The sequence below is a fragment of the Devosia sp. YR412 genome, assembly GCF_900110945.1.
GTDB lineage: Bacteria > Pseudomonadota > Alphaproteobacteria > Rhizobiales > Devosiaceae > Devosia.
This window is the reverse complement of record NZ_FOFL01000004.1, coordinates 228622-282994: the sequence shown is the minus strand read 5'-3', so window position 1 is coordinate 282994 and position 54373 is coordinate 228622. Positions and strand designations below refer to the sequence as shown.

Genomic DNA, 54373 nt, shown 5'->3' with positions numbered 1-54373 from the left:
TCCTCACCAACCGCCACGTCATCGAAGGCGCCACCGATGTGCGCATCGCCCTCAGCGACGGCCGTGAATTCGCCGTCGACGTGGTCATCGAGGATGCTCAAACAGACCTCGCCGTGCTGCGCGTGCGCGATCCGGCCGGTACCACATTCCCGGCCATCACCTTTGCCGACAGCGACGCCCTTCTGGTCGGCGATCTGGTACTGGCCATTGGCAATCCCTTTGGCGTCGGCCAGACTGTCACCAGCGGGATCGTTTCGGCGCTGGCGCGCACCGGCGTCGAAAGCTCGGACTATGAATTCTTCATCCAGACCGATGCGGCGATCAATCCCGGCAATTCGGGTGGCGCGCTGGTCGATCTCGACGGGCATCTGGTTGGCATCAATACCGCGATCTTTTCGCAGAGTGGCGGCTCGGTCGGCATCGGCTTTGCCATTCCCGCTAATATGGCGCGCCTCGTCGCCGAAGCCGGCGTAACGGGCACGGCCATCGTCCGCCCGTGGTTTGGTGCCAAGCTGCAGCCGGTCACCTCCGATATTGCCGCCAGCCTCGGCATGGCGGCGCCGCATGGTGCGCTGATCGCCGAAGTGGCGCCCGGCGGCCCGGCTGAAAAGGCCGGCTTTGCTGCCGGCGATGTTATCCTCTCGGTCGATGGGCTCGCCATCGATGACCCCAGCGCTTTCAACTTCCGCCTCGCCACCAAGCCGATCGGCCAGGCGACGGCGCTGGAGCGGCTGCGCGGCAATGCGACGGACACAGTCCGGTTCACCATTGAACCGGCGCCCACGGCCGGCGCAGACATGCTGGCGACCATTGCCGGCAGCTCCCGATTCGCCGGCACCAGCGTGCGCCAGCTCGATCCGGCGCTGGCCGAGGCCAAGGGGCTGCCCTATGACGCCAAGGGTGTCATCGTCACCGCGCTCGAGCCCGGCTCGGCGGCGGCGCAGATGGGGCTGCACATCGACGATGTGATCCTCTCGCTCAATGACGTGGCCATGGATACGGCGCGGGTCTTCTCCGATACCGCCAGCCAGCGGGCCCGCACCTGGCAGATCATCCTGCAGCGCGACGGGCGGGTGACGCGGAGCATCGTCAGCGGATAGGGCGCTTGACTTAACCCCGTTGGACCGGCAAGTCAGCGCATTATTGGGAGAGCGTTCTGATGTTTAGCCTTACTGCCAAGTCCCTGCTTGCTGCTGCTTTGGTCACCGGTCTGGCCCTGGCCAATCCCGTTGCGGCGCAGGATTTTCCGCCTGCCAAGCTTTCGCTGGTCGCCGCCAATGGCGATGCGCTCGACTATACGGTCAGCGACGCCTCGATCTACCTGTCGACCACGGCCGCCTATGAAGGCACGCCGGCCGCGACCGAGCTGACGCTGTCGCTCTCGACCATTGCGCCGATGAATGCCGAGCTCCTCGGCTGGGCCTCGCAGGCCGACGGCAAGAGCAAGACGGACTATGGTCTGGTGCTCGTCACCACCACGACCGATGCCGACGGCACCGATCGCGAAGTGCGCTACGAAATCTCCGGCGCCACGGTCAATTCGATCTCAACCTCGGTCTCCACCTATGCCACGCAGACCGTCTCGCTGTCGCTGACTGGCGGCAAGTTGGTCCTTGATGGCGTCGCGATGAACTGAAGCTCTGGCGGGAGAGCATGCCTCTCCCGCCTTTCAGCTTTTGGCCCGCGGCGTAATCCGCTAAAACCCCTTCATGTCAGATCTCTTCGCTGCCGATCCCGCCGAAACCGACCGCGCCCGGCCGCTTGCCGATCAATTGCGCCCGCGCAGCCTCGACGAGGTAATCGGCCAGACGCATCTGCTCGGCCCCGATGGCACGCTGCGCCGCATGATCGCCTCGGGCCGGCTCGGTTCGCTGATCCTCTGGGGACCGCCCGGCACCGGCAAGACCACCGTCGCGCGGCTGCTGGCTGATCAGATCGACTATACATTCGTGCAGATTTCGGCGGTGTTTTCCGGCGTGGCCGATCTCAAGAAGGTCTTCGAACAGGCCCGTTTCCAGCGCCTCTCCGGCCACAAGACTCTGCTGTTTGTCGATGAAATCCACCGCTTCAACCGCGCCCAGCAGGATGGCTTTCTGCCGGTGATGGAAGACGGCACAGTTGTGCTGGTCGGTGCTACCACCGAAAATCCGAGCTTCGAGCTTAACGCGGCTCTCTTATCGCGCAGCCAGGTGCTGCGTTTCGAGTCGCTCGGTCTCGACGATCTGGAAAAGCTGGTGCAGCGCGCCGAGGAACTGACCGGCGCCGCCCTGCCGCTCGAGCCGGAGGCCCGTAGCACGCTGTTGACGCTTGCCGATGGCGATGGGCGGGCGCTGCTGGGGCTGGTGGAAGAAGTGCTGGCCTCGGCCAAGCCGGGCGAGACGCTCGACGCCGCCACCATGCTCACCGTCATCCAGCGCCGCGCGCCGATCTATGACAAGGCGCAGGACGGCCACTACAATCTGATTTCGGCCCTGCACAAGACCATCCGCGGTTCCGATCCCGATGCGGCTCTCTACTATTTCGCCCGCATGCTGGTGGCCGGGGAAGATCCGCTGTTTCTCGCCCGCCGGCTGATCCGCATGGCTTCGGAAGATATCGGTGAGGCTGATCCGCAGGCGTTGCCTTTGGCCGTCGCTGCCCGAGATGCCTATCAGATGCTCGGCTCGCCGGAGGGCGAGCTGGCGCTGGCCCAGGTCGTGGTTCACCTCGCGTTGGCGCCCAAGAGCAACGCCGTCTACACCGCCTTCAAGTCCGCCATGGTACTGGCCAAGGAGACCGGCTCGCCCGCGCCGCCCATGGTCATTCTCAACGCGCCGACCAAGCTGATGAAAAACTCGGGCTATGGGGACGGATACATCTACGACCACGACACGCCCGAGGCCTTTTCGGGCCAGGAATATTTCCCGGAAAAGCTCGGCCGGCAGAAATTCTACGAGCCCGTCGAGCGCGGCTTCGAGCGCGATCTGCGCAAGCGCATCGAATATTTCGAGCGGCTAAGGGCCAGCAAGAAGGGCGAGGCCGACTAGTTCCGTACCCATTCCACCGATTTGCACAGAATAAACACGCAGCCTTCGGTCACCAGCCGATTACCGTTCAGCCGCATCTTGCCGGAATAGGTCTTGCCGTCTTCCGGGTTGAAGGCCTTGCCGGTCCATTCATTCTCGCCAGACGGTTTCATGTCGAAATACACCTGCTGGCCGACCCGCGCCGGGCCATTGGCGTCGCGGAGCCAGGTGATAGTGCCGCACAGCGCATTGCCGCAGGGCGCAAAGGCGATGCGCGAGGCGCCGGAGTCGCGGCCCCATTCTCCACCGATATCCTGCGCCATGGCGGGCAGGGCAAAGCTTGCAAGGGTCAGCGTGGCGGCAAGAACAAGGCGTTTCATAAGTCCCCTCCCGGACGGTGTTGGGGAGATTTGAAGCCTGTTCGTGGGGCCTGTCAAATCCGGCAATTGAGGCTGGAAGTGGTGTTGCAACGGGCCTAGAAGGAGGCATGCATCCTTTCCTTCTCGTCGGCCTCGGTGGCGCCCTTGGTTCCATGGCCCGCTATGGCACCAGTCTGATGGTCGCCCGGTTCTGGCCCACGAGCTTTCCGCTCGGCACGCTGCTGATCAATATCATTGGCTCCGCCGCCATGGGCCTGTTCATCGGCTTGATGGCCCGCTTCCTGCCGACCTGGCAGGAGGACGCACGCCTCTTTGTGGCCGTTGGGATTCTCGGCGGTTTCACTACCTTTTCCGCCTTTTCGCTCGACACGATCGTGCTGATCGAGCGCGGCGAATGGCTCTTGGCTGGCACTTATGTGCTGTTGTCGGTTGTGCTCTGCCTCATTGGGCTTTATCTCGGGCTTTTGGTGACCCGAGGCGTGGCATGAGTGGCGTTCAACAGCGGCTGGTAAACGACGACGAAGACGGCATGCGTCTCGATCGCTGGTTCGCCACGCATTTCCCCCAATTGGGCTTTGGCCGGCTGCAGAAGCTGATCCGCAATGGCGAGGTCAAGGTCGACAAGGCCAAGGTCACGACCAATACGCGACTGGTGCCCGGCCAGACCGTGCGCATCCCGCCGATCGATGATCCGGATACCGTCAAGCCGGTCAAGCTCAACGATGCCGATGCCAATTTCCTCAAGGACCTGATCCTTTATGAGGACGATGACATTTATGTCTTCAACAAGCCGCATGGCCTCGCCGTGCAGGGCGGCAGCGGCCAGAGCCGCCATCTCGACGGCATGCTGAAAAGCCTGCCCAACAAGAAGGGCGAGCCGCCGCGCCTCGTGCATCGTCTCGACCGCGATACCTCGGGTTGCCTTGTCGTCGCCAAGACCAAGCAGGCGGCCAGCCATTTCGGTAATGTGTTCCGCTCGCGCTCGGCACGGAAGATCTATTGGGCCATCGTCGCCGGCAATCCGCATCCGCAGCAGGGCGAAATCTCCTGCTTCCTCGCCCGCCAGAGCACAGACGATGGCGAGCAGATGGTTGTGGTGCGCAATGGCGCCCCCAATGCCCAGCATTCGCTGAGCTATTATTCCACCACCGATACCGCCAGCCGGCGCTTTGCCTGGGTGACGCTGAAGCCGGTCACCGGCCGCACCCATCAGCTGCGCGTGCATATGGCTCAGCTCGGCACGCCGATTATCGGTGACCCCCGCTATTTCAACATCGAGAATTGGCAGGGCGCGCCGGGCCTTTCCGAAGGCCTGCATCTGCATGCCCGCCGCATTGCCATTCCGCTGCGCAATGGCAAGCGCCTCGACATTTCGGCACCGCTGCCGCCGCATATGCGGGCGAGCTTTGAGACGCTGGGCTTTGATCCCGACCGCTATGATGTCAGCGGCGATCCGGAGGATGGCGTTTGAAACTCGTCATTTTCGATATGGACGGCACGCTGATCGACACTCAGGCGTTGATCTCCGAGCATATGGCGACGACCCTGGCCGGGGCAGGGCTCACCCCGCCGACGCCGGCCCAGTCGCGCCGCGTTATCGGCCTGTCGCTGCCCAATGCCATGGCGCGGCTGGCTCACACCGATGATCCGGTGCTGATCGACACGCTGGTCAATGACTACAAGGCGCATTACCGCGCCTCCGTTGTCACCAATGGTGACCGCGAGGGCCTGTATCCCGGCGCGCTGGAGGCATTGAACGCCTTACGGGCACTGGACGACGTCGTGCTCGGTATCGCCACCGGCAAGGGTCTCAACGGCGTGCATCGCATCCTGGCAATTCATGACCTGACCGACCACTTCGTCACCCTGCAGACGCCCGACCACAATCCCTCCAAGCCCCATCCCGGCATGCTCGAAACCGCCATGCGCGAGACCGGCGCGACCCCGGAGCAGACGGTGATGATCGGCGACACCACCTTCGATATCGAAATGGGCGTTGCCGCCAAGACCCGCACCATTGGCGTCACCTGGGGCTATCACGAGCCGCGCGAGCTGATCGCCGTCGGCGCTGACACCATGATCGACCGCTATGACCAATTGGTCCCGGCGATCGCCAAACTCCTGGACTAAGCCCATGCGCGACCAGCTCGACGAAATCCAGAAACACCTCAACGACGGTTATGGCCGGGCGCAGGAGCTCGACAAGGTCGAACTGCCCAAGCGGTTCTACAAAGACGTAGCCGCCGGTCCGGTCGATGGCGGTTTTGTCGTGACGCTCGATGGCCGCCAGACCAAGACGCCGGGCCACAAGCATCCGATCGTTGTCCCGGTCGCGGCCATTGCCACGGCCATTGCCGAGGAATGGTCGGCGCAGGGCGAGTTCATCGACGCCACCACCATGCCCATGGTGCGGCTGGTCAATTCGGCGATCGAGAGCGGCGAAGCCATGGTACCGGCCTTCCGTGAGGAAGTGCTGAAATTTGCTGCCGGCGACCTGCTGCTCTATCGCGCCGATAGCCCGCAGGAACTGGTCGCCCGGCAGGACAAGGCCTGGGATCACGCGCTGACCACGCTGGCCCGCCACTTCGGCATCAGCTTCCAGCCGACCATGGGCATCATCCACCAGCCCCAGCCCAAGGCGACGCTCGATCGTCTGGCCGAGTCGCTGGGCAATGAGAACCTGCTCACCCTCACGGCGCTGGTCTCGATCACCGGCCTGACCGGGTCGGGCCTTCTGGCCATTGGCCTGCTGCATGAGCTGTTCTCAGCCGATGAGGTCTGGACCGCGGCGCATGTCGATGAGGATTACCAGATCACCCATTGGGGCCAGGACGAGGAAGCCGAGATTCGCCGGGCCCGGCGCCGCGTGGAATTTGATACCGCCGTTGCGGTTGTGGACGCGCTGCGTCCCTAATTCGCGGAATGCACCCGTCTGGTGAGCCATTGGTTCACCGATGGTGAAATTTCTGCGAGGGGATTCAAGACGAATTCACGCTCATGGGCATAAGGGTGCGGCAGGGTCAGGCGCGGGGATATCATCTCGATCTGGTCATAGGCCAAGATGTCGATATCGATCAGCCTTGGCCCCCAGACCTCCTTGCGCACGCGGCCCATGGCGAGCTCGATGGCCTGCAGAACATCGAGCAATTCCAGCGGCTTGAGACTGGTCTCCACCTCGATCGCCATATTGGCGAAGTCCGGCTGATCCGTTTTGCCCCAAGCCTTGGTGATAATCACCGAGGAGCGTTTTGTGATGTGGACATGCTCTTCCGCATCGATCCGGCGCAAGGCCTCGGCCAGTTGCGCCGGCGGATCGCCGATATTGGCGCCCAAGCTAAGCCAAGCCTTTGAGGTCACGAGATTTTCCGCTGCCGATGCAGCTCGATCGCCGCCTCGCCGCGCACCATGGCAATCGGCGCCTCGGGCTTGCGGACGCGGATGATGATCCAGTTCACGTCCTGGAAGGCATTGAAAATCGCATCGACGATATTTTGTGCAACGGCCTCAATGAGATGCATGCGCTTGCCCTCGAAGGCCTGCTTCACCACGTCATAGATATCAGCATAGGAAACCGTCTTGCCGATGCTGTCGGTGAGGGCCGGGGCGGAGAGGTCGACGCCGCATTCGAGGTCGATAAAGAATCGCTGGCCGAGCGCCTTCTCTTCTTTCATCAGCCCATGATAGCCATAAAAGCCCAGGTCTTTCAGGATGATACGGTCGCCCGTGAACGCCTGCGTCATGTGCTACCCCAGTTCCGTCGGCGGACCATACAGCGTCGCCTGTGCCACGCGAAGGGCATCGCGATTGGCGCGGACGTCATGCACCCGAAAGATATGCCCGCCATTGAGATAGCCGATGACATTGGCGGCAATCGTGCCCGCCAGGCGCTCCTCGGGCTCGTTGCCGAGCAGTTTTCCGATCATGGATTTGCGCGAGCAACCAACAAGCAAAGGCAGTTTTTGCTGCCATCTTTCGTGTTGAATGCCGCCGATTTGCTGCAGGATTGCATAGTTTTCGCTGAGTGTTTTGCCGAAACCAAAGCCCGGATCGAGAATGAGCCGGTCGCGACTTATCCCCGCCTGCTCGGCGCGTGCGATACTGCGCTCGAAATAGCGGCGCATGTCATCGAGGAGCGGAAAAAATTTATCGCGGTCTTTTTGCCAATGCATGACGATGACCGGCACCTGGTGCAGGGCGGCGACGTCGGCCATTTCGTCCGCGCCCTGCAGGCCGTGCACGTCGTTGATGATCGCGGCGCCGGCCTGGATGGCCTGATCGGCGACGAGCGGCTTGTAGGTGTCGATGGAGAGGGGCGTGGTGATGCCGGCGGCGACCAGCGCCTGGATAACCGGCATGACGCGGTCGAGTTCTTCCTGCACGCCCACCGGCTGCGAGCCGGGGCGGGTGCTTTCGCCACCGATATCGATGATGTCGGCCCCTTCGGCGATCATCTGGTGGGCATGCGCCATGGCGGCATCGACACGATCGTGCTGGCCGCCGTCGGAGAAGCTGTCGGGGGTGACGTTGAGAATACCCATGACGCAAGGCACTGGCCCCAGGATCAGGGGCGGGCGGCTGGGCAGGGGGATGGCGTGGGTCGAGTGCATGGCTGAGGTCTACTGCGAAAAGGCCGCCCTGTATTCCCTTGGCGTGGTGCTTTTGAGGGATTTGAACTGGCGGTTGAAATTGGCGAGGGAGTCATAGCCGACTTCGCCGGCGATCTGGCCGATCGGCATGTTGCCCGAGGAGAGCAGGGCGCAGGCGCGGCCGATGCGCAGGCGGATCAGGTATTGGCTGACGCTCTGGCGGGTGTGGCGCAGGAAAGTGCGGTGCAGGCCCGAGGTCGAGAGGGCGGCGATATCGGCGAGTTGAGTCATGCTAATGGGTTGGGCGAAATTGCTGTGAATATGGTTGAGGACGCGATCAATGCGACCGCGATCGGTGGCGGCGGGCGCCAATTCGGGCGCGGTGGCCGAAAGCGGGGTGGCATCGCGGTCTTTTGCGAGGGTATGCAGCACGGAGACCAGTCCAAGAAAGCGCTCCACCGGGGGTTGGGTGAAGAGCTGTTCGACGGCCGGACGGATGGCGCTGGCGGCAGCGTCGGAGAATTTGAGGCCATTGGCGGCGCGAGCCAGCATGGCGCCCACCGGCCGCAGCTCGGCATTGGCGGTGAGCCGTTCGGCCCATTCGGGCAGGAACCACATGACCAGCGCCCGATGCGGCTGGCCGGCGTCGGGCCGGTCGAGCGAATGCCAGGTATGGGGCAGGTAGGGGCCGATCAGCACGAGGTCGCCCGGCTCGTAGCGGCCGATGTGGTCGCCGATGAAGCGCTGGCCGGAGGAATTGAGCGTCAGGGTCAGCTCGAACTCGGGATGGTGGTGCCACTGGAAGGGAATACTGTCATCGAGCCGCCGGTTGAGGGTCGCCCAGGAGGCGTCCTCATCGGTGGTGAGATGTTCGAGATAGGACTTCATGTGGCGTCGCTCACTCGTTCTGCGCCAGAATAGTATCAATACTTGCCAGCCTTGGGCAAGAAGCCACGCGCAAGGCACCCTAGGCTCAATCCCATCAGCAAGCCCCAGCGGGGACCACAATGGGAGAGAGACATGCAGCCAGCCACGAAACGCGACAGCCATCCAACCACGCAGGTGGTGACCACGCAGCTCAAGGATATCGTCAAGAAGCTGCCCCTGCGGGTGCTGAGCCCGGCAGACTGGGAGCACTGGGTGACCAAGGGCTATGTGATTGTGCGCGGTGCGGTGCCGCAGGAAAATGTCGAGCGGCTCAAGGCTTTGCTCTGGGAATTTGATGAAAAGAATCCGGCAGATCCAAGCACCTGGTATGCGCCGCAGCGCCGCGACCACAAGATGAAGGAGCTCAACGGCACCGGCATGGTGGAAATCTACAACCACCAGCTGTTGTGGGACAACCGCATGGAACAGCGGGTCTACGACGCCTTCGTCGATATCTGGGACATCGAGGAACTCTGGACCAGCATCGACCGGGCCAATCTCAATGTGCCCAAGAAGGTGCAGGGCAATCCCAATGGCTTCATCCACTGGGACAGCGATACCTCGCTCGATCCGCTGCCGATCGGCGTGCAGGGCGTCTTGAGCCTCGTCAAGCAGGATGGCGATGTAGGCGGCTTTCAGTGCATTCCCGAGCTGTTCTATGATTTCGACAACTGGGTGAAGACCCAGCCAGCCGACCGCGACCCGATGCATCCCGATACGACGGGCCTCAAGATCACCAATATCGAGATGGAGCCGGGCGATCTGATGATCTTCAACACCCTGCTGGCCCATGGCGTGCGGCCCAACCACTCCAAGGACCGGGTGCGCATGGCGCAATATATTTCGATGTATCCGGCCGACGAGGGCAATGTGGCGGAACGCACAGAACGGGTGCGGCTATGGCGCGAGCTCGACCACCCGCAGCGCGATGCCTTTCCGGGCGATCCGCGTGAATGGGAGAAGAAAAATTCCGAGACGGCCAAGCTGACCGAGCTGGGCGAGAAGCTGCTGGGGCTGAAGAGCTGGCATTAATCAACGGCGGTTGGCGCAATCAGCGCCAGCCGCCCTTGGCTTCCAGTGTGGATTTGAGAATCAGGGTCAGCACCGCCATCAGCGCCAGAGTCGATGCCGCGGCAAACGAGCCGGTGACGTTGAAATCATTGAACAATTGGCTGATCTGCAGCGGCAGGGTGTTGGTCTGGCCGCGGATCGAGCCGGAGACCACTGAAACTGCGCCGAATTCGCCCATGACGCGGGCATTGGTGAGGATGGCGCCGTAGAGAATCGCCCAGCGGATATTGGGCAGGGTGACGAACCAGAACATCTGCCAGCCATTGGCGCCGAGCGAAAGCGCCGCTTCCTCATCCTCGGTGCCCTGCTGCTGCATCAGCGGAATCAGCTCGCGCGCCACGAAGGGGGCAGTGACGAAAAGGCTGACGAGGATGATGGCGGTGACGGTGAACATCAGCTGGATGCCGGCGCCTTGCAGGGCCGGGCCCAGCAGTCCCTGGCCGCCATAGAGGAAGAGATAGACCGTGCCGGCGACGATGGGGCTGACGGCGGCGGGCAGTTCGATCAGGGTGATGAGCACCTGCCGGCCGGGGAAGCGGAAGCGGGTGACCAGCCAGGCGATGCAGACGCCGATGACGATGTTGATCGGGACCACGATGATGGCGGTGAAGATGGTGAGGCCGATTGCGTGCAGCGTCGCGGGTTCGGCGATATTGGCGAGATAGACGCCCAGGCCTTCACGCAGGGCAAAGGCGAAGATCACCGCCAGCGGGACCACCAGCAGAGCACCGGCAAAGACGAAGGCCAGGGTGATGAAAATCATTTCGGCGGTGCTGCGGGTCGCTCTGGTCATCACCGGCTCCGATCCGCGTAGCGCACCTGCCAGGATTGCAGGGCATTGGTGAGGAGGAGGGTGACGAAGGCGGCAAGCAACAGGACGAAGGCCAAAGCGGCGGCGCCTTCGTAATTGTATTCGTCGATACGGATGAAGATCAGCAGCGAGACGATTTCGGTGAGGCCCGGCAGGTTGCCGGCAATGAAGACCACGGCGCCAAATTCCCCGAGCGAGCGGGCAAAGGAGAGCACGCAGCCGGCCATGAAGGCGGGCAGGATGGTAGGCCAGATGACGCGGGCAAAAATCTGCCAGCGCGTGGCGCCCAAGGTTTGCGCGGCCTCCTCAAGATCGACCTGGATTTCTTCCAGCACCGGCTGCACGGCACGGACCACGAAGGGGATCGAGGTGAAGGTCATGGCGATGATGATGCCGAGCTGGGTGTAGTTGACCTTGAAGCCATTGGGCTCGAGAAACTGGCCATACCAGCCGGTTGGCGCGAACAAGGTCACCAGCACCAGGCCGGCGACGGCGGTGGGCAGGGCGAAGGGCAGGTCGACCAGGGCATCAAGAATGCGCTTGCCGGGGAAGCTGTAGCGGGTGAGCACCCAGGCCAGCAACAGGCCGAGGGCGCCGTTGAAGATCGTGGCGATGAAAGCCGAGCTGAAGGTGATGCGATAGGCGGCTAGCGAACGGTTGGAGGCGACAATGCGCCAGAATTCCTCGAAGCCCATGCCGCCGACTTTCAGCAGCATGGCCAGCAACGGCAGCACGATAATGATGGTCAGATAGAGCATGGAGACGCCCAGCGTCAGCCCGAAGCCGGGCAGCAGATGCTTGGAACGTTTCGATGCCATGGTTTCTCACGCAAATGGGCGGGCTTGGGGCCCGCCGGTATTGGTTCAGATGTCGCTACTCACACGATGTCATCCCGGCCTTGAGCCGGGATCCATGTCGAGATTGTGCCACTGCCGCAAGGTGGTTCGATCTGGCGGCGTGCGGTGAGATCTCAGGATGGGCCCCGGCTCAAGGCCGGGGTGACATCGCGTTTGTGGAGCCTTTTTGGGACGCGTTGTAGCGCCTTATTGGTTCACGAACACCTTGTCGAGCAGGCCGCCGTCGGCGAAGTGCTCGGCGGAGACCTTGTCCCAGCCGCCGTAGGCTTCGTCGACGGTGACGAGGCGGATTTCCGGGAAATCTGCGGCGTGGGCGGCGAGGACCGCATCATCGCTGGGGCGGTGGAAGTTGGCGGCGGCGACTTCCTGGCCTTCAGGGGTGAAGAGGAAATCGAGATAGGCCTTGGCGATGTCGCGGCTGCCGCGGGCGTCGACGACCTTGTCGACAAGGGCGACCGGGAATTCGGACAGGAAGCTGACCGAGGGGACGACCGAGTCATACTTGTCGGCGCCAAGCTGCTTGCGCACGCCCAGCACTTCAGCCTCGAAAGTCACCAGCACGTCGCCGAGCTGGCGCTCGGTGAAGGCGGTGGTAGCGGCGCGGCCGCCGGTCTCGAACACCGGGACATTGGCGAACAGCTTGGTGAGGAATTCTTCCACCTTGGCTTCGTCGCCGGCATATTCCTCGGTCGCCCAGGCGCGGGCGGCCAGATAGGTGTAGCGGCCGTTGCCGGAGGTCTTGGGGTTCGGGAAGATCACCTGCACGCCTTCGGCGGCGAGATCACCCCAATCGGCAATGCCCTTGGGATTGCCGGCGCGGACGAGGAAAGAGGGGAAGGAATAGAAGGGCGCGGCATTGTTGGGGAATTCTGAGGCCCAGTCGTCGGAGACGAAGCCGCCTTCCACCAGTTTGTCGATATCGGTGACCTGATTGAAGGTCACGACGTCGGCAGCGAGGCCTTCCAGCACGGCGCGGGCCTGAGCCGAGGAGCCGGCATGCGACTGGTTGATCGTGGTGGTGGCGCCGGAAGCGGCAAAGGCGGCGTTCTCGGCCTCGAACAGCTCGCGGGCGATGTCATAGGAGGCGTTGAGGATGTCGGTCGGCTGGGCAAAGACCGGGCTGGTACCGAGGGCGATGGCCGCAACGGCGGTGGCGAGAAGCTTGTTCATGTGACGCTGGTGTCCGGGACAGGATGACGTTGGCGTCGAGATGGGGGGAGGATTGGCGCGAGGTCCAGCGGTAAAGCGCTGTTTGGGAAGGGTAATTTACCAGCGGGCAGGGTGGGGCAATCAGGTTGCGCGGGAAGGGTGCGGGGCGGGATTTTGTTTCCCCATACTCGGTGTCATCCCGGCCTTGAGCCGGGATCCATCTCGAGATAGTGCCGCGGCCGCAAGGTGGTTCGAACGATCGACCTGGCGGCGGGTCCGCCATCTCAGGATGGGCCCCGGCTCAAGGCCGGGGTGACACCGTGGGCGTGGATCGGGCCGTGCAAACGCCGAGCATCCCGCGAAAAGCAAAAGGCACCGCTGGTGCGGCGCCTTTGCAGATTGAGTCCGGCAATGGCCATAAGCCATTGAAATGGAATCTAGTTCAGCGCCTTCACCGGCGTGGCGAACAGGTCGTATTCGTCGCTGTCGGTGACCAGCACGTCGATCATGTCGCCGGGCTTGATGCCGGTGGCGTTGGAGACCACGACCTGGCCGTCGATCTCGGGGGCGTCCCACTTGGAGCGGGCGATGGCCTTGTTCTGGTCGGGCTGGACGTCATCGACCAGCACCTGGATGGTGCGGCCGACCTTCTTGGCCAGCTGGCCGGCGGAGACGTTCTGCGCCACTTCCATCAGCCGTTCCCAGCGATCCTGGGCGACGTCGTCGGGGACGATGCCTTCCAGCTCATTGGCCGGGGCGCCGGTGACGGGCTCATATTTGAAGCAGCCGGCGCGGTCGATCTCGGCTTCCTCGATGAAGTCGAGCATCATCTCGAAATCTTCCTCAGTCTCGCCGGGGAAGCCGACGATGAAGTTGGAGCGCACGGTCAGGTCGGGGACCTGGGCTTTCCAGTTGAGGATGCGGTTGAGGGTCTTTTCCTGGTGCGCCGGGCGGCGCATGGCCTTCAGCACTTTCGGGGAAGCGTGCTGGAAGGGAATGTCGAGATAGGGCAGCACCAGGCCTTCGCCCATCAGTTCCATGATCTGGTCGACATGGGGATAGGGGTAGACATAGTGCAGGCGCACCCAGGCGCCGAACTGGCCGAGTTCCTTGGCCAGGTCATAGAATTTCGCCTTGACCGGGCGGCCACGGTAGTTGGATTCCGCGTATTTGATATCGACGCCATAGGCGCTGGTGTCCTGGGAGATCACCAGCAGTTCCTTGACGCCGGAACGAACCAGGCCTTCGGCCTCGCCGAGAATGCCGGCGGCCGGACGGGAAGCCAGGTCGCCGCGAATCTGGGGGATGATGCAGAAGGAGCAGCGATTGTTGCAGCCTTCGGAAATCTTCAGATAGGCGTAATGGCGCGGGGTCAGCTTGAGGCCCTGTTCGGGCACCAGGTCGACAAATTTATTGGGAACGGGCGGCAGGTGCTTGTGCACGGCCGAGACGACGTTCTCATACTGATGCGGGCCCGAGATGGCGAGCACGGACGGATGCGTGGCGCGGATCAGCTCTTCCTCGACGCCGAGGCAGCCGGTGACGATGACGCGACCGTTTTCGTTGAGGGCTTCGCCGATGGCTTCCAATGATTCCTGCTTGGCGGAATCAAGGAAGCCGCAGGTGTTGACGAGGACGATATCGGCGCCGGCATAGTCGCGGCTGAACGAATAGCCTTGGGCCCGCAAGGTCGACATGATGCGTTCGCTATCGACGAGGGCTTTGGGGCAGCCGAGGCTGACGAGGCCAATTTTTGGCGCTTGGCTCATGTGAGCGAGATTTCCAATGTTGGATTTGTTGGGCGCGTCATACAGAAAGAATGACGGTTACGCAATGATACCGCCTCCCGCGCCATGCGGGGCTGACCTGCCGATTCCGGCGAACACATGGACTTGAATGTTCGGATTGGTGAACAGTGCGTCCGCATTGTGTCCGGTACCGCTAGGCAAGCGTTTGGTTTAGTGCAATTTTCCCCGATGCGCCGATCGAAGCGGCGCAGCACTTTATGTCAAGGATCATCCTATGTTCGATCGTCTCTCCGCCTATGCGCCGCAGGCCCTCGCCGTGCTGCGCATCGTTACGGCTCTGCTGTTTCTGCTGCATGGCACCCAGAAGGTGCTGGGCTTCCCGGCAACCGAAATGTCGCCGCCGCTGATGAGCCTGTTCGGCCTCGCCGGCCTGATCGAGATCGTCACCGGCATCCTGATCATCATCGGCTTCTTCACCCGTCCGGCCGCTTTCGTGGCTTCGGGCACCATGGCCGTGGCCTATTTCATGGTTCACGCGCCGATGAACACCTTCCCGACCAACAATGGCGGCGACGCAGCCATCCTGTTCTGCTTCGTGTTCCTCTACCTGGTGTTCGCCGGTCCGGGCGCCTGGAGCGTCAACAAGAAGTAAGCCTCTTAGCGCAATGAAAAAGGCCGCCGGGATGGATGTCCCGGCGGCCTTTTTGTTTTTGGTCACCGCAATCAGGTGACGTTTTTGGGCGGTGGCGTGCGCTTGGCGGTGCGGCGCGGCTTGGCGAAGACTTCGCCGGAGCTGGTGGCCGGGGCGCGGGGGGCGTCTGTGGTTGGCGCGACATAGGGCGCAGGCTCGGTGGCCGAGGTGATATATTCGTCGGCCTCGGCATAATCGAGATCATCGCCCTCCTCGGCGAGATCGCGGATGGCGTCGCGGACTTCATCGAGCAGGCTGGCCGAATAGCGCGACCGGGTCACCGTCTCGCCGCTCGACTCATGGGTGCGGAACCAGACCAGCAGCGCCTCGCACAGAATGCGCAGGGACACGAAGGAGATGAGGCCGAAGACCACAATCTCCAGCAGGCCCCAGAGAACATTGCCGAACCCGAAGCCGAAGCTCCAGAACAGGTGGCTGACGGCCCAGAGCAGGATGGCGGCGAGGCCGAGGGCATAAAGGATCGGCACCAACTTCGGCGACAGGATGGCGTCGAGTTTGAAAAGCGTCTGCCGCGTGAAGAGGCGCTTGAGGTCGTCCAAGGTCATCTTGCCCTCCGAGGGTCGATTCTTTCGTTATGCAACTTGGCCATGCGGGGCGGCGCTGACAAGGCCTTCCTCGCTGGCATAAATAGTGGGGCCGAAGCGGGCTTCGAAGGCGCTGCGCAGCACCGAATCGACTTCCTCCATGGACACCAGCTGGCCGAGGTCCTCGAAGCTGGTGACGCCCTGGTCGGTGATGCCGCAGGGGACGATGCCGTCGTAGTGAGAGAGGTCTGGAGCCACGTTCAGGGAGATTCCGTGGAAGCTCACCCATTTGGAGACGCGCACGCCAATGGCGGCGATCTTATCTTCGCGCAGCACGCCCTTGTCGGGGCGCTTGACCCAGACGCCGATGCGGCCGTCGCGGCGTTCGCCGACGACGTTATGGGCGGCCAGCGTGTCGATGACCCAGCCTTCCAGCCCCTGCACCAGGCAGCGGATGTCGCGGCCGCGCCTGGTGAGGTCCAGCATGACATAGGCCACGCGCTGGCCGGGCCCGTGATAGGTATATTGCCCGCCACGACCGGCGTCATAGACCGGGAAGCGGTCTGACAGCAGGTCGCCGGCGACGGCCGAGGTGCCGGCGGTGTAGAGCGGGGGATGTTCGAGCAGCCAGATGGCTTCTTCGGCCTCGCCGGCAGCAATGGCGGCGGCGCGGGCCTTCATGGCTTCCAACGCGACGGTGTAGGGCACCGGCTCGGACGAAATGATCCATTGCACCGGGCGTGAGTCATCGCGTGCCAGTTTGGAACTGGTTTCGCAGCCGTCGTCACGCATTGTTAACATTTCCATAACCATAGTCGCCTGTAACAGATTCCGCGGTGGCCACGTGTCAGCCGCGCCGGGGTTCGCCATCTATCTATGAGCACATTAGACAATATTGAAGTGGACATCACGGTCGAGCTTGGCGCCACGACCATGCCGATCCACCATTTGCTGCGCATGGGGCGCGGCGCGGTGATCGAACTCGATGCCACCGAGCATGATCCGCTCAACATCTATGCCAATAACACGCTGATCGCCCATGGCGAGGTCAGCGTCGAAGATGGGCACCTGCGGGTATCGATAACGGAGAAGATTTTCCGTCGGGGATAGGTTCTGTCCACAGGCCGCGCCGAAATCTCGATTTAAGCGCTTGAGGTTATGAAAGACCTTTGCTACATCCCCACTCGCTTCGACCCCTCGGGTCGGGGCTCTACCAGAAGTGCGGTCGTGGCGGAATTGGTAGACGCGCAGCGTTGAGGTCGCTGTGCCCGAAAGGGCGTGGAAGTTCGAGTCTTCTCGACCGCACCAATCATCCTTTGGATGACCAGAAAAAGGCCGCCCTTCGGGGCGGCCTTTTGGTTTAGGGCGTGGTGGTTGCCGGAGCCGCCGGGGCCATGGTGTCGGCCGGGGCTGCAGGCGCTGCCGCTGGAGCCGGGGTGGCTGGTGCCGTTGTTGCCGGGGGCGCATCGGCGGCTGGGGCCGTGCTGTTGTCCGGGGCGTCGCCGCCACAGGCGGCCAGAGCGAGCGCTGCGGCAATGGCAAGCGGGGCGAGCAGAATCTTGGACATGGGATCTCCTTGGGATGAACCTCTGATTGATCTTGGTCTTCACGACGGCGCGAGCTAAGCCACGCTTTGAGGCGAAGATGGGGCTGCCCGAGAATGGCCCTAATTGGCCGGTGATCGCGTCGAATGCTGCTCTGACAGGGTTTTGGGCGCCCGATGCCGCCAGGCATCTTCCAGCCGCAGGGCCAGCTCTTCGTCGGAAATAGCGCCCAGCCGGATCAGTACCGCGGCATAGCCGACATAGTGCTGGGTCTCGAAATAGATGTCGGGCGAGATTTCCATCAAGAGGATTTTCTGTTCGGCCGGGCATTGCAGGACCAGCACATCGGGCTCGCGCAGGCGGACGAAACTCTTGTCGCGCACCTTGAGGGCAGGGGTGCCGTAGCTGGTGCTGCGGGTGACGCCGGGCAGGCGGCGCTGCTCGACGAGTTTTTCGATGCGGATGAAGGCCTGGTCGAGCTCTGTGGTCATTTTCGTCTAACCCCTTCAATTCGACGCGCCCACTCTGGCGCATCGCCAGGTGATTGGCTACAGCTTGGCCTGCCCCGAAATTCTTGTCCTGCAAGGGCCTCCAATGAGCACAGATCCCGAGACGGCACCCGGCCTGGACGCCGGGACAGACAGCAATGCGTTCCGCGACAGCGAAGACCGCATCAGTCCGCTCTGGCTGGAACGCCTGCGCGCCTATTTGGCTGCCGGGCGCGATGATGATGTGGCGACGGTCGTCGAACCCTTGCATGCCGCCGACCTGGGCGACGTGCTGGAATCGCTTGATCCGGACGAGCGGCTGCATCTGGTGCGGTTGTTGGGCGATCGCTTCGACTATTCGGCGCTGACCGAGGTCGATGAATCGGTCCGCATGGAAATCATGGACGAGATTCCCAACGCGGATATCGCGCGCGGCGTCTCGGGCCTCGACAATGACGATGCGGTGGCGATTCTCGAGGATCTCGAGCAGGAAGACCGCGACGAAGTGCTGGCCAAGCTGCCGACTTTCGAGCGGCTGAGCCTCAAGCGAAGCCTGGATTTCCCCGAAGAATCCGCCGGCCGGCGGATGCAGACCGATTTCATCGCCATTCCGCCGTTCTGGTCGGTCGGGCAGACCATCGACTATCTGCGCACCGAGCCCGACCTGCCGGACGAATTTTACCAGATTTATGTGGTGGACGCGTCCTATCAGGTGCTGGGCATCATTCCGCTCGACAAGTTCTTGCGGGCGCAGCGCGCAACGGCGATCGAAGCACTGATGAACACCAATCTGGTGCTGGTCGATGCCAATGAGGACCAGGAAGAGGCCGCGCGCGACTTCGAACGCTACGATCTGGTGGAAGTCGGCGTCATCGACGAAAGCAAGCGGCTGGTCGGCGTGCTCACCATCGACGACATCGTCGACGTCATTCACGAAGAGGCCGACGAAGACATCAAGCTGCTGGCCGGTGTGGGCGACGAGGACATTTCCGATTCGACCTTCGACACCGTGCGCAGCCGCACGCCCTGGCTGGTGATCAACCTGTTTACCGCGGTGGCGGTGTCCTTCGTCATCGGTCTGTTCGGTGCGACCATCGACCAGATGGTGGCCTTGGCGGTGCTGATGCCGATCGTTGCCTCGATGGGCGGCAATGCCGGTACGCAGACCATGACGGTGACGGTGCGCGCATTGGCGATGCGCGAGCTGGATGGACGGCGCCTGCGCCGGCTGGTCGGCCGCGAAATGGTGGTGGGCATCGCCAATGGCGTGATCTTTGCCATTCTGATCGGTCTGGTGACCTGGGTGCGCTTCAACGACCTGCAGCTGGGCTTTGTCATTGCGCTGGCGATGATCATCAACCTGATCGTGGCGGGTACGGCGGGCATTCTGATCCCGGTGATGCTGGACAAGTTCAAGGCCGACCCGGCGATTGCTTCGGCGGTGTTCGTGACCACGATTACCGACATGGTCGGCTTCTTCGCCTTCCTCGGCATTGCCGGGCTGTGGTTCGGCCTGTTCTAGCCATGAGCGTTGCCTTCACCAAGGAAGACAGTGCCGAGACGGCGGCCGAAACCATGCTGCCGGACCGTCCGATTTCCGACGCGCCCAATCTGGTGACGGCGAAGGGTTTGGCGGCACTGGAGCGGCAGCTTGCGGCGGCGCGGGCCGAGTATGATGCGGCCATGGCGGTGGACGATATCAATGAGCGGCGGCGGCAGGCGGCCAATCCGTTTCGCGACCTGCGCTATTTCACCGAGCGCCTGCGCACGGCACAGCTGATGCCGAAGCCGGAGGGCAATGACGTGGTCGCCTTCGGCAGCACGGTAACCTTCAACCGGGATGATGGACGGGTGCAGACCTATCGGCTGGTGGGCGAGGACGAGGCCGATCCCAAGGCGGGGTCGATCTCCTATGTTTCGCCGATTGCACGAGCGCTGATTGGCAAGAGCGTGGGTGATGTGGTCAGCCTTGGTGAGCACGAGCTGGAGATTGTCGCGATCGCCTAGGCTGCCCATGATGGCGCCTGTCAGCTAGTCTTCGGTCGAGGCTCTGGCAGGAGGATCGAGATGGAGCAGGTCACCGGCGGCTGCCAATGCGGCAAGGTGCGGATCGTGGCGCGGGGCACGCCCTATCGGGTGGCGATCTGCCATTGCCTCGACTGCCGCAAGCATCATGGCGCGCTGTTTTATGCGGCGGCGATCTTTCCGCAGGACGCCGTGACGATCAGCGGTGAAACGTCCAACTATAGAGGTCGGCACTTCTGTCCGAGCTGCGGCTCGTCGGTGTTTGCGCGCTGGGAGGATGAGGTGGAAGTGCATCTGGGGACGCTGGATGCGCCTGACCAATTTGTGCCGACTTACGAGAGCTGGGTGGTGCGGCGCGAGGCCTGGTTGCCGGAATTTTCGGGCCTGACGCGATTCGAGCATGGACGGACCGGGGCAGGGCGGACGCAGGACTGATCGCCCCAAGCCGCACCGCTTTTACCCGCCCAAAATGCGCAATTGGGCCGTTTCGTGACATGCGCCTCGCGCATCACAGCGTCAATCCAGGCAACGTTGACCGCGTCATTGCTGCGTTTTCAACTCGTCCCTCATTCCCGCCGCTTTGCTCGCGGGGTTAGCGCGGTGCCTCTGGGTGTCGGCGAAAAAGCTTGGAAAATCAGGCTTGCTTGGGACAGGAGATGCCTCGTTGCCCAGGATTTTGTATCTCGTGCACAATCTGGCGGATCCGGCGGTAGCGCGGCGCATCGCCATGCTGCAGGCGGGTGGTGCCACGGTGGACCTCGTGGGTTTCCGGCGCGGCGATGCGCCAAAGCCGGAGCTGCCGGTGGAAACCATGGTCGAGCTCGACATCACCCATGACGGGCGGATGCTGCAGCGGCTGGTGGCCACTTTGGGGGCGGCCTGGCGGGCGCCGGACTGGTCGCGGGCGCTCAAGCGCCCTGACGTGATCATGGCGCGCAATCTCGAAATGCTGGGCGTGGCCAACCGGCTGGTCGGGCTGTGGGGCGGTACGCCGGCGCTGGTTTACGAGAGTCTAGATATTCATCGGCTGCTGTTGCGGTCGGATGGCGTGGGGCAGGCGATGCGCGGGCTGGAGCAGCGCTTGATGCGGCGCGTCGATGCGCTGATAACCAGCTCGCCGGCCTTTTTGCGCAATCACTTTCATGTCCACGGTGCGCCGCCGACGCTGCTGGTGGAGAACAAGGTGTTTGCGCCGGGGTTTAGCGCTGTGGGATGCAATCCGGCGCTGTTGGGCGATTTTGCGCCGATGCGGCTGGGCTGGTTCGGCGCCTTGCGCTGCAGCAAGTCGCTGGCGGCGCTGGATGCGCTGTCGCGGCATTTCGGCGGTGGGCTGGAAGTGACCCTGCGTGGGCGGCCGGCGCTGACCGAGTTTGCGGATTTTCATGCGACTACCACGGCGGCGCCGCATCTGAATTATGCCGGGACTTTCCGCTATCCGGACGATCTGGCGGAAATCTATTCGGATGTGCATTTCGTGTGGGCGATCGACTTTTTTGAAGAAGGGCAGAATTCCAATTGGCTGCTGCCCAACCGGATTTACGAGGGGTGCCTGAACGGCGCCGTTCCGATCGCGCTGGCCGGGACGGAGACGGCAGCATTCATCGAGCGGCTGGGCATTGGCGTGGTCGTGCCGGATATCCGGCCGGAGACGCTGATCGGCCTGTTTGAAGGCATGACAGCGGAGCGGATGCAGCAACTGGCGGCGGCCGTGGCCAGCCTGCCGCGCGACTTGTTCCGCTGCAGCGAAGAAGATTGCGCCCAGCTCGTGGCGCATCTGTCCTCGCTCAAATCCACCATTCCCGACCTGGAGGAAGCCGCATGACGGCCAGCACCATTATTGTCGTGCCGACGCTGAACGAGGCGCGCCATATCGGGCCGCTGCTTGATGCGCTGCTGGTGGAGGCCGCGGCGCTGGATGCACGGATCATCGTGGCCGATGGCGGCAGTGGGGACGGCACGGTGGATATCGTGACGCGGCGGGCGGCCAGCGAACCGAGGGTTGTGCTGATCCACAATCCGCAGCGGATCCAGAGCGCGGCGATCAATCTGGCGGTGGCGCAGTTTGGCGATGGGGTGGATTACCTGATCCGCATCGATGCGCATGGCGCCTATCCGCCGGATTATTGCCGCATGCTGGTGGCCGAGGCCGAGGAGCGGCAGGTGGGTGGCGTCGTGGTGCCGATGACCACGGTCGGCACGGCGCCATTCCAGCGGGCGGTCGCGACGGCGCAGAATTCAGCCATCGGCACCGGCGGTTCGGCGCATCGCACCGGCAAGGGCAGCGGGCCGGTCGATCACGGCCATCACGCGCTGATGCGGGTGGATGCTTTCCGCCAGGTCGGCGGCTATGACCAGAGTTTTCGCTTCAACGAGGATGCCGAGCTGGACTATCGGCTGCGGCAGGCCGGGCATATGATCTGGCTGACTGATCGCACCGGGATGACCTATTATCCGCGCGCCACGGCTGCGGGCCTGTTCCGGCAGTATTTCGGCTATGGCGGGGGCAGGGCGCGCAATATTCTGAAGCACCGCATGCGGCCGCGGCTGCGCCAGATGGCGCCGCTTGCCATCCTGCCGGTGGTGCTGCTGGCTGCGTTGTCGATCTGGCATTGGGGCTTTCTGGTGCCGCTGGCGCTGTGGGGCGTCGGCTGTATCGCTTTGGGCATGCATGCGGCGCGCCAGCACGCGCCGGATTATGGCATGCCCATGCTGCTGTCGCCGCTGGTGGGGCTGGCCGCCATGATCATGCATTTCGCGTGGTCGTCGGGCTTTTGGGTCCATGTGGCGCAGCATCCGTTTGCACGGAAGGCGGTGTAGTCATGGCCAGCGTTGATATCTGCATCTGCACCTTCCGCCGGCCCTTTCTCGCCGAGACGCTCGCTTCCATCGCGCGGATGGAGAGCGGTGAGCATGATGTGCGGGTGATCATTGCCGACAATGACCACCAACCGACGGCCTGGGCGCTGGTCGACGAGATACAGCAGCAGTTTCCGTTTCCGATCACCTATACCCATGCGCCGGCGGCCAATATCTGTATCGCGCGCAATGCCTGCCTCGAGCATGCGGCGGCCGACTTCGTGGCCTTTGTCGATGACGATGAGGTGGTGACGCCGGGCTGGCTGACGGCGCTGGTTGCAAAGGCCGAGGCTACCAATGCGGCCGCCGTTCTCGGTCCGGTGCGCGCGCTTTACGCCCCCGAGGCGCCGCGCTGGATGGTGGATGGCGACTTTCACGCCACGCTGCCGGTGTTCGTCAACGGCGCGATCCGCACCGGCTATACCTGCAATGTACTGATCCGCTGGAGCGCGCCCTACAATGCACTGCGGTTCGATCTGGCGCTGGGCAAGAGTGGCGGCGAAGACACCAGCTTTTTCTATGCGCTGAGTGATCTCGGCGGCACGATAGAATACGCGCCTGATGCGCTGGTTGAAGAGCCGGTGCCGGCCGAGCGGGCCAGCATGGCCTGGCTGGTGCGGCGAAAACTGCGCTTCGGCCAGACGCATGGCATGCTGCAGGCGGGGTCGCGCGCAAAAGCGCTGGCGGTGGTTTCGGCCAAGATCACCTACTGCGGCGCCATGGCCGCGCTGACGACGTTTTCCCCGGTGCAGCGCCGCCGCAACTGGCTGCGCGCCGTGCTGCATGTCGGCGTGGCTGGCGGCTTGCTGGGCGTGCGCCAGGCGACCCATTACGGACAGATTGCGCCGCGCTAAGCGGCTTTCCCGATTTCCCGACCACCATGGCGGAGCGACTGCATGCTTGAGAAAAACAGCTATCCCGAAACGTTTACCCCCCAATCGTCTGATCTCAAGACCATTGACCTCGAACGCGTGATGTTCCTGGTGCGGCGGCAGGCGCTGGTGCTGGGGCTGAGCGTCTTGGTGGCGCTGTTGCTGGCGGTGTTCTACCTGACGCTGGCGCCACGCAGCTATATGTCGGCGGGGCAGGTGCTGCTCGATCAAAAGCTCGAACAGGCAGCCGGCGAGGGCGGTACCGCCAGCAGCAGCGCCGATCTCGAAGCGCAGGTGCTCAACCAGATCGAAGTGCTGCGCTCCAGCCGCGTGGCGACGGCGGTGGCGCAGGCTGAAAACCTCACCACCGACCAGGAATTCCTCAATCCGCCACCGAGCTTTAGCCAGCGGGTTCGTGGGTTGATCCCGTTCATGAGCAGCGAGCGGCCGACCAATCTCGAGGCCACCCTCGACGAGGTGGTCGGCATGCTGCGCGCCAATGTGCAGGTCGATCGTATGGGGCGCAGTTCCATTATCCGCGTCGGCTATGAGGCAGCGACGCCCGAGCTGGCGCAGCGTATCGCCCGCGCCTATGCCAATGCCCTGCTGCAGGACCAGCTCAATGCGGAACTGGAAGCCACCAGCGCGGCTTCGGACTGGCTGCAGCAGCGTCTCGCTGAAATCGGCGAAAGCCAGCGCAATGCCAGCCTGGCCATCGAACAATATCGCCAGCAGACTGGTCTCTCCGTCGGGCAGGACCAGAACCTGACAACGCAACGTATCGAGGCTCTCTCCGGTCAGCTGGCCACGGCACAGGCTGAGACGGCGCGGCTGCGGGCTTTGTCGGAGCAATTGGCCACCGTGGTTGCGGCTGGTCCGGAAGCGGCATCGGGCTATGTTTCTCTGCTCAGTGGCACGCAGGCTGATCCGGCTGAGATCGCCATTCTGCGCACCCAATCGGCGGCTTTGACCAGTCGGGCGGCGGAAGTTGAAGCGGCGTTTGGCGAGGATCATCCGCAATTGCAGACCCTTGCCGCCGAAAAAGCGGCGCTCGATAGCCGTATCTATGCGCTGCTGCAAAATCTCGATGGCCAGTATCGCACCCAGCTTTCCATTGCCACGCAGCAGGAGGCTGGACTGCGCAGCGATATCAATGCCGAGGGCCAGAACGCCGGGCTGATCAGCCAGGATCAGGTGCGCCTCAACGAATTGCAGCAGCGCTCCGATGCTTTGCGATCGCTCTATAACAGTTACCTGCTGCGCTACGAGGAATCGGTGCAGCGCCAGAGTTTCCCGATCCCCTCGGTGCGCGTGGTCACCGAGGCGCTCTTGCCCGACCAGCCGTCCAGCCCGCGCACCATGGTGATCCTCGCCGCGGCCTTTATCTTCGGCACTTTTATCGGCGCCGTGCTGGGCGCCTTCAACGAATTGCGCGAACGCGGTTTCCGCGTCGGCTCGCAGGTGCGCCGCCATCTGGGGCTGCGCTTTCTCGGCTATGTGCCGCGGCTGCAGCTCGACGGCCGCGCTGCGCCGGGCGAACAGCGCAAGACGATCCGCACCCTGGTGCGCGGCGCTTTCGGCCAGCGCATCGGCCGGCGCTGGGGCGGTCCCTATATGGAGGCGCTGAAGGCAACGCGGCTGGTGCTGCAGCCGATCAGCGAGCGCGGGACGGCGGTGGTCGGCGTGCTGTCGGCGCTGCCGGGTGAGGGCAAATCGACCTTTGCCGTGTCGCTGGCCGAAATGCTGGCCGCCTCGGGCTCGCGGGTGTTGCTGATCAATGCTGACGAAAGCGCGCCGGAAAAACGTAACGCGGTATCGCGGCCCATCCTGCCGTCACAGCGCGGCGACTGGCGCGATGTGACCACCACGGACGGTGACACTGGGATCATGACCCTGGCCGCATCGGCGCTGGAAGCGGGCGGTGGCGATCTGTCGGGGCCGGATATGCAGAAGGTGCTGGCCGAAGCGCGTGGGCAGTTCGACCATGTGATCATGGATCTGCCGGCACTGGGCCTGGTCATCGATGCCATCTCGGTATTGCCGCTGACCGATGGCTGCGTGCTGGTCACCGAATGGGGCAAGACGCCGCGCCGGCTGCTGACGGGCCTCTTGGAACGCGAGCCTGAGCTGGCCGACTATATCGTCGGCGTGGTGCTCAATAATGTGGATCTGAATGCCCTGCCGAAGTTCACCGATGCCGGCGGGCTCGAGCGCTTTGCGTATAATGCGGAACAGCGGATGGAGGCGGCGCCAAATTAGGAGCGGACGCTGCGCGGCGTCTTTGGCCTGGCGCCTGACGACCCACACCCACGGTGTCACCCCGGCCTTGAGCCGGGGCCCATCCTGAGATTTCACCTCACGCCGCCAGATCGAACCACCTTGCGGCCGTGGCGCCATCTCGAGATGGATCCCGGCTCAAGGCCGGGATGACACCGTGGTTGTGGAGGCTTCTTCGATATATGCAGCTTGATGCGGGTGGTGCGGTTTACTCCGCCGCCACCCTGAACCCATCCATCAACCGGTTCTGCAAACCGATACGGGATAGCGCTGCCAGGAAGTCGTCGCCGATGTCGTCGCGGTCGAGGGCGTAGGCGACATTGGCGGTGAGGAAGCCGATCTTTGAGCCGCAGTCGAAGGACTGGCCTTCGTATTTGACGCCGTAGAAGGGCTGCTGGCGCTCCAGGGTCTGCATGGCGTCGGTCAGCTGGATTTCGCCGCCGGCGCCGCGCGGCTGGTCTGCCAGCAGGTTGAAGACTTCGGGTTGCAGGATATAGCGGCCGGAGATGATCAGGTTTGACGGCGCTTCGGCAACGGCCGGCTTTTCCACCATGCCATTGATGCGGAAGCTCTGGTCACTGCCATCGCCACGCCCGACCACGCCATAGGATGAGACCTCGGCCATCGGCACTTCCTCGACGGCGATGATATTGCCGCCGGTTTCCTCATAGGCTTCCATCATCTGCTTGAGCACGCCGCGGCGGCTCTTGAACAGCATGTCGGGCAGCAGCAAAGCAAAGGGCTCGTCGCCCACGATGTCGCGGGCGCACCAGACGGCATGACCCAGGCCCAGCGGTTCCTGCTGGCGGGTGAAGCTGGTGCGGCCGGCCGAGGGCAGATCCTGCTGCAGCTCTTTGAGTACGCGGGTCTTGCCGCGGGCCTCGAGCGTGGCTTCCAGCTCGAACTGGCGATCGAAGTGATCTTCGATGACGCCCTTGTTGCGGCCGGTGACGAAAACGAAATGGCTGATTCCCGCTTCGCGCGCTTCGTCCACGGCATATTGGATCAGTGGCCGATCGACGACCGTCAGCATTTCCTTAGGCATGGCTTTGGTGGCAGGCAAGAATCGGGTTCCCAATCCTGCGACTGGAAAGACAGCAGTTTTGACGCGTTTGGACAATTCACTCTCCTTAAATGCGTAGGGCAAGAGAATTGGACCATGCGAAGAGCAGTCGAACCACCGCAAATTCTGTTCCGGACTGCATGGCTCGATTGCACATATGCTGTTTGTGCGTTTTGCCTAATTTGGCAGCAAGGCAACGGAATTTGGCCCTATTTCGCCGAAATTCCCAGGGTTGCTTTAGTATGGATCGAAAGATGTAGTTAGTATAATTGCGGATGCTGTCTGGCTCGCCAAATAAAAGTGTTTTGTGATATCTGGAGGGCAAGCGCTTCCCGGGATGCGGCGCGCGCGGCGCAGTCGTGATCGGACAGCCCCTTTCAGTCTAGCTATGAGAGTTGTATTTACCGCGTGGTGCTAGACCAACTATAGCTGAGGCGCCGACGCCGCCTGCATGGTGGATCAAGCATTGGCGGGACAATTGCCGCCGTCGCTGAAGGCCGCGGCCAGAGGAGGATTTCGTGGAGCCAAAGGGACCCGATGATGGTCAGGTGCACAAAGTGCCGATGACGTCGGCCCAGCCGGCGCGCGATCGGACTGCGCTGGCCTGGCCCTGGGGGCTGGTGGCCATCGGCGTGATGGCGCTGGCCTGGGTTGGCATCTACCTGATCTGGAACGGCGTGGTCTTTCTGTTCAATTGATGGGCAGGCCGCAGGCTTTTGCCCGGACAAAACATTACTTGCACAGCCTGTTCGGCATAGAAGAGCGGAAACGATAATCTTTTCAATGTGAGTTCACGCGCCGGTGATCGACTTCACCGGCTGATTTGCCCTTTGGCGCCGACGCCGCTTTTCGGTGAATTTGTGACAGGGTCGTGCATTGCAGCCATGCGCACCCGGCGTTGCCACACCTTTCCGATCATGTTTGCCTTCACCCCATGGCGACCACTTCCTGCCACGGAAGGGAAGCCGGCAAAGTGCGGCGCACCCGGCGCGATCCGGGTCCAGTTTGATGTGCGACGGGCCTGGATCCCGCGTGAGCGCCTGCGCTTGCGTGAACCCTGGCTCACGTCCAGCAGATGGCGCCGCGAGTGTTCAGAGGCTTCAAACTTCGCGGGAGAACGCCATGTCGATCATCAATGCCGACGTCAGTTCCGACATCCAATCCAGCAGCCGGCGCGGCATCGGTGCCAAGCGCGCCTTCGACATCATGACGGCCTCCGCCATGCTGCTGTTTGCCTTGCCGGCGATGTTTTTCATCGCCGTCATCATGTTTTCATCGGACCGCGGCCCGATCCTCTTCTCGCATGAGCGCATTGGCCAGAACGGCAAGCGTTTCAAATGCCTCAAATTCCGCTCGATGGTGGTCAATTCGCAGGACGCTTTGCGGCGGCATCTCGAACTGTTCCCCCAGGCTCGGGCCGAATGGGACGCCACCCAGAAGCTGCGCGACGATCCGCGCATCACCCCGCTGGGCCGGTTCCTCCGCGTCACCAGCCTCGATGAGCTGCCACAGTTGATAAATGTCATTCGTGGCGAGATGAGCCTCGTTGGCCCGCGTCCAATCGTGCAGGACGAAGTCATCCGTTATGCCGAGCAGATCGAGCATTATTCGGCCGTGCGGCCCGGCATTACCGGCCTCTGGCAGGTCAGCGGCCGCAGCGATGTGGACTATGACAAGCGCGTGCAGCTCGATACGCTCTATGTTCGCGAATGGTCGTTCCTCGGTGACCTCGTCATCCTGGTCAAGACGATCAAGGTCGTCGTGCTGCGCAGCGGCAGCCGATAGGAGAGACACCATGGCCCTGCTTTCGCTCCGCCCCCGCGCCTTCCGCACCCGCAATCCCGGTCGCGATGCCGAGACCGACGAAGCCCGCTTCGGCACGATCAGCAATGCCGTCTCCATGGCCCTGGCCGATGCCCGTCGCGAGCGGGAAGGCCTCGGCCAGCGGCTCAATTTCTATTATGCGCAGGCCGTCAACCTGATGGACAATTCCGGCGATTATGGCCGGCGCGAGCGCGAGGACGAAAAGGCGATCGGCTCTGCCGAGAGCAATGCCTCGCGGGCCCGCCAGCGCATTGCCCATCTCGATATCCAGATCCAGCGGCTCGAGGAGCTGCTTGGCCAGGTCGACCGGACGCTGGCGCCCAAAACGATGCCCGACGAGGGCGTGGCCTGAGCCCCGGCTCACGGCCGGGTGACATGATGAATATGCATCAGGGACGGAACGGCGGGCGACCGCTGGTCTCCGTCATCATGGCCAATTTTCAGGCCGGCGATAAGATCGTCATGGCCTTGCGCTCGGTGCTCGACCAGAGCATGGGCGACCTGGAAGTGATCGTCAGCGACGATGCGTCGGGGGATGACAGCGTGGCGCGCGTGCAGGCGCTGATGGCGGGTGATCCGCGCATTCGGCTGAGCCTCTCCGAGACGAACCAGGGGCCGGCGCATTGCCGCAACCGGGCGCTGGAGATGGCGCGGGGCCTCTGGATCGCCGTGGTGGATTCCGACGATATCCTGCATCCCGAACGCTTCGAGCGGCTGCTGGCGGCTGCCGTTAGCCACGATGCCGATATCATTGCCGATGACCTGCTATTGTTCCACGAGGATGGCAACGCGCCGAAATTGATGCTGGGCGAGGATGCACCCACCAGTTTTGCCGTATCGCCCGAGAAATGGGTGCTTGCCGGTATGGATGGCACGCCGGCGCTGGGTTATCTCAAACCGATGATCCGGGCCGAACAGCTGGGGCAGACGCGCTATGACGAGAGCCTGCGCATCGGCGAGGATTATGATTTCGTGCTGCGGCTGCTGCTCGACGGCGCGCGCATGACAGTTGTGCCCGAACCTTTCTATCTCTACCGCCGCCACTCGGCCTCGATCTCGCATCGGCTGTCGGTGCACGACATGCAGGCCATGGTGGAGCGGCAGCGGGCGCTTGTTTCGCAGTATCCCGCAATGCCGGGCGCACTTGCTGCGGCTTTTGCCAAGCGGCTGGCTGTGCTGGAGACCGGGCTGGGCTATGAGGCGCTGGTGGCGAGTATCAAGGGCCGCCGGGCAGGGCAGGCGTTGAAGCTGCTGGCCGGTGATCCGAGCCATCTCGGGCGGCTGTGGGCTTCCTTTAGCGAAGGTCGTCAGCGTCGTGACACACAAGCCCAGTCTTTAACGCAGCCGAGCCGATCGCTGACGCTGGGAGGGCAGGGCGTGCCGGCCTATGTTCCGGCCGGGCAGATAAACTGGTCGGCTCCGCGGCCACGACATGTCTGGCGCGAACTGGCCGCACATGCTGGAGCCGAATGCACGGTGCTTGATGCTGCGGGTCGCTATGCCGCCGGGTTTATTCCCGAGGTGCGGCTGATTGAGCGCCACGCGCTGGCGGAGGCGTCATGATGGCCGCGCCGCGCCAGCTCACGCTCAATATCGCCTGGCTGCTGACTTTCGGCGCCTTTGCCGCGCTGGTGCTCAATGCCATGTTCGGGTCGCTGGCGGCGCTGACCTTCATGGGCTGCGGCGGACTTCTTATTGTCAGCAACATTCCGGCGACGGTGGATAGCCTGCGGCGCTGGTGGTTCGTGCTGCTGCTGCCGGCCTATTGCATGCTGACGGCGCTGTGGTCGCAATATCCGGCCAATTCGCTGCGCTACGGGCTGCAGCTGGCGTTTACTGCCATGGTCGCGATCATCATCACCGGGCGGCTGTCCACGGCCGCGCTGATGCGGCTGATGTTCATCGTCTATGGCATTGGCGTCGTGGCCAGCATCCTGTTCGGCCGCACCGGTCTCGGCGGCAGCTGGCTCGGGGTGTTCGGCAGCAAGAATGCCTTTGCCGCGCATATTGCTGTGTTTGCGCTGATTGCCGTTGCGGTGGCGGCTGATGGCAAGTCGTCGTGGCCGTTGCGGGCGCTGGGTGCCGCGGGTGCGCTGGCCTCGGGGCCGCTACTGATCCTGGCGCAATCGACGGGGGCGACGCTCATGGTGGCGCCTTGCGTTGCCATCATTCTGCTGAGCCTGATGTCGGCGCGGCTAAGCGGTATGCAGAAGATTCTCGTCTTTGCGCTGCTGCTGATCATCGCCGCTGCACTGGCGCTTCTGGTGGCGACGACCGGCGATGCGCTGCTCGCGGAAATCCTCGAGGGCTCGGGCAAGGATGCGACGCTGACCGGGCGCACCGATCTCTGGGCCACCGGCCTCAGCTATATCGCCGAACGGCCTTTGCAGGGGCTCGGCTACCGCGCTTTCTGGGTGTCCGGCTTTGCGCCGGCCGAGGAGCTTTGGGCGATGTTCGACGTGCCCTCGGGCGCGGGCTTCAACTTTCACAACACCTATATTTCCAATGCCGTCGAGATCGGGCTGATCGGGCTCGGGCTGCAGATTGCCATCATGTATGGCGGGGCGATCCTGATGGGCGCCTATACGTTCATGCGGCCCAGCGCACCCAATGCGCTGCTCTTGGCGCTACAGACCCTGATGATCCTGCGCAGCTTCATCGAGGTGGAAGTGTTCTTCGAATTTTCCATCCGCTCGATCATGGGCATTGCCACGCTGATCTATGCCGCCGCGGGTCTGCTCGCCTTGCGCCGGCAGTCGCTTCCCGCGCCGCGCCGTCCCTCCAGAGGAGTTTTGAGCCATGTCGCAGCAGACCGGCCTCGTCCACTTTCGCACCCCAACCTATAAGCGGCCCGAACAGCTGCGCCGCGCGCTGGACTCGATGATTGCCCAGACGTCGCCGGCTTGGGTCTGCGATGTCTATGACGATGATCCGTCCGAGGCGGGCGGCTTCGTGGTCGCCGAGCTGAACGATCCCCGCATCCGCTATACGCCCAACAAGCCGCAGCTGTTTGCCTCGCGCAATATCGACCACTGCTTTTCAGCCGATAACCCGCATGGCGCGGAGTATTTCTGCGTGGTGGAGGATGACAATTTCATCCTGCCGACTTTCGTCGCCGACAATATCGCGCTGATGCGGCGCGAAGGCGTCGAGATCGTCTTGCGCAACCAGCTAGTCGAATATGCCAGCGGCACGGCAGCGGCGAGCGTCGGCACCGTGGGCGTACTGGATGACCTCTTCACCGATGGGCTGTATCAGGCCGAAGAATTCCGGCTGGCGCTGCTGGCCGGCATCGGGGTGTCCAATGGCGGGCTGTTCTGGTCGGTGCGGGCGCGATCGCCGCTGGAAATCCAGTATGGCTGCACGGCGACGCTGCAGGAATATCTGCGCACCTATTCCATTGCCGAGCCGGTGTATGTGGCGATGGAGCCGCTGGCGGTCTGGGCGGAAAATGCCGAGCAGACCACGCGCAATGCCGAACTCGATGCCAGCTATCTGCGGCGCGAGCTTGACCTCAAGCGCGCCGTGCAGGCGCTGCGGCAGAAGGTGTGGAGCGAGACCAGTATTGGCCAGCGCGCTGCCTTCATGACCAATCCGCGCTTTGCCGCGCCGGTCAGCGTGCGGGCGACCAATGTGGCCAAGGCGCTGATCGGCGAAAAGCTGGCCGGGCACGTCTCGCCGCTTGAAGCGCTACGCCTGCGCAGCCGCGGCATGCTGATCCGGGCGCTGGGGCGGTTGACGCCGGAGTTCGATCTCTTTGTCGCCTCGCGCGACGTGTAGCCTCATATGACCATAGCCGTCGACAAACAGCCCAAGCGCGATCACCTGACCACGGGCCGGGCCTCTGCGGCGATCCGCGGCACGCTGTGGTCGCTGGTCAGTAGCCTGGTGCCCAGCGCCCTGGGCTTTCTGGTGTTTCTGGCCAGCTCGCGCGTTTTGACGCCGGCCGAATTCGGCATTGTGGCCTTTGCCGTGAGCATTGCCAGCGTCGGCGTGGCGATTGCCCCGGCGGGGTTTCGCGAGGCGTTGATCCAGCGCCAGACCATTACGCCCGCGCATCTCGATACGGTATTCTGGCTCTGTGTTGGTGCGGCGCTGATGATCTATGCGGCGCTCTGCGGGGCAGGGCCGTTCATCGCCCAGGCCTCCAACCAACCGCAACTGGCGCTGCTGATTCCGCTGGTCGCGGCGCGGGTGATCTTCGAAATGGCGGCGGCGGTGCCCAATGCGCTGATCGTGCGGACCATGTCGTTCAAACTGCTGGCGCTGCGGACCACGGTCGCGTCCGTAGTGACGGCGCTGGTGTGCCTCGGCCTGCTGTGGGCCGGCCTTGGCCTCTGGGCCCTGGCCTTTTCGCAATTGGCCGGCGCCATCGCCGCCTGTGTGGCGGCGCTGATGGGCGCGCGCTGGCTGCCCGGGCTGCGCTTCGATCGGGCGGCGCTGCGCGACCTGCGCGCCTTTGGCCTGTTCTCCAACGGCAATCACTTCATCACCACGATCAATCTCGACCAGTTGCTGATCGGCGCGCTGATGGGACCGGCGTGGCTGGGCATCTACAGTTTTGCCCGCCGCATCTTCCAGATCCTCACGGACCTGATTTCCGGTGCGCTGAACCTCGTCTCCTATTCGCTGCTGTCCTCCATGCAGCGCGAACCGGCGAAACTGCGCCACGCCTATCTGCTGGGGACATTTGCCTCCTCAGTCGTAGCCTTTCCGGTGTTTGCCGGCCTCGCGCTGGTGGCGCCCGATTTGATCCCCTTTGCCTTTGGCGAAGCCTGGGTCTCGGCCGTGCCGGTGGTGCAGGCCTTTTGTGTGCTGGGTCTGCTCACCTCGGTGGGCATATTGCAGTCGTCGCTGATCCGGAGCCAGGGGCAGGCGGATCTGTGGTTCTACTATATCCTCGGCAAGCAGCTCGCGACGGTACTCTATATCTTCCTGTTTTCCGGCTGGGGCGTGGTGGCGCTGACCACCTCGCTGGTGATCCTCAACCTGCTGCTGTGGTTGCCGACGCTTCACATGGTGGTGCGACTGCTGGGCGTGTCGCTGTGGACCTATCTCGCCTCCTTCGCCTTGCCGGTCGCCGCGACCCTTGTCATGTGGGGTGCTGGCTGGCTGGTGCAGGCCGAATTGGCCCATACCGACCAGATGCTGCGGCTGGGCGCAACAATAGGCGCCGCAGCCTTGAGCTACGGCGCCGTGATTGTGGTGTTGGGACGAAGGCGGATCGAAACGCTGGTGGGCTTCCTGCGCAGCCGCCGTTAGGCGACTGCCACCCGGCTGCGCACGAAACCATCCACCGCCGCCTGGGCGCGCTCGGTCACCTGTGCAATCATCGCATCGCTGCTCAACTGCGGTTCGAGCTTGGCCATGTTTTGTATATGCCGGGCGGCCGACGACGTGAAGAAGCTGTTGGGAATGGCGGCGAGCGGCGACGCGCTGAACCGGCCAACCTTGCCCAATTCTCCACCGCGCCCGGTGCGGGCGATATAGGCTTCCAGCACACTACTGGGTTTCAGATCATTGAGCCGCACGTCGAGATTGAGCGCGCCGGCCCAGTCGAGCCATTTCTTGTGGTGGCCGCCATAGATCGGCTTGGCACCGATCCAGGGCGTGCGCAGGGCATCGGCGACGATGGCGCCATGCATGGCTTCGGTGATCAGAAGGCGGGCGCCGCGGATCTGGCTCAAGACCTTCTCCACCGGCTCGGTGGCGTCGATCAGCGTTATGCCAGCCATGCGGCAGGCTTCCGCCCAATTGCCGCGCTCGAGGCTTTCGTAATGCGGCATGAAGGCAATGCCCACGCGATCGTCGGGCGCCGGCAGCTCCATGGTGCGCAGCAGGATGGCGCTGTCGCAGATGGAGAGGCTGGGATCGATCTTGAGCGTCCTGGCCGTATTGGGGCCACGCACGAAGCGAATGTCCCAGCTGCCGTCATGCACATCGGGCAGGCCCATATAGCCGGCATAGCCGGAGCCCATGACGAATTTGCGGGCGGTCGGCGACAGATGATCGCCGATAATGGAACCGATACCGACGAAGAGTTCGCTCTCGTCCTCGTCCAGGAAACCCTTGGGCAGGATGGCTGGCCAGACGCTGAGGTTCAGCTCGTCGCCAAAATTCGGCACCGTGCCGCGGAAAAATACCAGCTTCATCAATTGCCCTCGTTGGTTTGGCAGAGAATGGATTGGTCGAAGGCGCAGCCCTCGCCCAGCGGGGTGAAGGCGACCCAGTCGACCTCCATGGCTATGGGCTGACTGACCGGCGAGAAGGGGCCCATCCAGTCGGTCAGCGTGTCCGAACCCCAGAGGCTGAAGAAGATGCGCTGCGGATTGGTCGGGACCATTTTCGGATCGTCGATAGTGCGGACCAGCTCGCCGTCGATGTAGTAGCGCACCCGGTCCGGCTCCCAGGTGAAGGCTAAGGTGGTGAAGTCGCTGTCGGAGGCATGGGGCAGGGCATGGGATTGGCCGGCGCCGATCTCGCCATCGCCGCTCACGCCTTTGACGAAAGTGGTGGTATCGACATGGCCGGTATCCCTCAGCAGGATTTCGAAGTCGATCTCGTCGTGCGGCTTGCCCTGCTGCTGGCCAATATAGGTGAAAAAGGCCGCGTTGAGGCCTGAGCCGGCCGGGGTCTTAAGCCGGGCCTCAAAGGTGCCAAAGCCATAGGCGGTCTTGGTCTGGATTTCGCCACAGCGGTTCTGCCGCTCGCCCTTGAGCACTGGGGCAAAACCGACCCGCAGATTGCCGCCGGTGACCTTGGCCTGATCGGTCGACCAGGTGCAGTTCTGGTGAGCGCCATTGCTCCAGCCATCCGAAACATACCAACGCGCGGAATCGAGGCTGTCGAAGGTATCGTGGAAAGCGGTGCCTTGCGCAAAGGCCGGAGCGGCCTGGGCCAATGTGGCCAGCGCAACCGTAGCAAGGAGGTTACGGATCATCATGGGGTTAGCTCCAGTTTTGCAACCACCACATCACCGGCCAGGAGAGGCGTGGTGAGGTCGGCGGCCACTTCGGCGCCATCGCGCATGATGACATAGTTGAATTTGGGGGCCGCATCCCCGGGGACGGCAACGCCGGTGTAAAAGGCAGCCTCCTGAACCAGACCCTGCTGGGTGCCGATCTTGAGTTGCAGCGCGGCGATCTGGCCATCGACTGTCTGGCGCTCCAGCGTCAGGTCGGAAATACGCTGGTCAGTCAGACGGGCCTGTTCGCGCTGGGCCGCGGCGATGTCCTGCTGCGCCTGCAAAGCCGTGGTCTGGGTATCGAGCAGGCGGGATTCCAGGTCCGACACATTGGTCTGCAGCGTCGAGACGCGGGAGGCGAGTGCCAAGCCGTCGTCGGAAAGGGCGGTGATCTTTTCGAGCTGTTCCCGAGCAGTGACGATCTGCGTTTCTGTCGCCGCTTCCTTCTGCGCAAAAGCCTCGATCTGCCGGGTTAGCAGGGCGACCTGGTCGGTCAGCGAGGTGGATTGGGCTTCGGCCTGGCGGCGCTGGGCCTCGAGGATGGCGGTCTCGGCCGCCAGCAGGGCGTCGATGTCGGCAATGCCGTCCAGTTCAGGCGGCACGGTGATTTCCGTGGCGCCGGCCAGTTCGGCATCGAGCCGTGCCCTGCGCACCTGCAGCCGGCGGTATTCGTCTTCCAGCACGGTCAGTGCGCCGGAGGTGGTTAGAATTTCCCGCTCGGGACGGGCCGAGGCTTCGGCGCTGCGGCGTTCGCCGCCGGCCAGGGCCAGGGCTTTCACGACGGTCAGGTTGGGGGCGAAGGGATATTCGCCGGGGCTGCCGACATCGCCGGAGACATAGATCGGGCCATAGGCGGACACTTCCACGGTGACGGTGGGGGCGGTGCTGAGACCGAGCGTCTGCTGCAAAGCGCCGCCGAGGCTGGCCGCTAGGTCGGCGCTGGTCCGGCCGGCGCTTTCGGTGGCGCCGACCATGGGGAAATTGACCATGCCATCGGCGCCGACGACATATTCGCCGCCCAGCGCCGTCCATTCCACGAAGGTCGAGTCAGCGGCTTTCCACTGTACGACCTTGATGTTCAGCTTGTCGGAGATGCCGAGCGTATAGGGCGTGGCGGCCTGCGCGGCGCCGATCCAGGTGACCCCGAGGAGGAGGGCGGCTAGCGTGCGCCTGGCGATGCTTGTCTGGCTTGTTGTGGCATTCATGCGCCCATCCTTGCTGCTGTTCGCGTGTGCAAGGATTGTTGAGACTGATCGTGCCCGCAATGGGGCACGGGCACGCGGCGGCGCGGCCGCGTGCAATCATTCGTTCAAGCTAAGCTACTGATTTCCATCGTCTTTCACGGTAAGATCGATAGCTGCCACCTCACTCAGGACAGGTATGCGCGGGGCGGCCAACTGAATCTCGACCCGGGGGGGCTTTCGGCCGCTATTGCGACGCACCAGGGTGCCCTCGGGCGCGAATCCGAGTGAGGCGAGGCGACGGCGCTGCTGTGGCGAGAGGGCAATCCACACCAGCGTCCGTTCGCTGTCGGGCAGAGCGCCGAACTCCTGCTGATGGGCATTGCTGCGGGTCTGGATCTCAAACACGCCGGCATTGGTTTCCTCACCGGCCTGCACCATGGCCGCAAACAGCTTTGCGGCGTGCAGCGGAGACAGCTGTAGATTGCGGTCGAAATAGACCACCACTTCTTCAAGGGTTGCGTCCGGTACGGCGGCTTGGACTCGGCGGATGACTTCGCTGCAGGTCTGCTGCTTGAGGCGGGCGGTCAGGCCATGGGCATAGGCGCGGGCGGCCTTGGGGCCCATGACGTCGCCATCGATTTCGCCGCCCACCGGATAGCGGCTGACGCAGTGCTGGCAAATCCAGCGGGTCTCGGGTCCGTGCGTGACTTCATAGGTGAAGCGCAGTGTGTTGCGCCCGCAAAAGCCGCAGTCACTGCTGAGGCTGACGTCGTCACTGATCTGCCAGGTGTAGCTCCAGTCTTGCGGATTCCCCACGCCATCGCACAAGGTGTAACGGTTTTGGACCAATGCATGCTCTCTTGCTGTTTGGATGCCTTCGGAGCGCGAAATCCACTTCTGTGGATGTGACCGGCACGGCCGGAGCCATGGTCGACCACGAAGTGTGACCGAATCTTCAATCACGCCTGCGCAATTCTTCGCATCCAGCATGAAATCCGAATCCGGCCAGACCATGGCGAGGCTAGGCCGTCATTGGCTTTGCGTAAATGGCTGGCAGGACAATGCATTAGCGGCATGCGCCTTGTGGGAAGCTGTCACCAGTTCTGGGGATGTACAGGCTCGAATGCAGCGCTACGGCTGGATTGCCCGCATCGAAGGAGACGGCAATGACACTGACTTCGGCCGCCTGGCTGGCCATGGCAGCCTATTCGATGCACATCATGGAAGAGTTCGCCTTCGACTGGCGGAACTGGGCGCGTGAGGTGATCGGCCTGCCGGTGGAATGGACGGACTTCTTTGTCACCAATGCGGTGGTGGTGGCCGTGGGCATTGCCCAGGCCATGCTGGCGGAGAGCATGCCGTTGGTGTCGCTGAGCTTTACCGGACTGATGCTGATCAATGCGCTGTTGTTCCACTTCCTGCCGATGATCCGCGCCAAAGGGCGCTTTTCACCAGGCGCTGCGACGGCGCTGGTGTTGTTCCTGCCCAGCATCTGGTTCTCCTGGTCCATTGCGCTGTCGACCGGGGTTGGAGACGTTTGGACCATTGCCGGCGGCGTGGGGATCGGCGCCCTGTTGATGGCCTATCCGGTGGCTATGCTGAAGCTGCGGTCCTTGCCGTATTTCCAGCAGGTCGGACGCCAGGCTTAGTACCGTCGGGCCATTTCTAGCCCTATCACCAGTTCTGAGGATGTTGCTCGCCTATGGGACGCCTAAGCCTCGCGCATGCTGAATGTCAGCATTGCGGCTGGGCGCCGATGTCATGGAGAGCAGAATGCAACAGCATATCCCGTCGGCCGGCGGCATCACGGGCCTGGTCAATACGCGCAATGTTGGCCGACTGGCGCTGATCGGCATGGCGCTGTTCCCGACGCTGTGGGGTTTTCTCGGCCTGCTCAACGATGTCACCGACTTCAATGACACCCTGGTCAATGCGGTCGAACCGATGATCCAGATGACCGATACCTATGGCAATCCGCTGCAGCAGGTGCGGGCCATCACTGCGCCCTGGGTCGGGCCGGTGGCGCTGGTTGCCATCATCGCCGTGGAAACGCTGGCCGGTATTTTCGGGCTGATCGGGCTGGTGCTGATGCTGCTCAACCTCGGGCGCAGCAGTGCCGACTTTGCCAGGGGCAAGGCCTGGATGATGCTTGGGTGCCTGTTTGCCGTGCTGATCTGGGGTGTCGGCTTCATGGTGATCGCCGGCGACTGGTTCCTGTCCTGGGAGGCCAAGACCAACTCGCTCGATGGCCAGCTGGGCGGCATGATCTATTTCCTGCCCAATGCGCTGGGCCTGATCCTCGCCACGCTGCATCGCGAGGACTAAGCCAGCGCGATTCGGCCTGTTGCGTGTCTCACGGCAGCGGCGCCGAAAAGCGGCTGCGTTGATCGCTTTGGGTTTTTGTGTGGTGAAAGAAACTTAGCCTTAACCGGACAGAAAATCGGCTTGCCTATCCATGGTGGCAAAGTAACCCCCGGTATTGTACTGATATTTTGTCAGGGCGCGTCACCTTGGCATTGATCAAGACATGCGGGGGCGGTCGTGGATATCAATGCGGTTATTGGCGACATCTATGATCTTGGCTCGAGCCAGGGTGACTGGTTGTCGATCGGCCGGCGGCTGTTCAAATGCCTGGGTGCCGATGCCGGCACGATGCGGTTCCGGCAGGCCAATGGCCAATCGGTCAATGTCTTCGAACTCTCCCGTGCCGGGGAGACCCGTTATGTCGATCACTATGCCCATATCGACCCGATCCGCGCCGCCATCAGCCGGATAAAGCCGACCAGCGACTGGGCCAGCGCCGTAGCGGTGTCGGAGGACCTGGTCGACGACGAGCAATACCGGCAGTCGGAATTTTACCGCGATTTTGCCCGGCCCAATGGCCAGGATCACATGCTGGTCGGCGCGGTGGGGGACCGCGAGGGCACGGTGGTCGGCTTCTTCCGCCAGGGCATGGCCTTTGGCAGCGAGGAGCGGGCCAAGCTGGTGCGGGTGCTGCCGCATATCCAGCGCTCGCTGCAATTGCGCCAGCGGCTGCAGGATGCCGAGCTCAATGCCCGCGTTGGCTATGCGGCCTTCGAGGCGCTGCCGGGCAGTGCGCTGGTGGTCGATGCCGATCTCAATGTGCTGTTCGCCAATGCCGCCGCGGCGCGGTCGCTGTCGGGGCGCGGCCTGCCGATCGGCATCGCAGCGCCGTCGCATAATGTGCATGGCACGCGGCTGCTGGTCGATAATCGCGAGCGCTCCAACCGCCTGCGTGCGCTGGTGCGCGATGCGGCATCGGGCGGCAGCGGCGGGGCGATGCGGATCGAACTCGATACCGGCGACCTCGATCGCATGGGGCAGCTTGCCGTGCTGGTCTCGCCGCAACCGAAACATCTCGGCGGGCGCAAGACCTTCCCGGGCGAGCTGACGCCGGTTTTGATCCTGATCACCGAATTGTCCCGGCCCAGCGCACCAAAACCGTCACTGCTGAGCGAGTTGTTCGGGTTGAGCGCGGCCGAGGGGGCGGTGGCGCTGGCACTGCTCGGCGGGCAGACCGCCGAGAGCGTGGCGCGCGAGCGCGACGTGTCGCTCGAAACCGTGCGCAGCCAGATCCGCACGGTGTTGCGCAAGTCGGACGCTACCAATCTGCGCGACTTCGAGCGGATCGGTGCGCTGCTCACGGCGCTAGCGCGCTAGGCGATCACCAGTTCTGAGGATGGCAGACGCGGTGCCATCTCCTATCCAATAGGACCTGAGGAAAGGCCGTTTCCATGAGGGATGGCAGCGCCTTGGTCCGAGGAGGAAGTCATGATCGCCGATGCCATCAAATTCGTGCTGACCAATCTGCCGGCCTTCCTGTGCCTCGCCGCCGTGGTCATCCCAATGTTCGTCAAGCGCGGCACGCCGTGGCCGGACCGTTATCTCGGCTGGGTGCTGCTGCTGGCCGTCGGGCTTGACGGCATCTGGGCCGGGCTATTCCATGTGTTTTTCCCCGCCTTGGCCTCGGCGCAGATCGGCTGGCAGCCGAGCCCCTATGAGTTCGAGGTTGGCGTTGCCGATATTTCCTACGGTGTGGTGGCCGTGCTTGCCTTCTGGCGTAGCCTCGCCTTCAAGACCGCCATCGGGCTGTTTGCGGTGCTGTATTACAGCGGCGTGTCAGTGGGGCATTTTGTCCAGGCCTATGCCAATGGCGATACGTCGCCCGACAATTTCGGCCTGCTGCTGATCCTGACCATTGCCCGGGTGATCGTGCTGATGGTGTTGCTGGCCTTGGCCAATCGCGGTGGAAGCAAGAGATGGCGCGTTCCCATCTGGGCCTAAAGCGCACCGATGTCGTCCTCCCCTGGTTCACGCTGGCAGGCGTCTGCCGTTGGTGGCTTGGTGCTGATCGGTGTCGGCTCGGCGCTGTTGTTTGACCAGCTTGGCTATGAGTTTCCAAACCGCTGGATTTTTCTGGTGCTGCTGGTGCCGGGCGGTGTTGCGGTGGCGGATGGAACTCGGCTGGCCGGGCGCGAGGGCTGGAGCGACGTGAAAGTGCTGTCCCGATTGATCGCCGGTAGCCTGTTCGGGCTGATCGGGGGGGTGATGTCGCTGGGCCTCGATAGCGGCCTCATCCTGCCAGCGCTGATTGTCATGCTGGGGGCGGGGACAATCCTGCGGGCGGTGAGGGGCGCTGGTCGTCACCAGTTCTGAGGATGCCGGACCGTGGTGCGGTCGGTAGGGAAAGGTTCGATATGCGGTGGAGTAAGGGCATGGCAGGCAGGGTTTTCGGTCTGGGCACGATCCTTGGATTGGCACTGCTGGCTTTCGGCCTACCGGTGCAGGCCCAGACGCCGTTTTATTCCGCCGATGCTGCAGCCATTGCCGGCGGCGCGCCGGGCTCGCTGATCCAGAATGTGCGGCATGACGTGCCCGCTTTCGGAGCCAGCAAATATATCGTGCTGTACCGCTCGGTCGGGCTCAAGGGCGAGCCGATCGCGGTGTCCGGCATGGTTTTCGTGCCGCCGGGCCAAATGCCCGCGGGCGGCTGGCCGATCGTTGCCTGGGCGCATCCGACCAGTGGCGTCGTGTCCAAATGCGCGCCATCGCTGGCCTACTTCGGCAATGAGCAGGTGCAGGGGCTCGAGGATCTGTTGAGGCAGGGCTATGTGGTGACGGCGACGGATTATCCGGGTCTCGGCACGCCGGGCCCGCATCCCTTTCTCGTCGGCGACAGCGAAGGCCGCGCGGTGCTCGACTCCATCCGGGCCGCGCGTGAACTGATCGGCGGACGCTCGCCGAATGCCACGCTATGGGGCCATTCGCAGGGCGGACAGGCGGTGCTCTATGCCGCCGATCTGGCGCCAAGCTATGCCCCCGATATCAAGCTGCTCGGCGTGGCGGCGGCCGCGCCGGCAACAGATCTCGCCAAGCTGATGAATGACGATTATCCTACCGCGGGCGGCCGAAACCTCCTCGCCATGGCGCTTTATGCCTGGAACCAGGTGTTCGATGCGCCGATGGATGAGGTGGTGACGGCCGAGGCGATTGGCACGGTCGATGCCTTGGCAGAGGTGTGTCTTGAGTCACTGGAGGACCTACTGCCAAGGCTGTTCGATGGCCACGACCTGATGAAAAGCTTTTTGTCGGTCGATGACCTCACCAGCCTGCCGCCGTGGAAGGCGCTGCTGACGGAAAACACCATCGGCGCCTTACCGACAGCGACGCCGGTGCTGCTGGTGCAGGGCAGTGCCGACCAGACCGTCGTGCCGGATGTTACGGCGGAATATATGTCAGGCCTTTGCCAGGCCGGCTCGCATGTCACCATGCAGGTGCTGCTGGGCGGGACGCATTACGAGGCGGCGCGGGAGGGCTATCCCTATTTCATCGCCTGGCTCAACCACCTGCAAAACGGCCAGCCTGTAACCGACAATTGCCCTTGAGTTTCAGTCTTTTCCAAAGCGAGCTTCATGTCATGGATATCCTGTCCCAATTTCTGACGCAGACGCCGGTCTGGGTCTGGGTCCTGTTCGCCTACCTGCTGTTCCGCGGCATCAAGGGACGCAATCCCGGCGACACGACGCTGCTCAAGATGGCCATTCTGCCGGTGATTTTCACCGCCTGGGGCCTCTATGATCTGGTGACGCTGTATGGCGTGGCGCTGGATACGGCTGGGTTCTGGCTGGTCGGCATTGCGCTTGGCGCGGCGGTGGGCTGGGGCATTGTCTCGCGCTACGAAATCGTCCCCAACCGCGCGGCTGGCACGCTGCATCATCCGGCCGATTACACCCTGCTGCCGCTGCTGATGCTGACCTTTGCCGTGAAATACGGCTTCGGCGTCGTTGCTGCCGTGTCACCCGATCTGCTGCAGGAAACGACGTTCCGCATCGCCGACCTGACCCTTTCGGGTCTGTTCACCGGCATCTTCATCGGCAAGTTCGCCCGTTACGTCTGGGTCTGGAACAATGCCCCGGTCGTGCAGACCCAGCCGTAACCAAGGATATCTCATGCCCAAGCTGCGTAGGCTTTATGTCCTGGCCACCATGGTCGCACTTGCTACTCCGGCCATGGCACTTGAATGTCCGGTGCTGGCCAAGCTGGATGATCCGGCACTGGCAGGCGTCGTGGCGCATATCCTGCCCGATGGTGTCGATCTCGACGCGCCGGATGCGCTGGAGACAGCGATCTTCGATCTCAAGCAGGCCGGCGTGCCGGATGATGCCGTGCTCGACAATCTGATCGCCAGCTATTGCTTGACCACCGATGGCCAGGCGGATTTATCGGACGATGCCAAGACCGAGCGCCTTGAGGATTTTTCGCAGAGCGCAACACAGCTGGTGTTTGGCCAGAGCCAGTAAAACTAGCCCATCATCCGCTGGTCGAGATTGCCGAGGATCCACAGGCTGCCGCCGACCATGATTAGGATCAGCAGCCCGGTGAAGAGGATCAACTGCAGGTCTTCGCGCTTTGACTTAGACAGGTCGATGTGGAGGAAGAAGCGGAACTGCACCACGACCTGGATGACGGCAAGCAGGCCGATGACTGCCAGCAGTGCCGGGCCGGCGAGAATCTTGAAGACCGCCAGCCCGAAGGCCGCTGCTGTCAGCAGCAGAGCCAGCGACAGCCCCCAGAGATAGGCGGCGCGCTCCTGGCGGGCCTCGGCATTGGGTTGCGGCAAGTTATGGCCGCCGGCATTGCCTTCCCAGGGACCACTCATGCTGACACCACCGGTAGATAGACCAGAGTAAAGATCACGATCCAGACCAGATCGAGGAAATGCCAGAACAGGCCAAGCCGCAGCAGGCGCGAGCGCACCGGGCGGGAGAGGCCGAATATGGCGATCTGGGCCAGCATGACGCCGATCCAGATGCAGCCGACCAGCGCATGCAGTCCGTGCAGCGACAGCAGCACGAAAAAGCTCGAGAGAAAGCCGCTGGTCTGGGGTGTTGCACCCTGGGTTATGAGCGACGAAAATTCGCGCAGTTCGAGACCGAGGAAGCCGAGGCCGAGCAGCAGGGTGACGACGAGCCAAAGGCTTGCGGCGCGCTGGCGGCCCTCCTTGAGCGCCACGGCCGCCATGCCGAAGGTGAAGCTGCTGAGCAGCAGCACTATGGTTTCGAGGAAGGCATTGCCGATATCGAAAAGCTCGGCGCCGGAGGGGCCACCGGCGGTGCGGCTAACCATGGACGCATAGGTGGCGAACAGCAGCGCGAAGAGGATCGCGTCGCTCATCAGAAAGGTCCAGAAACCAAAGACCGTTACCTCGGCATGGCGTGCATCCTGCGGTCGCGCATGGGTGAGGTTGATGCCGGGGTGCTGGCGCTCGCTCATTGCGCATCTCCCTGCTGCGCCAAAATGGCCTGCTTCCAGCGCAGTTCTGTCAAGGCGATTTCGCTCGCCGGAATGATGCGGGTGGTTTCGGTGGCAAAGCTGCGGGCGATGGTGATGCCGACAATGCCGATGATGGCGAGACCGGCCAGCCACCAGATATGCCAGACCGTGGCAAAGCCGAGGAGGAAGGCAAGGGCACCGAAGACTAGGCCGACCATGGTGTTGCGCGGCACTTCGAGCGGCTCGTAGCGTTCGGGCCAGAGATGGGGCGTGCCCATATCCTTGGCCACCTGGAAGGCGTCCAGCGTGCAGACAGTGGGCAGCACGGCAAAATTGTATTCGGGCGGCGGCGAGGAGGTGGACCATTCGAGCGTCTGTCCGCCCCAGTGGTCACCGGCAAGATTGGCGGTCTGCGCCCGGTTGCGGATGCTGACCACCAGCTGGATGATCTGGCTGACGATGCCAAGCAGCACCGACAGCGCGCCAATGGCGGCGATGATGAAATAAACCTGCCATTCCGGCTGGTCGTAATAGGTCATGCGGCGCACCGCGCCCATGAAGCCCAGCACATAGAGCGGCATGAAGGCGAGGTAAAAGCCGACGACCCAGAACCAGAAGGCGCGACGGCCCCAGGTCTCGTCGAGTGGAAAACCGAAGGCTTTGGGAAACCAGTAGGCATAGCCGGCGAACAGGCCAAACAGCATGCCGGGGATCAGCATGTTGTGGAAATGGGCGATCAGGAACAGCGTGTTGTGGAAGACATAATCGAGCGGCGGGATGGAGAGGATGACCCCGGTCATGCCGCCGATGACGAAGGTGAGGATGAAGGCGATCGACCACAGCATCGGCGTATCGAAGCGCAGCCGGCCGCGATACATGGTGAGGATCCAGTCATAAACTTTCACGCCGGTCGGTACGGCGATCACGGCGGTCATGATGCCGAAGAAGGCATTGACGTTGGCATCGGCGCCCATGGTGAAGAAGTGATGCAGCCAGACGGTGAAGCTCAACACGGCAATGCACATGGTGGCATAGACCAGCACATTGTAACCAAATAGGCGCTTCTGGCTAAAGGTTGGTATAACGGTAGAAAAGACGCCAAAGGCCGGCAGGATCAGGATGTAGACCTCGGGATGGCCGAAAATCCAGAACAAGTTGGCATAGTTCATCACATTGCCGCCGCCGTCATTGGTGAAGAAATGCATGCCCAAGTAGCGGTCAAGCGCCAATAATCCGCCCGCAACGGTGAGGCCGGGCAGGGCGAAGACGGCAAGGAGGCTGGCGCAGAGCGCGGTCCAGCAGAACAGCGGCATCTGCATCAGCCCCATGCCGGGCGCCCGCATCTTGTAGATGGTGACAATAAAATTGATGGCGCTGAGCGTCGTGCCGGTGCCGGCGATCAGAAGCGCCATGATCCAATAGTCGACGCCGACGGTGGGGCTGTAGCTGAGTTCGGTATAGGGCGGATAACCGGTCCAGCCGCCGGTCGAGAAGACGCCGATGACCAGCGAGGCCATGACCAGCGCCGCGCCGGCGGCGGTGAGCCAGAGGCCGATGGCATTGAGCAGCGGGAAGGCGACGTCGCGGGCGCCAAGCTGTAGTGGTACGACATAGTTCATGATGCCGAACAGGAAGGGCATGCCCATGAAAAAGATCATGATCGTGCCATGCGAGGAAAACACCTGCTGGAAATGATCGGGCGTCAGATAGCCCTCATTGCCCATGGCGATGGCCTGCTGCGCCCGCATCATCAGCGCATCGACGAAGCCGCGCAGCAGCATGACGAGGGCCAGGATCACATACATGATGCCGAGCTTTTTGTGGTCGGTGCTGGTGAACCATTCGGTCCAGAGATAGGTCCAGGCCTTGAGCCAGGTAATCAGCCCAACCACGGCCACGCCGCCGAGCACGATGGTCGCCGCGCCGCCGGCGGCGATCGGGCTGTAGAAGGGCAGGGCGTCGAGCGTGAGCTTGCCGAACAGCAGGTCGGGGTTCATGGCGCATGCTCCGCATGATTTGCGGCGGGCGCCATCTCGGGCATCGAACCATGCGCGGCCATGATGGTGTGGAAGAGTTTGGGCTCGACGGTTGAATAGAGTCTTACGGGACCGGCGATGGTTGGCGTCGACAGGGTTTCGAAGCCCGCTGCGTCCAGCGCATCGCCACTGGCGCGCGCCTGGGCGAGGAAGGATTGGAAGCCAGAGACATCTACCGCTTCGGCGGCAAAGGTCTGGGCGGAGAAGCCATCGCCGCTGAACATGGTGTTGCGGCCGTCATAGACGCCGGGCCGATCGGCCAAGAGGTTGAGCTGTGTCTCCATGCCGGCCATGGCATAGATCTGACCACCCAGAGCCGGGATGGAGAGGGAATTCATCACCGTGTCGGAGGTCAGCTCAATTGTGAGCGGGCGGCCGACGGGGAAGACCAGCCGGTTGACGGCGGCGACATTCTCGTCCGGGTAGATGAACAGCCATTGCCAATCCAGCGCCACCGCCTGCACCACCAGAGGCGGCAGCCCCGATGCTATGGGCTTATAGGGATCGAGCGCATGCGTGCGGTTCCAGACAATGAACCACAGCGCCACGACGATCACCACCGGCATGAACCAGATGCCGATTTCGACCGCGCGCGATCCGGCCCAATGCGGCTTGTAGGCGGCGCCGGTTCCGGCGCGATAGCGCCACAGCACGAAGCCCACCAGCAGGAACACCGGGGCGACGACGATCAGCATCAGGCCGACGGAGTCAAAGAACAGGTCCCGCGTGGCCGCCGAAACGGGGCCCGCAGGATCAAACAGACTGTCCTTGAACATCATCACCTCGAATAGACCAAGATGGCCGCGCGACCAGGTGTCAGACAATACGGGCGATGACTGGCAAATCCATCACCACTTCTGAGGATGGCGGCGGTTCGTCCGTTCAGAATCCGTTATTTTTGTGTGCAGCTGAGCAGTGCTGGAGCATTGTCGTCTTGAGTGGTGTCGTAGAGGTTGGCGGTATTGCCGGTGCTCCACCACACATATTTGCCCGCCGCATAGCGCACGCCCGAGCCAGAGAGGACCGAGGCAAACACTAGCGGCTGTGTTTCGCCAGAGACCGGCACGACGGCCAAAAAGTTAGGATCGGCATTGACATAGCTGACGTCGAGCGAGCCGTTGTCGCCGCAGTCGTAGGTCACCTTGGTTTGCTGGAATTCTCCAGCGGTAGTGAGTTCAACCTGCCCGCTATCCGCAAAGGCGGCGCAGGGGGCAAGGCAGAAGGCGAGAAGGGCAGGGCCGGCAAAGCGGGCGTTCATGCATGTCTCCTTCGGTTGAGCTTGGCGGATTGATGACTATCCACGCTGCTAGACCGTGCCGATTTGCGCCGCATCCTCACAACTGGTGAGGGCCATTTCAAAGGGTTTCCGGCGAGAGGGGATTTCGTGGAATTAACGTGCTCCGCCCCGCCCGTACAATAGACGACTAATCCACTAGGCATTGTTGAATAAACATCGGCCAGGAGTAGGCTTTAGGCATTGTCGGATCCCAAGCGAGATACCTGCCAAGAGGAATTTGACGTGTCTCTGATCTCATCGAGCGCGCTACGGCGCACAGTGCAACCCACCCTCGCAGCCGTGCTGCTGACCAGCGTTTCGGCCATGGCCGTGATCGCCCAGGACCAGCCCGTCACCGGCGGCACGCTGGTCTACCTGGAACAGCAGGCCCATACCAATCTCTATCCGCCGGCCGGCGGCTTCTACCCCAATAGCGGTATTCTCAACCAGATTACCGACAAGCTGACCTGGCAGAACCCGGAAACGCTCCAGAACGAGCCGTGGCTCGCCGCGAGCTGGGAGATCAATACAGACGCCACCGAATATACCTTCAAACTGCGCCCGGGCGTGACCTTCTCCGATGGCACGCCGCTCGATGCCGCCGCCGTCGCCAAGAATTTCGATGTCTTTGGCCTGGGCAACAAGGAACTTGGCTATCCGGTCGCCGAAGCAATCAACAATTACGACCACAGCGAAGTCATCGACCCGCAGACCGTCAAGTTCGTGTTCAAGGCGCCTGCGCCGGGCTTCCTGCAGGCGACTTCGGTGATCGGTTCGGGCATCGTGGCACCAAGCGTGCTGGAGCAGCCCTACGCTGAACTGGGTGATGCCACCAAGATCATCGGCTCGGGTGCCTTCGTGGTCGACAGCGAAGTGCTGGGGCAGAGCCTCAACCTAAAGGTGCGCGAGGACTATGCCTGGGGTCCGGCCAATATCGAGCATCAGGGCCGCGCCTATCTCGACGCCATCCAGTATATCGTAACGCCAGAAGACAGTGTGCGCATCGGCGCGCTGCTGGCCGGCCAGGCTGATGTGATCCGCCAGATTCAGGCCTATGACGAGGGCCAGGTCGAGGCGCAGAGCTATAGCGTGCTGTCTGCGCCGACGCGTGGCGTCAACAACAACGCCGTGTTCCGGCCGGACAATCCGCTGGTTGCCGATATCAAGGTGCGTCAGGCGCTGACGGCCGCGACCAATAGCGCCGAAATCGTCCAGACGATTTTCTCCTCGCACTATCCGCAGGCCACTTCGGTGATCGCTTCGACCGCGGCGGGCTATGTCGATCTCTCCGACAAGCTCGTGTTTGACCTGGAGAAAGCCAAGGCGCTGCTCGATGAGGCGGGCTGGGTGCCCGGTGCCGATGGCGTACGCGAGAAGGATGGCGTCAAGCTTGAGCTCAGCGTTTATGAATCGCTGCCGCAGCCGCAGAGCCGCGCCACTTTCCAGCTGCTCAGCCAGCAGTGGGCCCAGGTCGGCGTCAAGCTGAACGTACTGGCTGGCGATGCCGGTAGCGCCGCGGTCGATCGTCTCGACCCGCTCAAGACGCCGGTGGTGTCGGCCATGGTCGGCCGCGCCGATCCGGACGTCATCAAGTCCAACTTCTACCCGAGCAATCGCGATGCCCTGCTGCAGAAGGGTGGGCTCAATCCAAATGCGACCTTTGAGGACGCAAAGCTCAACGATCTGCTGCTGGCCATCGCTTCGGAGCCGGACAATGCCAAGCGGCTCGAACTGGCCGGTGAGGCACAGGTCTACATTCTCGACCAGGCTTATGTGATCCCGATCTTCGAAGAGCCGCAGGTGTTTGCCGCCGCCCCCTACGTGCATGACGTGAGCTTCGACGCAGTGGCGCGCCCGAGCTTTTACAACACCTGGCTGTCACCCCGATAAGGCGCGGCCAGACTGGCTGTCCGGTTGCCCTGTGCCGGACAGCCCCCTTTTCCCGACGATGGAGCGAGGCACATGACACGACTTCTCGTGAGCAGAATTGGACAGGCAGCCGTGGTGCTGCTGCTGGCCTTTACCGCCTCGTTCCTGCTGCTGCAGGCCCTGCCGGGCGATGCCATCCTGATCAAGTATCAAAACCCGGAAATGGGCCTGACGCCGGAGCAGATTGCCGAAATCCGAGTGCTCTATGGCGCCGATGCGCCGATCTGGGCGCAGTATGGCAACACCCTGTGGAATTTCCTGCAGGGCAGTTTTGGCTATTCTGTGCAGGCCGGCGTGCCGGTCAATGCGCTGCTGGCGACCAATCTGCCGCCCACGCTGCGACTGGCCAGCCTAGGCCTGGTGTTTGCGGTGCTGATCGCCGGTGTGTTGGCTTTTGCCGCGACACTGGCACCTTTTGCCTGGCTGCGGAACCTGCTGCAGTCGCTGCCAGCCCTGATGATTTCGGTGCCGGTGTTCTGGCTGGGCATCATGCTGATCCAGATTTTCTCGTTCCGCCTGCGCCTCGTGCCGATCATCAACCCGTCCGAGTTCCAGGCGCTGATCCTGCCGGTGGCGACGCTGGCGCTGCCGATTGCTGCGCCGCTGGCGCAGATCCTGATCCGCAGTCTCGACGAGGTGCAGACCCAGCCCTTCGTCAGTGTCGCCCGCGCCAAGGGCGCCAGTCGACCCTGGGTGCTGTGGCACCATGTGCTGCGCAATGCGCTGCTGCCGGTTCTGACCATTGCCGGCGTGCTGTTCGGCGAGTTGCTGGCTGGCGCCGTGGTCACCGAGACGGTGTTCGGCATCAATGGGCTGGGCCGGGTCACCGAACAGGCCGTGAGCTATCAGGACACTGCCGTGTTGCAGGCGATCGTCATCCTCGCCGCTGTCGGCTTCGTGCTGATCAACCTCGTAGTCGATCTCGTCGCGCCGCTGATCGATGCCCGTCTAAAAAATCCGGTCGGAGCCAGCGCATGAGCAATCTCGACCTTTTCACAACGCGTCGCCCCGAACTTGGGCTGAGCAAGCTGCGCCAGCTCGATGTGACGCTGGTGCTGTCCTGGGCGGTGGTTGCCATCGCCGTGGCCTGGGCCGTTGCGCCGGGTCTGTTCACGCCGCATAGCGGTACGGTCGGTATTGCGGGTAACCAGTTGCGCGCGCCCGATGCGACGCATTGGTTCGGTACCGATGAAATCGGCCGGGATGTCCTGGCGCGCATCATCTATGGCGCAATCAATTCGCTCTCTGGCGCCGTCGTTGCGGTCGTGGTGGGTTTTATCGGCGGCACGTCCCTCGGGCTGATCGCCGGCTCGGTTGGCGGGCGCCTCGATACGATCATCATGCGCATTGTCGATGTGCTGCTCTCGGTGCCCGGCCTGCTGTTTCAGCTATCCCTCATCATCATTCTGGGCTTTGGGACGGTCAATGTCGCCATCGCGGTGGGCACCACGACCGTGGCCGGCTTTGCCCGACTGATGCGCTCGGAAGTCATCCGGGTGCGTCGCGCCGACTATGTCGAGGCCGCCTTCGGCAGTGGTGGACGGTTTGGCGCCGTGTTGTGGCGCCATGTGCTGCCCAATTCGCTGGGCACGGTGATTGCCTTTGCCGCACTGCAGTTCGGCAGCGCCATCCTCGCCATTTCGACGCTGGGTTTTCTTGGCTATGGCGCGCCGCCGCCGACCCCGGAATGGGGCCTGCTCATTGCCGAAGGTCGCAATTATCTGACCACGGCCTGGTGGATGACCACCTTCCCGGGCGTCATCGTCATCCTCATCGTGCTCGCCACCAATCGCATTAGCCAGTCCCTGCGGAGAACGCCATGACCACCATCGTGTTTCCCAATCAGCCCCCCGTGCTTGCCGTCGAAGGGCTGAGCCTTGCCTATCGGCAGGAAGCCGGCTGGCGGCGCGTGGTGGAGGATGTGTCCTTCACCGTGGGTGCCGGCGAAGTCGTGGCTCTGGTCGGCGAGTCCGGTTCGGGCAAAACCTCGACCGCGCAGGCAGTGATCGGCCTGTTGCCGGACAATGGCCGGGTGGAAGCGGGCAGCGTGCGGCTCAGTGGTCCCGAGATCACCGGCTGGTCCAGCCGGCGGCTCGACGCCATCCGCGGCAAGTCGATCAGCCTTGTGCCACAGGATCCTGGGTCTTCGCTCAATCCGGTATTGACCATCGGCGCCCAGGTCGGGGAAATCCTGCGGCTGCATGGCGAGCGCGATGGCCGCCTGCGTAAGATCTGTGTGCTGGAACTGCTGACCCGCGTCGGGTTGAGCAATCCGGCGCTGCGCTATGATCAATATCCGCATGAGTTGTCCGGCGGGATGAAGCAGCGCGTGCTGATCGCCATTGCGGTCGCTTTGCGGCCCGGGCTGATCATTGCCGATGAGCCGACAAGCGCGCTAGACGTTACGGTCCAACGCCGCATTCTCGATCTGATCGACGCATTGCGCAGCGAATTCGGCACGTCCGTTTTGTTGGTGACGCATGATCTCGGCGTGGCCGCCGACCGGGCCGACCGCATCGTGGTGCTGAAGGGCGGTCGTATCCAGGAACAGGGGCCGACGGCAGCGTTGCTGGCTCGGCCAAGCAGCGACTACACGCGTCGATTGCTGGCCGATGCGCCGTCGCTCGCGCCGCTCAGCCTGCGCTTGACGCCAGTAAAGGCTGAGGCAAGCATTGTGGTTTCTGGGCTCACGCAGGACTTCAACGTCGCTGGCAAAGCCTTTCGAGCTGTTGATGATGTGTCTTTTGCGGTGGCGGCTGGCACGACGCATGCGCTGGTCGGGGAATCCGGCTCCGGCAAGACCACCATTGCGCGCAGCGTCGTCGGCTTTCAACGTCCGACGTCTGGCCGAGTCACCATCGAGGGCACAGAGATCACTGCGCTCTCCGGTGAGCCCTTGCGCCAGTTCCGGCGGAACGTGCAACTGGTGTATCAAAACCCCTTTTCCTCACTCGATCCACGCCAAAGCGTCTGCGAGATCATCGGCGAGCCGCTGCGCAATTTCGAGCCGGTCGGCAAGGCTGAGCGCCATGAGCGGGTGGCGGCCATTCTCGCCCAAGTCGACCTGCCCGCTGATACGATCGGGCGCAGTCCCCGGGCCCTGTCGGGCGGTCAACGCCAGCGTGTTGCCATCGCCCGCGCGCTGATCCTTGAGCCGCGCGTGCTGGTGCTCGACGAGGCAGTTTCGGCACTCGACGTCACGGTACAGGCTCAGATCCTGCGACTACTGGAAGACCTGCAGCAGCAATTGGGACTGACCTATCTCTTCGTCACTCACGACCTCGCGGTGGTGCGCCAGATTGCCCACACCGTCACCGTGATGCAGGCGGGCCGCGCGGTGGAAAGCGGCGCGGTGGCTGAAGTCTTTACCCGGCCGCAGGCGAATTACACCCGCGAACTTCTCGCTGCCATTCCCGGTCGCCAGCTGCCGAGCAGCGCCCGAAACCTCGAATATGCCGGAGCCGCAGAATGACCGACAATACCAAACGCCTGGGCTTTTTTACCCGGCTGCTCGATGACGCAACGCCGGCCGAGCGCTATCGCCTCGCCATCGAGCAGATCGTCAAGGCGGAGGAGCAGGGCTTTGACGCCGCCTGGGTGGCGCAGCACCATTTCAACCACGACGAGGGCGGCCTGCCATCGCCCTTCGTGTTCCTCAGCCACGTTGCAGCGCGGACGAGCACCATTCGCCTTGGCACCGGCATCGTCACCCTGCCGCTCGAAGCGCCGTTGCGGGTTGCCGAAGATGCGGTGGTATTTGATCTGCTGAGCGGTGGTCGGCTGGAATTGGGCGTCGGTAGCGGCGGCACGGCAAGTTCGTTCACTGCCTTTGGCCTGGATAGTGCGCAGCGCGGAGCGATCCATGGCGCCAACCTGGCCGTGGTGCGGGCGGCGCTGGATGGCGCCGATGTTGGCGGCGGCAACCGGCTTTATCCCGAGGGCAAGTCGCTGCTCGGCCGTATCTGGCAGGCGACCTTCTCGGTGGAGGGCGGCCAGCGCGCGGGTGCGGCGGGTGATGGCCTAATGCTGTCGCGCACCCAGCCGCGCAGCAAGGACAATCCACAGGCCAGCCTCGCCGACCTGCAGCAGCCGATCATCGATGCCTATCTGGCGGCGCTGCCGGCTGGTGTCGAGCCGCGCATCCTGGCCTCGCGCACGCTGTTCGTCGCCGATGACCAGGCCACGGCCTATGAATGGGCCGATATCGGCCTGCAACGCATTGCCGACAAGTTTGTGGCTTCAGGCCATATCCTGAGCGGCGACAGCCTCGAAGACCTGATCAAATCCTTCGATACCCATGTCGGCGCACCGCAGGATGTGATCGCCAGCCTGGCCGAGGACGCGACGCTTGACCGGGCCACGGATATTTCCTTCCAGGTGCACTCGGTCGATCCGCCGCACGCGCTGATCCTGCGCTCGCTCGAGCTGATCGCCACAGAGGTCGCCCCGGCGCTTGGCTGGCGCAATCAGC

General features: G+C 63.1%; 60 protein-coding genes and 1 tRNA gene (2 of these 61 running past the window's edge). 38 read left to right on the top strand and 23 right to left on the bottom strand.

The window, feature by feature from the left end:
* From BM045_RS15095 to BM045_RS15085, 3 genes are all read left to right on the top strand, one after another.
* Window positions 1-1100 carry the 3' portion of a Do family serine endopeptidase gene (locus tag BM045_RS15095; RefSeq protein WP_092184687.1) on the top strand. The gene continues 370 nt to the left of window position 1, outside the view, so the window shows 1100 of its 1470 coding nt (coding positions 371-1470); the start codon falls outside the window, past its left edge; the stop codon is at window positions 1098-1100.
* A 59-nt stretch (window positions 1101-1159) separates the two neighbouring features.
* A complete protein-coding gene (locus tag BM045_RS15090; RefSeq protein ID WP_092184685.1) occupies window positions 1160-1636 on the top strand; it encodes a hypothetical protein in 477 nt (158 codons plus the stop codon).
* Window positions 1637-1709: 73 nt separating this feature from the next.
* Entirely contained in the window at window positions 1710-3026 is a 1317-nt protein-coding gene (locus tag BM045_RS15085) for a replication-associated recombination protein A (RefSeq protein ID WP_092184683.1), read from the top strand.
* Here the strand turns inward: BM045_RS15085 and BM045_RS15080 are convergent.
* On the bottom strand, window positions 3023-3385 hold the full coding sequence (locus tag BM045_RS15080) for a DUF2147 domain-containing protein (protein WP_092184681.1): 363 nt from the start codon (window positions 3383-3385) through the stop codon (window positions 3023-3025). The genes BM045_RS15085 and BM045_RS15080 overlap by 4 nt on opposite strands.
* 107 nt (window positions 3386-3492) lie before the next feature.
* Between BM045_RS15080 and crcB the strand changes: the two genes are divergently transcribed.
* From crcB to BM045_RS15060, 4 genes are read left to right on the top strand one after another with little or no spacing between them, the layout of a single operon-like run.
* Window positions 3493-3873, top strand: a complete 381-nt coding sequence (gene crcB, locus BM045_RS15075; protein ID WP_092184679.1) for a fluoride efflux transporter CrcB — start codon at window positions 3493-3495, stop codon at window positions 3871-3873.
* Window positions 3870-4856 (top strand): RluA family pseudouridine synthase, encoded by a 987-nt coding sequence (locus tag BM045_RS15070; RefSeq protein ID WP_092184677.1) that lies wholly within the window; start codon window positions 3870-3872, stop codon window positions 4854-4856. Before crcB ends, BM045_RS15070 begins: the two co-directional genes overlap by 4 nt.
* Complete coding sequence (locus tag BM045_RS15065; protein WP_210185030.1) at window positions 4853-5515, top strand: HAD-IA family hydrolase; 663 nt, start codon at window positions 4853-4855, stop codon at window positions 5513-5515. Before BM045_RS15070 ends, BM045_RS15065 begins: the two co-directional genes overlap by 4 nt.
* A 4-nt stretch (window positions 5516-5519) precedes the next feature.
* The gene (locus BM045_RS15060) at window positions 5520-6299 is read left to right on the top strand and encodes an ATP12 family chaperone protein (RefSeq protein WP_170848531.1); all 780 of its coding nucleotides are present in this window, start codon (window positions 5520-5522) and stop codon (window positions 6297-6299) included.
* On the opposite strand, the gene folK is transcribed toward BM045_RS15060, so the two are convergent.
* Genes folK through BM045_RS15040 form a run of 4 tightly spaced genes read right to left on the bottom strand, consistent with a single transcriptional unit; the run spans window position 6296 to window position 8859 of the window.
* Window positions 6296-6718, bottom strand: a complete 423-nt coding sequence (gene folK, locus BM045_RS15055; protein WP_244523014.1) for a 2-amino-4-hydroxy-6-hydroxymethyldihydropteridine diphosphokinase — start codon at window positions 6716-6718, stop codon at window positions 6296-6298. The genes BM045_RS15060 and folK overlap by 4 nt on opposite strands.
* Window positions 6719-6738: 20 nt before the next feature.
* The gene (gene folB, locus BM045_RS15050; protein ID WP_092184671.1) at window positions 6739-7125 is read right to left on the bottom strand and encodes a dihydroneopterin aldolase; all 387 of its coding nucleotides are present in this window, start codon (window positions 7123-7125) and stop codon (window positions 6739-6741) included.
* Between the two features lie 3 nt (window positions 7126-7128).
* The gene (gene folP, locus BM045_RS15045) at window positions 7129-7992 is read right to left on the bottom strand and encodes a dihydropteroate synthase (protein ID WP_092184669.1); all 864 of its coding nucleotides are present in this window, start codon (window positions 7990-7992) and stop codon (window positions 7129-7131) included.
* Window positions 7993-8001: 9 nt separating this feature from the next.
* Window positions 8002-8859, bottom strand: coding sequence for a helix-turn-helix domain-containing protein (locus BM045_RS15040; RefSeq protein ID WP_092184667.1), 858 nt, complete (start codon window positions 8857-8859; stop codon window positions 8002-8004).
* A gap of 132 nt (window positions 8860-8991) precedes the next feature.
* On the opposite strand from BM045_RS15040, the gene BM045_RS15035 reads away from it, so the two are divergent.
* On the top strand, window positions 8992-9930 hold the full coding sequence (locus BM045_RS15035) for a phytanoyl-CoA dioxygenase family protein (protein ID WP_092184665.1): 939 nt from the start codon (window positions 8992-8994) through the stop codon (window positions 9928-9930).
* A gap of 19 nt (window positions 9931-9949) precedes the next feature.
* Here the strand turns inward: BM045_RS15035 and cysW are convergent, their stop codons facing one another.
* From cysW to rimO, 4 genes are all read right to left on the bottom strand, one after another.
* Window positions 9950-10732 carry a sulfate ABC transporter permease subunit CysW gene (gene cysW, locus BM045_RS15030; RefSeq protein ID WP_244523019.1) on the bottom strand — a complete coding sequence of 261 codons (783 nt, stop codon included), beginning with the start codon at window positions 10730-10732 and terminating at the stop codon, window positions 9950-9952.
* 29 nt (window positions 10733-10761) lie between these two features.
* Entirely contained in the window at window positions 10762-11598 is an 837-nt protein-coding gene (gene cysT, locus BM045_RS15025) for a sulfate ABC transporter permease subunit CysT (RefSeq protein WP_092184662.1), read from the bottom strand.
* 225 nt (window positions 11599-11823) lie between these two features.
* Window positions 11824-12807 (bottom strand): sulfate ABC transporter substrate-binding protein, encoded by a 984-nt coding sequence (locus tag BM045_RS15020; RefSeq protein WP_092184660.1) that lies wholly within the window; start codon window positions 12805-12807, stop codon window positions 11824-11826.
* A gap of 416 nt (window positions 12808-13223) precedes the next feature.
* Window positions 13224-14555, bottom strand: a complete 1332-nt coding sequence (gene rimO, locus BM045_RS15015) for a 30S ribosomal protein S12 methylthiotransferase RimO (protein WP_092184658.1) — start codon at window positions 14553-14555, stop codon at window positions 13224-13226.
* A 253-nt stretch (window positions 14556-14808) separates the two neighbouring features.
* Here rimO and BM045_RS15010 point away from each other — a divergent pair, with 253 nt between their 5' ends.
* Complete coding sequence (locus BM045_RS15010; protein ID WP_092184656.1) at window positions 14809-15186, top strand: DoxX family protein; 378 nt, start codon at window positions 14809-14811, stop codon at window positions 15184-15186.
* Window positions 15187-15257: 71 nt separating this feature from the next.
* Here BM045_RS15010 and BM045_RS15005 read toward each other — a convergent pair whose 3' ends face one another.
* Both BM045_RS15005 and lipB read right to left on the bottom strand, forming a co-directional pair.
* A complete protein-coding gene (locus BM045_RS15005; protein WP_092184654.1) occupies window positions 15258-15791 on the bottom strand; it encodes a DUF4282 domain-containing protein in 534 nt (177 codons plus the stop codon).
* A 27-nt stretch (window positions 15792-15818) separates the two neighbouring features.
* Entirely contained in the window at window positions 15819-16562 is a 744-nt protein-coding gene (lipB, locus tag BM045_RS15000) for a lipoyl(octanoyl) transferase LipB (protein ID WP_244523013.1), read from the bottom strand.
* An 84-nt stretch (window positions 16563-16646) separates the two neighbouring features.
* Between lipB and BM045_RS14995 the strand changes: the two genes are divergently transcribed.
* Both BM045_RS14995 and BM045_RS14990 read left to right on the top strand, forming a co-directional pair.
* Window positions 16647-16880: a FliM/FliN family flagellar motor switch protein gene (locus tag BM045_RS14995; RefSeq protein WP_092184652.1), complete on the top strand. Its 234-nt coding sequence runs from the start codon at window positions 16647-16649 to the stop codon at window positions 16878-16880.
* Between the two features lie 111 nt (window positions 16881-16991).
* Window positions 16992-17078 (top strand) — tRNA-Leu (locus BM045_RS14990).
* A 52-nt stretch (window positions 17079-17130) separates the two neighbouring features.
* Here the strand turns inward: BM045_RS14990 and BM045_RS14985 are convergent.
* Both BM045_RS14985 and BM045_RS14980 read right to left on the bottom strand, forming a co-directional pair.
* A complete protein-coding gene (locus tag BM045_RS14985) occupies window positions 17131-17337 on the bottom strand; it encodes a hypothetical protein (RefSeq protein WP_092184650.1) in 207 nt (68 codons plus the stop codon).
* A 99-nt stretch (window positions 17338-17436) separates the two neighbouring features.
* Complete coding sequence (locus BM045_RS14980; RefSeq protein ID WP_092184648.1) at window positions 17437-17805, bottom strand: MmcQ/YjbR family DNA-binding protein; 369 nt, start codon at window positions 17803-17805, stop codon at window positions 17437-17439.
* A gap of 103 nt (window positions 17806-17908) precedes the next feature.
* On the opposite strand from BM045_RS14980, the gene mgtE reads away from it, so the two are divergent.
* From mgtE to BM045_RS14950, 7 genes are all read left to right on the top strand, one after another.
* Complete coding sequence (gene mgtE, locus BM045_RS14975) at window positions 17909-19324, top strand: magnesium transporter (protein WP_092184646.1); 1416 nt, start codon at window positions 17909-17911, stop codon at window positions 19322-19324.
* Window positions 19325-19326: 2 nt separating this feature from the next.
* Entirely contained in the window at window positions 19327-19809 is a 483-nt protein-coding gene (greA, locus tag BM045_RS14970; protein ID WP_092184644.1) for a transcription elongation factor GreA, read from the top strand.
* Between the two features lie 60 nt (window positions 19810-19869).
* Window positions 19870-20262: a GFA family protein gene (locus tag BM045_RS14965; protein ID WP_092184642.1), complete on the top strand. Its 393-nt coding sequence runs from the start codon at window positions 19870-19872 to the stop codon at window positions 20260-20262.
* 229 nt (window positions 20263-20491) lie between these two features.
* Window positions 20492-21649 carry a glycosyltransferase gene (locus BM045_RS18965; RefSeq protein WP_170848530.1) on the top strand — a complete coding sequence of 386 codons (1158 nt, stop codon included), beginning with the start codon at window positions 20492-20494 and terminating at the stop codon, window positions 21647-21649.
* A complete protein-coding gene (locus BM045_RS18960; RefSeq protein WP_170848529.1) occupies window positions 21646-22644 on the top strand; it encodes a glycosyltransferase family 2 protein in 999 nt (332 codons plus the stop codon). Before BM045_RS18965 ends, BM045_RS18960 begins: the two co-directional genes overlap by 4 nt.
* A 2-nt stretch (window positions 22645-22646) precedes the next feature.
* A complete protein-coding gene (locus BM045_RS14955; protein WP_092184640.1) occupies window positions 22647-23537 on the top strand; it encodes a glycosyltransferase family 2 protein in 891 nt (296 codons plus the stop codon).
* A gap of 42 nt (window positions 23538-23579) precedes the next feature.
* A complete protein-coding gene (locus BM045_RS14950; protein ID WP_092184638.1) occupies window positions 23580-25814 on the top strand; it encodes a Wzz/FepE/Etk N-terminal domain-containing protein in 2235 nt (744 codons plus the stop codon).
* A gap of 226 nt (window positions 25815-26040) precedes the next feature.
* Here the strand turns inward: BM045_RS14950 and galU are convergent, their stop codons facing one another.
* On the bottom strand, window positions 26041-26952 hold the full coding sequence (gene galU, locus BM045_RS14945) for a UTP--glucose-1-phosphate uridylyltransferase GalU (RefSeq protein WP_092184636.1): 912 nt from the start codon (window positions 26950-26952) through the stop codon (window positions 26041-26043).
* A gap of 461 nt (window positions 26953-27413) precedes the next feature.
* Between galU and BM045_RS14940 the strand changes: the two genes are divergently transcribed.
* From BM045_RS14940 to BM045_RS14910, 7 genes are all read left to right on the top strand, one after another.
* Complete coding sequence (locus BM045_RS14940; protein ID WP_092184634.1) at window positions 27414-27593, top strand: hypothetical protein; 180 nt, start codon at window positions 27414-27416, stop codon at window positions 27591-27593.
* A 424-nt stretch (window positions 27594-28017) separates the two neighbouring features.
* Complete coding sequence (locus tag BM045_RS14935; RefSeq protein ID WP_092184632.1) at window positions 28018-28680, top strand: sugar transferase; 663 nt, start codon at window positions 28018-28020, stop codon at window positions 28678-28680.
* A 10-nt stretch (window positions 28681-28690) separates the two neighbouring features.
* Window positions 28691-29071, top strand: a complete 381-nt coding sequence (locus BM045_RS14930; RefSeq protein WP_092184630.1) for a hypothetical protein — start codon at window positions 28691-28693, stop codon at window positions 29069-29071.
* 26 nt (window positions 29072-29097) lie between these two features.
* Window positions 29098-30282, top strand: a complete 1185-nt coding sequence (locus BM045_RS14925; protein ID WP_170848528.1) for a glycosyltransferase family 2 protein — start codon at window positions 29098-29100, stop codon at window positions 30280-30282.
* Window positions 30279-31565: an O-antigen ligase family protein gene (locus BM045_RS14920; protein WP_092184626.1), complete on the top strand. Its 1287-nt coding sequence runs from the start codon at window positions 30279-30281 to the stop codon at window positions 31563-31565. The genes BM045_RS14925 and BM045_RS14920 overlap by 4 nt, the downstream gene beginning before the upstream one ends.
* Entirely contained in the window at window positions 31519-32499 is a 981-nt protein-coding gene (locus tag BM045_RS14915; protein ID WP_092184624.1) for a glycosyltransferase family 2 protein, read from the top strand. The genes BM045_RS14920 and BM045_RS14915 overlap by 47 nt, the downstream gene beginning before the upstream one ends.
* A gap of 6 nt (window positions 32500-32505) precedes the next feature.
* On the top strand, window positions 32506-33981 hold the full coding sequence (locus tag BM045_RS14910) for a lipopolysaccharide biosynthesis protein (RefSeq protein ID WP_092184622.1): 1476 nt from the start codon (window positions 32506-32508) through the stop codon (window positions 33979-33981).
* Here BM045_RS14910 and BM045_RS14905 read toward each other — a convergent pair.
* The 4 genes from BM045_RS14905 to BM045_RS14890 all read right to left on the bottom strand — a co-directional run bounded on the left by BM045_RS14905 (window position 33978) and on the right by BM045_RS14890 (window position 37881).
* Window positions 33978-34871 carry a polysaccharide pyruvyl transferase family protein gene (locus tag BM045_RS14905; protein WP_092184620.1) on the bottom strand — a complete coding sequence of 298 codons (894 nt, stop codon included), beginning with the start codon at window positions 34869-34871 and terminating at the stop codon, window positions 33978-33980. The genes BM045_RS14910 and BM045_RS14905 overlap by 4 nt on opposite strands.
* Window positions 34871-35662, bottom strand: a complete 792-nt coding sequence (locus BM045_RS14900) for a family 16 glycosylhydrolase (RefSeq protein WP_092184618.1) — start codon at window positions 35660-35662, stop codon at window positions 34871-34873. Before BM045_RS14900 ends, BM045_RS14905 begins: the two co-directional genes overlap by 1 nt.
* Window positions 35659-36888, bottom strand: coding sequence for a polysaccharide biosynthesis/export family protein (locus BM045_RS14895; protein WP_092184616.1), 1230 nt, complete (start codon window positions 36886-36888; stop codon window positions 35659-35661). The genes BM045_RS14900 and BM045_RS14895 overlap by 4 nt, the downstream gene beginning before the upstream one ends.
* Before the next feature lie 114 nt (window positions 36889-37002).
* Window positions 37003-37881, bottom strand: coding sequence for a hypothetical protein (locus BM045_RS14890; protein WP_139198812.1), 879 nt, complete (start codon window positions 37879-37881; stop codon window positions 37003-37005).
* A 152-nt stretch (window positions 37882-38033) separates the two neighbouring features.
* Between BM045_RS14890 and BM045_RS14885 the strand changes: the two genes are divergently transcribed.
* The 8 genes from BM045_RS14885 (at window position 38034) to BM045_RS14850 (ending at window position 43688) form a co-directional block, all read left to right on the top strand.
* Window positions 38034-38516 (top strand): HXXEE domain-containing protein, encoded by a 483-nt coding sequence (locus tag BM045_RS14885; RefSeq protein WP_092184612.1) that lies wholly within the window; start codon window positions 38034-38036, stop codon window positions 38514-38516.
* 124 nt (window positions 38517-38640) lie between these two features.
* Window positions 38641-39192 (top strand): DUF2165 family protein, encoded by a 552-nt coding sequence (locus BM045_RS14880; RefSeq protein WP_092184610.1) that lies wholly within the window; start codon window positions 38641-38643, stop codon window positions 39190-39192.
* A gap of 216 nt (window positions 39193-39408) precedes the next feature.
* Complete coding sequence (locus tag BM045_RS14875; RefSeq protein ID WP_092184608.1) at window positions 39409-40548, top strand: helix-turn-helix transcriptional regulator; 1140 nt, start codon at window positions 39409-39411, stop codon at window positions 40546-40548.
* A gap of 111 nt (window positions 40549-40659) precedes the next feature.
* The gene (locus BM045_RS14870) at window positions 40660-41172 is read left to right on the top strand and encodes a DUF6790 family protein (RefSeq protein WP_092184605.1); all 513 of its coding nucleotides are present in this window, start codon (window positions 40660-40662) and stop codon (window positions 41170-41172) included.
* A gap of 9 nt (window positions 41173-41181) precedes the next feature.
* Window positions 41182-41544, top strand: a complete 363-nt coding sequence (locus tag BM045_RS14865) for a hypothetical protein (protein ID WP_139198811.1) — start codon at window positions 41182-41184, stop codon at window positions 41542-41544.
* Window positions 41545-41603: 59 nt separating this feature from the next.
* Complete coding sequence (locus BM045_RS14860; RefSeq protein ID WP_170848527.1) at window positions 41604-42773, top strand: alpha/beta fold hydrolase; 1170 nt, start codon at window positions 41604-41606, stop codon at window positions 42771-42773.
* A gap of 32 nt (window positions 42774-42805) precedes the next feature.
* Complete coding sequence (locus tag BM045_RS14855; protein ID WP_210185029.1) at window positions 42806-43324, top strand: DUF6622 family protein; 519 nt, start codon at window positions 42806-42808, stop codon at window positions 43322-43324.
* A gap of 13 nt (window positions 43325-43337) precedes the next feature.
* Entirely contained in the window at window positions 43338-43688 is a 351-nt protein-coding gene (locus BM045_RS14850) for a hypothetical protein (RefSeq protein WP_092184599.1), read from the top strand.
* A 2-nt stretch (window positions 43689-43690) separates the two neighbouring features.
* Here BM045_RS14850 and cyoD read toward each other — a convergent pair whose 3' ends face one another.
* The 5 genes from cyoD to BM045_RS14825 form a co-directional block, all read right to left on the bottom strand.
* Entirely contained in the window at window positions 43691-44047 is a 357-nt protein-coding gene (cyoD, locus tag BM045_RS14845) for a cytochrome o ubiquinol oxidase subunit IV (RefSeq protein WP_092184597.1), read from the bottom strand.
* Window positions 44044-44661, bottom strand: a complete 618-nt coding sequence (locus BM045_RS14840; RefSeq protein WP_092184595.1) for a cytochrome c oxidase subunit 3 — start codon at window positions 44659-44661, stop codon at window positions 44044-44046. The genes cyoD and BM045_RS14840 overlap by 4 nt, the downstream gene beginning before the upstream one ends.
* Entirely contained in the window at window positions 44658-46658 is a 2001-nt protein-coding gene (locus BM045_RS14835) for a cbb3-type cytochrome c oxidase subunit I (RefSeq protein ID WP_210185028.1), read from the bottom strand. Before BM045_RS14835 ends, BM045_RS14840 begins: the two co-directional genes overlap by 4 nt.
* The gene (locus BM045_RS14830; protein WP_170848526.1) at window positions 46655-47473 is read right to left on the bottom strand and encodes a COX aromatic rich motif-containing protein; all 819 of its coding nucleotides are present in this window, start codon (window positions 47471-47473) and stop codon (window positions 46655-46657) included. The genes BM045_RS14835 and BM045_RS14830 overlap by 4 nt, the downstream gene beginning before the upstream one ends.
* Before the next feature lie 116 nt (window positions 47474-47589).
* Window positions 47590-47955 (bottom strand): MliC family protein, encoded by a 366-nt coding sequence (locus tag BM045_RS14825; protein ID WP_092184591.1) that lies wholly within the window; start codon window positions 47953-47955, stop codon window positions 47590-47592.
* 342 nt (window positions 47956-48297) lie between these two features.
* On the opposite strand from BM045_RS14825, the gene BM045_RS14820 reads away from it, so the two are divergent.
* From BM045_RS14820 to BM045_RS14800, 5 genes are all read left to right on the top strand, one after another.
* Window positions 48298-49863 carry a TIGR04028 family ABC transporter substrate-binding protein gene (locus BM045_RS14820; protein WP_092184828.1) on the top strand — a complete coding sequence of 522 codons (1566 nt, stop codon included), beginning with the start codon at window positions 48298-48300 and terminating at the stop codon, window positions 49861-49863.
* Window positions 49864-49935: 72 nt separating this feature from the next.
* Complete coding sequence (locus BM045_RS14815; protein ID WP_092184589.1) at window positions 49936-50880, top strand: ABC transporter permease; 945 nt, start codon at window positions 49936-49938, stop codon at window positions 50878-50880.
* Window positions 50877-51725 carry an ABC transporter permease gene (locus BM045_RS14810; protein WP_092184587.1) on the top strand — a complete coding sequence of 283 codons (849 nt, stop codon included), beginning with the start codon at window positions 50877-50879 and terminating at the stop codon, window positions 51723-51725. The genes BM045_RS14815 and BM045_RS14810 overlap by 4 nt, the downstream gene beginning before the upstream one ends.
* On the top strand, window positions 51722-53374 hold the full coding sequence (locus BM045_RS14805) for a dipeptide ABC transporter ATP-binding protein (RefSeq protein ID WP_092184585.1): 1653 nt from the start codon (window positions 51722-51724) through the stop codon (window positions 53372-53374). Before BM045_RS14810 ends, BM045_RS14805 begins: the two co-directional genes overlap by 4 nt.
* Window positions 53371-54373: the 5' portion of a putative FMN-dependent luciferase-like monooxygenase gene (locus BM045_RS14800; RefSeq protein WP_092184583.1), read on the top strand. 32 nt of this gene lie beyond the right edge of the window; only the first 1003 of its 1035 coding nucleotides appear in the window; the start codon lies at window positions 53371-53373; the stop codon falls past the right edge of the window. Before BM045_RS14805 ends, BM045_RS14800 begins: the two co-directional genes overlap by 4 nt.

What these genes read in the sequence shown, in the direction of transcription:
- BM045_RS15090 (WP_092184685.1), top strand. Translation starts at nt 1,160, where the DNA reads ATGTTTAGCCTTACTGCCAAGTCCCTGCTTGCTGCTGCTTTGGTCACC.
- BM045_RS15085 (WP_092184683.1), top strand. Translation starts at nt 1,710, where the DNA reads ATGTCAGATCTCTTCGCTGCCGATCCCGCCGAAACCGACCGCGCCCGG.
- BM045_RS15080 (WP_092184681.1), bottom strand. Translation starts at nt 3,385, where the DNA reads ATGAAACGCCTTGTTCTTGCCGCCACGCTGACCCTTGCAAGCTTTGCC.
- crcB (WP_092184679.1), top strand. Translation starts at nt 3,493, where the DNA reads ATGCATCCTTTCCTTCTCGTCGGCCTCGGTGGCGCCCTTGGTTCCATG.
- BM045_RS15070 (WP_092184677.1), top strand. Translation starts at nt 3,870, where the DNA reads ATGAGTGGCGTTCAACAGCGGCTGGTAAACGACGACGAAGACGGCATG.
- BM045_RS15060 (WP_170848531.1), top strand. Translation starts at nt 5,520, where the DNA reads ATGCGCGACCAGCTCGACGAAATCCAGAAACACCTCAACGACGGTTAT.
- folB (WP_092184671.1), bottom strand. Translation starts at nt 7,125, where the DNA reads ATGACGCAGGCGTTCACGGGCGACCGTATCATCCTGAAAGACCTGGGC.
- folP (WP_092184669.1), bottom strand. Translation starts at nt 7,992, where the DNA reads ATGCACTCGACCCACGCCATCCCCCTGCCCAGCCGCCCGCCCCTGATC.
- BM045_RS15040 (WP_092184667.1), bottom strand. Translation starts at nt 8,859, where the DNA reads ATGAAGTCCTATCTCGAACATCTCACCACCGATGAGGACGCCTCCTGG.
- BM045_RS15035 (WP_092184665.1), top strand. Translation starts at nt 8,992, where the DNA reads ATGCAGCCAGCCACGAAACGCGACAGCCATCCAACCACGCAGGTGGTG.
- cysW (WP_244523019.1), bottom strand. Translation starts at nt 10,732, where the DNA reads ATGATTTTCATCACCCTGGCCTTCGTCTTTGCCGGTGCTCTGCTGGTG.
- cysT (WP_092184662.1), bottom strand. Translation starts at nt 11,598, where the DNA reads ATGGCATCGAAACGTTCCAAGCATCTGCTGCCCGGCTTCGGGCTGACG.
- BM045_RS15020 (WP_092184660.1), bottom strand. Translation starts at nt 12,807, where the DNA reads ATGAACAAGCTTCTCGCCACCGCCGTTGCGGCCATCGCCCTCGGTACC.
- rimO (WP_092184658.1), bottom strand. Translation starts at nt 14,555, where the DNA reads ATGAGCCAAGCGCCAAAAATTGGCCTCGTCAGCCTCGGCTGCCCCAAA.
- BM045_RS15010 (WP_092184656.1), top strand. Translation starts at nt 14,809, where the DNA reads ATGTTCGATCGTCTCTCCGCCTATGCGCCGCAGGCCCTCGCCGTGCTG.
- BM045_RS15005 (WP_092184654.1), bottom strand. Translation starts at nt 15,791, where the DNA reads ATGACCTTGGACGACCTCAAGCGCCTCTTCACGCGGCAGACGCTTTTC.
- lipB (WP_244523013.1), bottom strand. Translation starts at nt 16,562, where the DNA reads ATGCGTGACGACGGCTGCGAAACCAGTTCCAAACTGGCACGCGATGAC.
- BM045_RS14995 (WP_092184652.1), top strand. Translation starts at nt 16,647, where the DNA reads ATGAGCACATTAGACAATATTGAAGTGGACATCACGGTCGAGCTTGGC.
- BM045_RS14985 (WP_092184650.1), bottom strand. Translation starts at nt 17,337, where the DNA reads ATGTCCAAGATTCTGCTCGCCCCGCTTGCCATTGCCGCAGCGCTCGCT.
- BM045_RS14980 (WP_092184648.1), bottom strand. Translation starts at nt 17,805, where the DNA reads ATGACCACAGAGCTCGACCAGGCCTTCATCCGCATCGAAAAACTCGTC.
- mgtE (WP_092184646.1), top strand. Translation starts at nt 17,909, where the DNA reads ATGAGCACAGATCCCGAGACGGCACCCGGCCTGGACGCCGGGACAGAC.
- greA (WP_092184644.1), top strand. Translation starts at nt 19,327, where the DNA reads ATGAGCGTTGCCTTCACCAAGGAAGACAGTGCCGAGACGGCGGCCGAA.
- BM045_RS14965 (WP_092184642.1), top strand. Translation starts at nt 19,870, where the DNA reads ATGGAGCAGGTCACCGGCGGCTGCCAATGCGGCAAGGTGCGGATCGTG.
- BM045_RS18960 (WP_170848529.1), top strand. Translation starts at nt 21,646, where the DNA reads ATGACGGCCAGCACCATTATTGTCGTGCCGACGCTGAACGAGGCGCGC.
- BM045_RS14955 (WP_092184640.1), top strand. Translation starts at nt 22,647, where the DNA reads ATGGCCAGCGTTGATATCTGCATCTGCACCTTCCGCCGGCCCTTTCTC.
- BM045_RS14950 (WP_092184638.1), top strand. Translation starts at nt 23,580, where the DNA reads ATGCTTGAGAAAAACAGCTATCCCGAAACGTTTACCCCCCAATCGTCT.
- BM045_RS14935 (WP_092184632.1), top strand. Translation starts at nt 28,018, where the DNA reads ATGTCGATCATCAATGCCGACGTCAGTTCCGACATCCAATCCAGCAGC.
- BM045_RS14930 (WP_092184630.1), top strand. Translation starts at nt 28,691, where the DNA reads ATGGCCCTGCTTTCGCTCCGCCCCCGCGCCTTCCGCACCCGCAATCCC.
- BM045_RS14925 (WP_170848528.1), top strand. Translation starts at nt 29,098, where the DNA reads ATGAATATGCATCAGGGACGGAACGGCGGGCGACCGCTGGTCTCCGTC.
- BM045_RS14920 (WP_092184626.1), top strand. Translation starts at nt 30,279, where the DNA reads ATGATGGCCGCGCCGCGCCAGCTCACGCTCAATATCGCCTGGCTGCTG.
- BM045_RS14915 (WP_092184624.1), top strand. Translation starts at nt 31,519, where the DNA reads ATGTCGCAGCAGACCGGCCTCGTCCACTTTCGCACCCCAACCTATAAG.
- BM045_RS14910 (WP_092184622.1), top strand. Translation starts at nt 32,506, where the DNA reads ATGACCATAGCCGTCGACAAACAGCCCAAGCGCGATCACCTGACCACG.
- BM045_RS14905 (WP_092184620.1), bottom strand. Translation starts at nt 34,871, where the DNA reads ATGAAGCTGGTATTTTTCCGCGGCACGGTGCCGAATTTTGGCGACGAG.
- BM045_RS14900 (WP_092184618.1), bottom strand. Translation starts at nt 35,662, where the DNA reads ATGATGATCCGTAACCTCCTTGCTACGGTTGCGCTGGCCACATTGGCC.
- BM045_RS14895 (WP_092184616.1), bottom strand. Translation starts at nt 36,888, where the DNA reads ATGAATGCCACAACAAGCCAGACAAGCATCGCCAGGCGCACGCTAGCC.
- BM045_RS14890 (WP_139198812.1), bottom strand. Translation starts at nt 37,881, where the DNA reads ATGGTCTGGCCGGATTCGGATTTCATGCTGGATGCGAAGAATTGCGCA.
- BM045_RS14885 (WP_092184612.1), top strand. Translation starts at nt 38,034, where the DNA reads ATGACACTGACTTCGGCCGCCTGGCTGGCCATGGCAGCCTATTCGATG.
- BM045_RS14880 (WP_092184610.1), top strand. Translation starts at nt 38,641, where the DNA reads ATGCAACAGCATATCCCGTCGGCCGGCGGCATCACGGGCCTGGTCAAT.
- BM045_RS14870 (WP_092184605.1), top strand. Translation starts at nt 40,660, where the DNA reads ATGATCGCCGATGCCATCAAATTCGTGCTGACCAATCTGCCGGCCTTC.
- BM045_RS14865 (WP_139198811.1), top strand. Translation starts at nt 41,182, where the DNA reads ATGTCGTCCTCCCCTGGTTCACGCTGGCAGGCGTCTGCCGTTGGTGGC.
- BM045_RS14860 (WP_170848527.1), top strand. Translation starts at nt 41,604, where the DNA reads ATGGCAGGCAGGGTTTTCGGTCTGGGCACGATCCTTGGATTGGCACTG.
- BM045_RS14855 (WP_210185029.1), top strand. Translation starts at nt 42,806, where the DNA reads ATGGATATCCTGTCCCAATTTCTGACGCAGACGCCGGTCTGGGTCTGG.
- BM045_RS14850 (WP_092184599.1), top strand. Translation starts at nt 43,338, where the DNA reads ATGCCCAAGCTGCGTAGGCTTTATGTCCTGGCCACCATGGTCGCACTT.
- cyoD (WP_092184597.1), bottom strand. Translation starts at nt 44,047, where the DNA reads ATGAGTGGTCCCTGGGAAGGCAATGCCGGCGGCCATAACTTGCCGCAA.
- BM045_RS14840 (WP_092184595.1), bottom strand. Translation starts at nt 44,661, where the DNA reads ATGAGCGAGCGCCAGCACCCCGGCATCAACCTCACCCATGCGCGACCG.
- BM045_RS14835 (WP_210185028.1), bottom strand. Translation starts at nt 46,658, where the DNA reads ATGAACCCCGACCTGCTGTTCGGCAAGCTCACGCTCGACGCCCTGCCC.
- BM045_RS14830 (WP_170848526.1), bottom strand. Translation starts at nt 47,473, where the DNA reads ATGTTCAAGGACAGTCTGTTTGATCCTGCGGGCCCCGTTTCGGCGGCC.
- BM045_RS14825 (WP_092184591.1), bottom strand. Translation starts at nt 47,955, where the DNA reads ATGAACGCCCGCTTTGCCGGCCCTGCCCTTCTCGCCTTCTGCCTTGCC.
- BM045_RS14820 (WP_092184828.1), top strand. Translation starts at nt 48,298, where the DNA reads ATGGCCGTGATCGCCCAGGACCAGCCCGTCACCGGCGGCACGCTGGTC.
- BM045_RS14815 (WP_092184589.1), top strand. Translation starts at nt 49,936, where the DNA reads ATGACACGACTTCTCGTGAGCAGAATTGGACAGGCAGCCGTGGTGCTG.
- BM045_RS14810 (WP_092184587.1), top strand. Translation starts at nt 50,877, where the DNA reads ATGAGCAATCTCGACCTTTTCACAACGCGTCGCCCCGAACTTGGGCTG.
- BM045_RS14805 (WP_092184585.1), top strand. Translation starts at nt 51,722, where the DNA reads ATGACCACCATCGTGTTTCCCAATCAGCCCCCCGTGCTTGCCGTCGAA.